Here is a 56,130-nt window from a genome sequence, read left to right as displayed (position 1 = left end):
CCGTCACGGACCTGGTGCCCGCGCTGAGCGCCGACAAGCTGGCCGCTTTAGCCGGCGCGAAGACGCCGCTGGAAGTCGAAGTCGGCGGCAGCGCCAAGCTGCTGGGTGCGCGCGCCATCCCGGGCACCGACTGGATGGTCATCGTCGCGCTCGACAAGGCCGAGGCCACCGCCGGCATGCGCTCGGTGCTGATCGCGTCAGTGATCGCGCTGGTGCTGATCGCCGGCGTGGCCGCCGCGGTGGTGTGGGGCGTGGCGACGATGTCGCTGCGCGGCCTGTCCACCGTGCGCGACGCCATGGATGCGATCGGCTCCGGCGACGGCGACCTGACCCAGCGCCTGCCCGCCGACGGCAACGACGAGGTCGCGCAGATCGCGCGCGCCTTCAACACCTTCGCCGACAAGCTCTGCACCATCATGCGCCAGATCCGCGACGCCAGCGAATCGGTGCGCGCCGCGTCCGACGAAATCGCCGCCGGCAACATGGACCTGTCGCGCCGCACCGAGTCCGCCGCCGCCAGCCTGCAGCAGACCGCCGCGTCGATGGAAGAGATCACCGCCACCGTGGGCAAGTCGGCCAGTTCGGCGCAGCACGCCAACGACTCCGTCGCCGCCGCCTCGCGCGTGGCCGCCGACGGCGGCGTGGTGATCGGCGAAGTGATCAGCACCATGGGCCAGATCGAGACCGCGTCGGTCAAGGTGTCGGACATCATCGGCGTGATCGAGGGCATCGCCTTCCAGACCAACATCCTGGCGCTCAACGCCGCCGTCGAAGCCGCGCGCGCCGGCGACCAGGGCCGGGGCTTCGCCGTGGTCGCCGGCGAAGTGCGCGCGCTGGCCCAGCGCAGCGCCCAGGCCGCGCGCGAGATCAAGACCCTGATCGAAACCACCGTGGGCAGCGTCGCCTCGGGCTCCGACCAGGTTCGCCGCGCCGGCGACACCATGGGCGAGATCGTCGGCAACGTCTCGAAAGTGACCGGCATTATTAACGAGATCACTCACGCAGCGATGGAACAGACCCGCGGCATTCAAGAGGTGAATATGGCGGTGAGCCAGCTGGACCAGATGGTGCAGCAGAACGCGGCGCTGGTGGAGCAGTCGACCGCGGCGGCCGCGGCGCTGCAGGCGCAGGCCGGCAGCCTTGCGGGGGCGGTGGGCCAGTTCAGGCTGGGCTGAAATCCCCGGCAGTCATCGCGCCCTGGCGGGCGGCACGGGCGGATGCTCGCGCCGCCCGCCGATCGCCCCGGTGCTCGCCGCCCGCACGATCCTGCGGAAGGTCGGGCACTCCATATGGCTTGGCGCCGGGCACACCGCCGCGTGCCGCAGCCCGTCGCGCATTGCCGTCAGCTTGCGGATGGTCCGGTCCAGCTCGTCGGCCTTGGCGGCCAGCATCTGCCGGTCGATGCGAGGCTGGCCCTGCGGCGAGAACATCCGCGCAATGTCGTCCAGCGAGAAGCCGGCGGCCCGCCCCAGCGCGATCAGCGCCAGCCGCTCCAGCACGCCCGCATCGAACACGCGCCGCATCCCGCGCCGGCCGATCGACGCGATCAGTCCCTTTTCCTCGTAATACCGCAGCGTCGAGGCCGGCACGCCGGCCTGCCGGGCCACCTCCGCAATATCCAGGCTTTTCACGTCTTGACCTCAAGTCCACTTGAACTGGCACAGTGTAGCTTCCAGCCAAGCAAGGGGATAAGACCATGGGTGAACAACGGCAAACCAGCGGCAACGGCGGCGAGCAGGCCGCACTGTGGAACGGCGCCTCCGGCCAGGCCTGGGTCGAACACCAGGGCCTGCTGGACAACATGTTCCGGCCTCTGGAAGCGCAACTGGTCCAGGCCGCCGGCAACGCCGCGGCGCAGCGCATCCTCGACGTGGGCTGCGGCACCGGCAGCACCACGCTGGCGCTGGCGCGGCGCCTCGGTGTGACAGGGCACTGCACCGGCATCGATATTTCCGCGCCGATGCTCGCCGCCGCGCGCTCCCGCGCCCAACGCGAAGGCATCGACGCAAGCTTTGTCCACGCCGATGCGCAGGAGCACGCCTTTGCCCCGGCCAGCTTCGACCTGATCGTCTCGCGCCTGGGCGTGATGTTCTTCGACGATCCGGTGCGCGCCTTCGCCAACCTGCGCTGGGCCGCGACGTCCGACGCCAGGCTGCACTGCATCGCCTGGCGCAGCGCCGCCGAGAACCCCTTCATGACCACCGCCGAGCGCGCCGCCGCCCCGCTGCTGCCCGGGCTGCCGCCACGGCGACCCGGTGCGCCCGGGCAGTTCGCCTTTGGCGACCGCGAGCGCGTGCTGTCGATCCTGCAGGCGAGCGGCTGGGACGATATCGACATCGTCCCGACCGATGTCACCTGCACCCTGCCGGAGCCGGCCTTGGCGGGCTACCTGTCCCGGCTGGGCCCGGTCGGGCTGGCGCTGCAAGGCGCCGACGCCACCACGCGCGAGCGCGTCATCGACACCGTGCGCGCCGCATTCGCGCCCTACATGCATGGCGACACCGTGCGCTACACCGCGGCCTGCTGGACCATCACGGCCCGCGCGACCGCGGCCGCTTCGCCCATTGCCCGGGACCGGGACCATGCCTGAAGTCACCACCGCGATGCTGCTCCACGCTGCGGTGATCGGCACCGGCGCCACGCTGGTCATGGACGCCTGGGCCATCCTGCGCCAACGGCTGCTCGGCGTGCCCGCGTTGAACTATGGCCTGGTCGGGCGCTGGCTCGGCTGGCTGCCGCGCGGACGTTTCCGCCATCACCCCATCGCGGCCACGCCACCGGTGCGCGGCGAGCAGGCCATCGGCTGGATCGCCCATTACCTGACCGGCATCGCGTTTGCGGGAATATTGCTGGCCTTATGGGGTCTCGACTGGACACGCCGGCCGACGCTGGCACCGGCGCTGATCGTCGGCCTCGGCAGCGTCGCCGCGCCCTTCCTGCTGATGCAGCCCGCGATGGGCGCCGGCATCGCGGCCAGCCGCACGCCAAGGCCGAACGTGGCGCGGGTGCATAGCCTGGTGACGCATGCGGTGTTCGGGCTGGGGTTGTATGGGGCGGGTCGGGTGACAAGCCTGGCGACTAACTCGCTCTGATCAGCGCACAGCTAAGCTCGTTGCCGACCGTCAGAGACCCCGCACACCACGGCATTTCGGAAAGGTGGCGCAGCCCCAAAAGGGATTGCCAGCATTCGCCCCCTGTTTTGCGATGCGCCGGATCATGGCAGCGCCGCAGCGCGGGCACTCCGGTGCAACGCCTGACGGCGTGGGCTCCGGCCGGGGCGCCTGTGTGGCGGGTGCGGGCGTACTCGCAGGAGCAGACGGCCTGGCGGTGTGATCGACCGGCGCTGCCGCGCGAACGCGCTTGACCAGTGCGATCAGTGCTGCGCCGTCGATCAGTTCGATGTTCCGTCCCGATGCGAAAGCCCGGGCATCGGCTGTGAACTGCCCCGACGTCACAACGTACCCCTGCGCCGCACCTTGCGCGGCCATCACACCATACAACTCGCGTACCACCGTGACGGGAACCTTGTAGGCGCGCCATTGCTTGCACTGAACCAGCGCCAGTTCGTTTCCCTTCCTGAGTCGCAAGTCGATCCCGCCGTCCGCTCCGCCGCCTCCGGTCTCCGCGACGGCATATCCGCGCATCCGGAACACCTCGCCGACCAGCTGCTCGAAATCCCGCCAGGTCATCTGACGCAACGCGTCGCCAGACCTGGACGCCGCTACGCCGCGGACCAGATCTTGCCGCTTGCGGCGTCCCAGCCAGGAAGCCAGCGCGCCTGCCAGCAATATCAACGGGACAATGTACTGGCCGTATGTCGACAGTGCCTTGACCATCTGCGACACAACCATCTGTCCCATCTGCCCCGGCGCGGCATTGACCGGAATTTCAGCCACGGCATAGCGATGCAATACAACGTAGGCAAAGACCGCTGCCGTTACGCCGACCCACCATGGCAGTGCCGCGGCAATGCCATACAGATCCTCGAATACGCTCGATTGCTTCCTGCGACCCATGTTGACCCTCGTCGTTCTTTGTTCTTATCAGACCGAAGGATGCCGCCGGGAATAGAGGATGTCGTCCCTGCGCACGCGGGGGTAGCGGCAGGTCGCTGGTGCAGCAGCGTTATCGCATCTTTACTCCGGCACCGGATACTTCCTCGCATTCATCTCCATCTTCGCCCGCACCGCCGCGTCCAGGTCCACCCCGAGCGCCGTCACCAGCTGGGTCAGATAGATGGTGATATCCGCAAGCTCCTGCTCCACATGCTCGCGCTTGGGCGTGGCCATGACGGCGCGCGATTCGTCCTCGGTCTGCCACTGGAAGATCTCGACCAGTTCGGAGACCTCGACGCTCAGTGCCATCGCCAGGTTCTTGGGGCTGTGGTATTTGCCCCAGTGACGGGCTTCGCCGAAGTCGTAGGCGGCTTGCTGCAGGTTCTTGATATCGATCAGGGACGTCATGGTGTGGCGATAGGGTTAGCCGCGTGCGGGGAGCCGGCGGGCGCGAGACGCAGATTTAAGCATGCCCGGCCCGCCCTCGACATCCTTGCCGGCCCAGGCTTACCCTTCGCTTGTGCATCCACCGTCGCAACGGAGGTCTCCATGCGCCCGACTCCTGGCATGGCGCTCGCCACGCTGGCCGGCACGACCGCCTACCTGGCCATCGCCATCGCCGGCTGGGGCGGCATCGCGCCCTTCTTCGCGCACCCGGCACGCGTGGCGCTGGCCGTGGTGCTGTTCGCCCTGGCCGCCGCCGCGCTCTTTTCCGGGGGCAACCTCAGCAGTGGCATGCGCGAGGACCGCGGCAACCGCTGGGTGCTGGCCGTGTTCGGCGTGCTCGGATTGCTGGCGGCGTACCTGCCGCCCTTTACCGACCGCATCGGCGCCTGGACCATCGATGGCGACACCATGCGCTGGATCGGCGTGGCGCTGTTCGCCGGCGGCGGCGTGCTGCGGCTGTGGCCCGTGTTTGTGCTGGGGCGGCGCTTCAGCGGGCTGGTGGCGATCCAGCCCGGGCACACGCTGGTCACTACCGGCGTCTACGGCGTGATCCGGCACCCCAGCTACCTCGGCCTCCTGATCAGTACGCTGGGATGGGTACTGGCCTTTCGCTCCGGCGTGGGCGTGGTGCTGACGCTGCTGATGGTGCCGGCGCTGCTGGCGCGCATCCGGGCGGAAGAGGCGCTGCTGCGCGACCAGTTTCCCGATGCGTACGCGTCGTACTGCGCCAGGACGTGGCGCCTGCTGCCGGGGATCTACTGATCGAGGAAGCGGCGCCCCGGGCACCTGCGCGATGAATTTCCCGCTCACCAAGGGTTATCCCTAGGCAAGCATTCCCATTTTCCGGGACTGGCAGTTTTGATTTCCGGGAATCCGGTCCTATTCTTGGGCCCCATGTTGAATGCAGTCGACCCCACCATCGCCCCCCCGCCTGCGGCGACCACGCCGGCCGAATCCGCCCAGCCCGCGGGCGGCGCCGATCGCGTGCTGTTCGTGCTGGCCGCGCTGGCGCAACACGGCGCCCCGATCACGGTGCGCGAGCTGGTGGCCAGGACCGGCCTGCCCAAGAGCACGCTCTACCGCCAGCTGATGCTGCTCAAGCGCTGGGGCTTCGTGCTCGAGTCCGACGGCGAATACGCGCCGGGCCCGATCAGCCTGCAGCTCGCCCTCGGTTTCGACATGGCCTCGCACCTCGCCCGCGAAGCCTTGCCGGATATGCGCCTGCTGGCGCAGCAGTCCGATGAAAGCGTCGGGCTGGTGGTGGCGGTCAAGGATCACGCGGTGTGCCTGGAGATGGTGGAGAGCCGCCAGTCGCTGCGCTGCTCGTTCGAGAAAGGCCGCGGCGTGCCGCTGCGCGCGGGCGCGTCGGCCAAGTCGCTGCTGGCCTTCATGCGCGACGAGGCGCGCGAGCGCCTGGTGCGCGCGCAGTGCGAGCCGGCCGAAGCGGAACAGCTGCTGCAGGAACTCGCCGCCATTCGCGACACCGGCTATGCCGTCAGCGAAGGCGAAGTGGATCCGGGCGTGTGGGGCGTGAGCGCGCCGCTGTTCTCGCGCCGCGCCAAGGCCGACGCGCTGGGCTCCATCACCCTGATGGTGCCGGCCACGCGCCGGCAAGGGCGCGAAGGCGCGCTGATCGACATGACCGTGGCGGCAGCCATGCGGATTTCCGCGCGGCTGCAGTCTTACTGAAACCCAAGCAACCGTTACCGCCGTGCGCAGCCCCGCGCGACGGCAGATTTCCTGTTCCCGGAAAAAAAGGAGACCCCCATGAACCTTCGTCGCAAATGCCTGATCGCCGCCGTTTCGGCCGTGGCCGGACTGACCCTCGGCACCGCCGCGCATGCGCAGGACAGCAACGTGCTGCGCGTGGCCACCGACGCCACCTTCCCGCCGATGGAATTCATCGAGAACGGCAAGCGCACCGGCTTTGACGTGGAGCTGGTGGAGGCCATGGCCAAGACCATGGGCAAGCAGGTGGAATGGACCAACATCGACTTCAAGGGCCTGATCCCGGGCCTGGTCTCGCGCCGCTTCGACATGGCGGTGTCCGGCATCTACATCACCCCCGAGCGCCGCAAGGTGGTCGACTTTACCGAGCCGTACTACACCGGCGGCCTGGTGGCGCTGGTCAAAAGCGGCAACAACACCATCAACAAGCCGGACGACCTGAACGGCAAGAAGGTCAGCGTGCAGGTGGGGACCAAGTCGGTCAGCTTCCTGCGCGACACGTATCCGCAGGTGCAGCGCGTGGAAGTGGAGAAGAACCAGGAAATGTTCAACCTGGTCGAGATCGGCCGTGCCGACGCCGCCGTGACCGGCAAGCCGGCCGCGATGCAATACGTCAAGACCCGCGGCGGCCTGCGCATGGTGGAGCAGCAACTGACCACCGAGGAATACGGCATGGCCGTGCGCAAGGACACGCCCGAGCTGACGCGCGCGCTGAACGCCGCGCTGGCCAAGGTCAAGGCCGACGGCACCTACGCCAAGCTGACCCAGAAGTGGTTCGGCACCGCCGCCAAGTAAGCCACGCGGACCGACATCATGGAACTGGATTTTTCTCCCGTCTTCGCCGGGTGGCCTGACATCCTCCACGGCGCCGTCATCACCGTGCAGGTGACGGCGTGCGCGCTGGTGCTGGGCTGCGTGATGGGGCTGCTGGTCGGCATCGGCCGGCTGGACCCGAAGCGCCGCATCATCTACAGCATCTGCACCGCCTATGTCACCTTCATCCGCGGCACGCCGTTGCTGGTGCAGCTGTTCCTGCTGTTCTTCGGGCTGCCGCAGTTCAACATCCTGCTGCCTGCCTTTGTGTGCGGCGTGATCGGACTGGGCATCTATTCCGGCGCCTACGTCTCCGAGATCGTGCGCGGCGCGATCCAGTCGGTGGACAAGGGCCAGATGGAAGCCGCGCGCTCGATCGGCATGTCGTCGGGGCAGGCCATGCGCGCAATCATCCTGCCGCAGGCCATCGTGCGCATGATCCCGCCGCTGGGCAACGAGTTCATCGCCTTGATCAAGAACTCGGCGCTGGTGTCGCTGCTGACCATCGCCGACCTGATGCATGAGGGCCAGAAGATCATCAGCGTGTCGTACCGCTCGCTGGAGGTCTACCTGGCGATCGCGCTGGTGTATCTGATCCTGACAAGCGCGGCCGGGCTGATCCTGCGCCGCGCAGAACAACGGCTGCGCATGGGAGGCATGGTGCAATGAGCGATTCCGCAATCCTCCGGATCCGCAACCTGGGCAAATCGTTCGGCAGCCACACGGTGTTGCGCGGCATCGACTTCGACGTGGAGCCGTCGCAGGTGGTGGTGGTGATCGGCCCGAGCGGCTCGGGCAAGAGCACCTTCCTGCGCTGCTGCAACGGACTGGAGCAGCCCGAGGCCGGCACCATCGACATCGTCGGCAAGCGCCTGGTGACCGACGGCCAGCTGATCGGCGAGCAGGAACTGAACCAGCTGCGTACCGAAGTGGGCATGGTGTTCCAGTCGTTCAACCTGTTCCCGCACCTGTCGGTGCTGCACAACGTCACGGTGGGGCCGCGCATGCTGCGCGGCGCCTCGCGCGAGGACGCCGAGCGCAAGGCGGTCAGCCTGCTCGAGAAAGTCGGCCTGGCGCACAAGGCTCACGCCATGCCGGCCAGCCTGTCCGGCGGCCAGAAGCAGCGCGTCGCCATCGCCCGCGCGCTGGCCATGGAGCCACGCGTGATGCTGTTCGACGAACCGACCTCCGCGCTGGACCCGGAGCTGGTGGGCGAAGTGCTGCAGGTGATGAAGCTGCTGGCCGCCGAAGGCATGACCATGGTCGTGGTCACCCATGAAATGGGCTTTGCCCGTGAAGTCGCCGACGTGGTGGTCGTCATGGATGGCGGCGGCATCATCGAAGCGGGACCGCCGTCGGTCATTTTCTCCGCGCCGACGCAGGAACGCACGCGCGGCTTCCTGCAGGCCGTGCTGACGCGGGCGTGAGCATGGCAGTGACCCATCATCCGTGGCAAGGCCGTGTCGACCACGGCGAGCAGGGCGACACCACGCGGCTGTTCCGGATCGTGCAGGCGCTGGACCCGTCGGACGCCACGCCCCTAGGCAGCGCACCGGTATTGCTCGGCTTCCGTTGCGATGCCGGGGTGCTGCGCAACCAGGGCCGCCCCGGCGCCGCGCAGGGCCCCGACGCCATCCGCCAGGCACTGGCCAACGTGCCGGCGCACGGTCTGCCGGTGCTGCATGACGCCGGCAATGTCGACTGCGACGACGGCGACCTCGAATCGGCGCAGCAGGCGCTGGCAGACACCGTCCGCGCGGTCCTGGCGCGCGGCGGCGTTCCGCTGGTGCTGGGCGGCGGCCATGAAGTGGCATGGGGCACGTGGCAGGGCCTGCGCGCGCACCTGGATGCGCAGGACGATGGCGGGCGCGTGCTGATCGTCAATATCGACGCCCACTTCGACCTGCGCACCAGCCGGCCCGCCAGTTCCGGCACGCCCTTCGACCAGATCGCCCACGCCTGCGCCGGGCGCGGCCAGCCGTTCGACTATGTCTGCCTGGGCGTCAGCCGCCTCAGCAATACGCCGGCGCTGTTCCAACGCGCCGAGGCACTGGGCGTCTGCTATGTGGAAGACGTCGACATGCAGGAACGCCACCTGGAAGCGCGGCTGGCGGAACTGGCGGCGCGCATCGACGCCGCCGACCATGTCTACCTGACCATCGACCTCGACGCGTTGCCGGGCGCCGTGATGCCCGGCGTGTCGGCCCCGGCCGCCTACGGCGTGCCTTTGCCGGTGGTGGAAGACGTGGCCCGGCTGGTCCGCCGCAGCGGCAAGCTGCGCGTGGCCGACCTCGCCGAGTACAACCCCCAGTACGACCGCGACCACCAGGGCGCGCGCGTGGCGGCCCGGCTGGCCTGGCGCCTGTTGCGCTGACAGGCCGGCCGCATACCCTTCCGGCAGTTGGCAGCCGCCGCGCGCGGCGATAGTATTGCCCTTCGCTAGATTTAGCGATTCTGATCAGAATTGATAAAACCAGGCAAGGGCAGTCCTGCGCCCGCGCGGCCTCGGCCGCGTCCGCGCGCTGGCCACCTTGCCGCGTTACGGGCGGAAGGGTCTGCGTGATCGAACACATCGTTATCGTCGGTTTTGGCTGCATCGGCCAGGCCGTGCTGCCGCTGCTGGAGCGAGCCTGGCCGGCTGCGGCGATCACCGTGGTCGACCGCGCGCTGGACCACGCTCGCCAGGCGCTGGTCGCCCGGCACGGGCTGCATGCCATCCACGCCGCCATCACCGCGGCCAATTTCGAAACAACACTGGGCCCGCTGCTGCGGCCTGGCGCCTTCCTGCTGAACCTGGCCCCGTCCGTCTGCAGCCGCGACCTGATCGCGCTGGCGCAGGCGCATGGCGCGTTCTATGTCGATGCCGGCATCGAACCCTGGGACTATGAAGCCGATGCGCAGGCCTCGCACCTGAGCAACTACGCGCTGCGCCACGAGATGCTGGCCTTCGCCCGCGGCCGCGAGGCCCTGCCGACCGCGCTGGTCGCCCATGGCGCCAACCCGGGCCTGGTCTCGGTGCTGGTCAAGGCCGCGCTGATGGCACTGGCCGGCAAGGCGGAAATACATCAGCCGGAGCCCCGGGATCGCGCCGGTTGGGCCGCGCTGGCGCGCGCGCTGGACGTACGCGTCGTGCAGGTGGCCGAATACGACAGCCAGCAGGCCCCCGGCTATCCGCGCGACGGCGAATTCGCCAACACCTGGTCCGCCGAAGGCTTTATCACCGAGTGCCTGCAGGACGCCGAACTGGGCTGGGGCAGCCATGAGCCGGCGCTGCCGCCCGATGGCTACCGCCACGGCTACGGCAGCGGCGCGGCGATCGCACTGGACCGGCCGGGCCACCGCACGCGCGTGCGGTCGTGGTCGCCGGTGCACGGCCCGTTCGACGCCTACCTGATCACCCACAACGAATCGATCTCGATCGCCGAGTACCTGACCAACACCCGCGCCGGCCAGCCGCTGTATCGCCCCACCGTCTACTACGCCTATCGCCCCACCGCCGCCACGCAGGCCTCGATGCAATGGCTGGACGACCGCGCCGCCCCGCGCGTGCGCGCCGAACGCATCCTGCGCGACGAGATCCAGTGCGGCGAAGACGAGCTCGGCGTGCTGCTGATGAGCGGCCGGCACGGCGCGGTCTGGCATGGCTCGCGCCTGTCGGTGCAGCGTGCGCGCGCGCTGGCGCCGTACAACACCGCCACCAGCCTGCAGGTGGCATCGAGCCTGGTCGCCGGCATGCAGTGGATGCTGGCCAATCCGTCGCGCGGCGTGGTGGAATCCGATGCGCTCGACTTCGGCCCGGTGCTGGCCGGCGCCGCGCACTGGTGGGCGCCACTTTTCACGCAGTTCACCAGCTGGCTGCCGCGGCCCGGTGCCACCTCGCTCGCCTTCACCGACTTCCTGCTGGACCGCGCCAAGGTCCGGCCCGATCCCGATCTCCTGACCCTTGCCTGCTGATGCAACGCATCCCGCAAACCCCGCGCCGCAACTGGCCGCGCGAACTCGAGAAGGTGGGCTTCCACTTCCATTCGCTGGACGAATTCAACGTCCCGCGCGAAGTCGATGACCACACCTTCTTCTACTGGCGCGAAGACGCCGCCTATGCCTTCAGCAAGCAAGAGGTGGAAACGCTCTACGCCGCCGCGTACGACCTGAACCAGCGCTGCCTGGAAGCCGTGCAGCACGTGATCGACCACGACCTGTTCGCACGCCTGGCCATCGACAAGGATTTCGCGCAACTGATCCGCACCTCGTGGGACCGCGACGAGCCCACGCTGTTCGGCCGCTTCGACATGACGCTGGACCCGCACGGCGTGCCCAGGCTGTACGAGTTCAACGCCGACACCCCGACCTCACTGATTGAATCCGCAGTGGCGCAGTGGTACTGGAAAGACGCCGTGCAGCCGCACGCCGACCAGTTCAACAGCCTGCACGACGCACTGGTGGCGCGCTGGCAGTGGCTGCGCAACCACTACCGCAACGCCAGCCTGCTGCACCTGGCGTGCATGTTCGACAGCCAGGAAGACATCTGCAACACCGAATACCTGATGGACACCGCGCTGCAGGCCGGCTGGTCGGTCAAGCTGGTCGACCTGCAAGAGATCGGCACCGACGGCCGCGGCAACTTCTACGACGCCGACAACGTGCCGATGGAAGTCGTGTTCAAGCTCTACCCGTGGGAATGGATGGCCACCTCCGACTACCGCGACCAGCTCGCGCACAGCCCCGTGCGCTGGGTCGAGCCGCCATGGAAGGCGGTGCTGTCCAACAAGGCCATCCTGCCGATCCTGTGGGAGCTGTTCCCGGGACACCCCAACCTGATCGAAGCCAGCTTCGACCCGGGCCACTTCGCCGCCCGGCCGCACGCGAAGAAGCCCTTCCTGTCGCGCGAAGGCGAAAGCGTGACCCTGGTCACTCCCGAAGGCGACCGCGTTCACAACCCCGGCGAGTATGGCGAAGAAGGCTTCATCTACCAGGCCTACGAACCGGCGCGGCGCTTTGACGGCCGCTACACCACGCTCGGCGTCTGGATCGTCGACGACGTACCCAGCGGCCTGTGCGTGCGCGAAGAATCCGGGCCCATCGCCAAGAACACCAGCTTCTTCGTTCCCCACTACTTCACCCACGCGTAAGCCATGGCCAACAAGAAGAAGGGCACCAAGCGCTCCAAGTACGGCAGCCCATATCAGCCCGGCAGGGGCGGCTCCGGCGGCCCGTCGCCGCGCATCGCCGCATACCAGGCCGAACAGAAGAAGCAGGGCGGCTCACCCGCGCTGTGGATCGTCGGCGCCTGCGCCGTGGTCGCCGGCGTGGCCGTACTCGGCTCCTGCAGCGACGACGCCGACGACGACCCCGGCGTGACCGTGCGCCGCGCCAGCTACGCCACGCTGGCAGACTGCGAGGCCGACTGGAACACGCCCAACGACTGCGAAAGCGTGCCGCTCGACGACCCCAGCACCATCTACAGCTCCAGCCTCAACGCCCCCGCCAGCGAAGCCGCCGGCAGCTCCGGCACCACGCATAGCAGCAGCGCGTACTACGCGCGCTGGTACGGCCCGTACTACACCGCCAGCGGCACGGTCTACCATCCCAACGGCACCCAGACCCAGCGCGACATGTCGTCCGGCCCGCTGCGCCCCATGCACGTCTACGACCGCAACGGCACGCCCACGCAGTCCTTCACCAACGCCACCCCGCGCGCCGCCATGGTGGAAGAAGCCACCGTACGCCGCAGCTCGCTCAGCGGCGGACGCTCCATGGGCCTGACCATGCGCTCCGCAGCCGTGTCGCGCGCACCGGTGGTATCTCGCGGCGGCTTCACCAGCCGCTTCGGCAGCTCCGGCCGCTCCGGCGGCGGCTGAACGACGCCCGCCGTTCGCCATCTCGCTAGCAAACCCTGACAACTGACAACGAGTCCATCCAATGGTCAATACCATGCACCCGGCGCTTGCCTACCTGATCTACATCGTCACCAGCTTTGCCATGCTGGGATTGTTCCTGCTCGTCTATACGCGGGTCACACCGCATCGGGAATTCACGCTGATTCGCGAAGGGAACGTCGCGGCGGCATTGTCGCTGGGCGGGGCGGTGCTGGGGTTCTCGCTGACTTTGTCGTCGAGCATCCAGCACAACGCTACGTTTGCGATGTTCTTGCTGTGGGCGTTCGGGGCGTTTGCGGTGCAGGTGGTGGCTTACCTGGTGGCGGCGCGGGCGCTGGGGGGTGTGGGTGAGGCGATTGCCAGTGATAACCGGGGGGTGGGGGCGGTGATGGGGGTGATTTCGTTGTCGGTGGGGGTGGTGAATGCGGCTTGTTTGACGTGAGACTGCGGTCCGGGACCGGCAACGCGACGGGTTGCGCCGAGCGCCCCCGCCTGGTGTCCCAACCAGGACACCCAGGCAGTGCTGTCACGGCGCTTACTTCGCCGGCGTCTTGACCGCGTCGCCGGTGTAGCTCAGCGAAGCCAGGTCGGCCTGCGCCTTTTCCGGCGTCTCCAATTCCAGCACGACGCGGCCCACCATCAGCCCCATCGACGGTGAGCTGCGCACGTACTTCGTCTCGCCAGCATCCAGCACGAAGCTCAGCGTCTTCTCGGTTTCGGTCGCAGCGGAGGCTACGTACTTGCCGGCAGGCCGGTCCACAAAGAAAAAGCCACCGGGCTTGGACTCGCCCACCACCTGATTATTAAGACGCAGATCCGGCTGGATCGCGGCGCCGAACATCGACGCCGAGCGAAGGAAGTAGACCCGACCCTCGTTCGGCTTCAGCGTCGGTATCGACGCTGCCATGTCGGCGTGTTTCACACCCGAAGCACACCCCGCCAGCAGCGAAGATACCGCCAGTCCGGCGATCAGCATACGTGCAACCCGTTTCATTCCGATTCTCCCAAGTTCAAAGGTACTGCGGTGGATAGCGGGGAATAATTCTGTTCCCCTGGCAAATAGAAGCCCACCAGGGTCTTATCGCGGATGACCAGGTAGGCCTCGTGGACCTGACGGCCCTCGATCGTCAGAATGGTGCCGATGGGCCGGTAAACGTCGCCCTGGGGAACGCGACCCACCCTCGACCAGACTGACCTCTCGGGCAGCGGGCGGGAATAGCCCGTGTCCAGTTGGACGGTTGTATCGATCAGGATCTGGATGCGTCGGGCGGCCACGCTTGGTTGCTTGGCCTCGATAGCCGATGGGACCGTCGCAATCATGGGGGCACAGGCGGAAAGCGCCACGCAATAGCACGCGGCGAGCCGCGCGTGGCTTGGGCTGCGAAGGAAGGGAGCTTTCATCATTGAATCCGCTTGAATCTATATTTCGCGAAATACCTAGCCGTTCCGGTCGGGATTGCGCCAAGTCGCAGGCTCATGTGGACCTGCATGCCCCGTTCAAGGATGAGGTTTCCAGAAGGATCTAGATACAGTGTGACGACCGAGTCGGAGCGATTTGGTCCATACTCAGATCGCCCGCCGTCGCTCGCCCCTCCCCACGAAATTATTCCATTTGCACCAGTACACACAAATCTCCCCTTGTCCTCAAAGGAGGAAACATACTCAATCGATTTTCCATTCTCATAACGCAAATTGAGTTTCGCAATACGGCTTGCCATTGCCACGATGGCATAAGTAGGGGACGCGTACCGCCCCTCGCTTGATCGGGAGGCAGCAAGTACTTCCTGCGCTTGACGATTGTCCTGAAAGGGAAAGACGTTTGAAAGCCGCCATTTCCTCGCTGCTTGTTGCGCTATTGCATCCCCTTCGACGAGTTCCCCAATCCCTTCATACCGCCCGCTCAAATCCGGGCAATCCGCTGCTGCATACGCTGCTGGATCAAGATTATTGCCTCCAGCACCGGGGTAGTTCGGCGGCGAATGAAGGCACCCCGAACAGACCAGGGCCAACATCGCAACTATTGTCCATCCTTTCACATTCGTTCCTTCGATTGCTGGGTCTGATCGAGCGCCGTTCCGATCTCTGTCATCAATTTCCCTACTTTGGCTCGCGGTGCACCGATTCGTGGTTCGACCTCGAACAGCTCAATGCCTTGCAGATATCCCTCACGATCCATTGGGGGATGTAAAAGACCGCTCTTCATCGGATTCGCTTGAACCGATATCTTGCAAAGTGGTTGACCGTCCCAGTTGGAATAGCGCCAAGCAACATGCTCATGTGAATCCGCATAGACTTCTCATAGATAAGGTTGCCATTCTCGTCGAAGTAAAGCATAGCCATTGAATCGGATGTATTCGGCCCAAACTCGGAACGACCTCCTTTGCTCGAGCCACCCCAGGCTATCTTTCCCTCACCCCCAGTACAAACGAAGCGCTTCTTGTCTTCAAAGGAGAACCGCTGAATTTCAGCTTTTCCGTTGGGATATATGAATCTACTTTGAAAGATTCGCTCACTGACCCGTGACACTTGTCCATATTCTGGGTATTGAAATCTCCCCGTCTGAGACTTAGAAGCCTTGTCAATCGCGGACACCTCCTCCGCACTCACAAATGGGAATACATTTTCTAAGCGCCTAGTCCTTGCCCAGCCTTGCGCAGTGGCATCACCGTCCAGGAGCACTCCTTTCCCCTCATACTGACCAGTTAAATCAAGGCATGCTGCATCAACATAGTGAGATGGATTGATGTTCTCACCGCCCGCACCGGGATAGTTTGGGGGAGAGTGGAAGCAGCCCGAGCAGGCGATCGCTAACAGGAGAACGACGAATTTCACTCCACTCATTTTGCATCCTTCGAGCGCTGGCTCTGATTGCGAAATGCAGACCAGTCCAGGCCGTATTGATTGAGCAATGTCACTCCAGCGAACGGCGCTGCCAGTGGAATGTCGATATCGGTCTGGAGCCAGAACATCATTCGGGTGCCGCCGTCAGGTACAACATCGGCGGCCAGGACGGTCGCGGCCATCGACGCCGCAGCCAGAGCTAATGCTGTGATGCAGGGCCATGTGGCGACGGCACGCCCTAAGGTGCCTGCTTGATCCGTAGTTGCCTGTACGGGATGCATTGACCGCGCTCCCGTCTTGCTGGGTGGGCGCATCTCGCGCACGGTCATGCCCCGGGCGTACCTGGCGATGATCTTGTCGTCGAACCCGGTGAAGCGCCGCTCGTGCTTGGGGATCAGAATTGGATCGAAACTGCCGTCGCGGTCGCGCGGCATGTCTACCCGCAGCGGGCCGTCGTCGGTCAGAAGGATCTTGGCGCTCTTGCCATTGCGCTGGTTGACCGTGCCAGCCGGGCGCTCGGCGCCAGCCGCGTAGCGCAGGTGATGGCCGAGCTCAGCGCCCAGGGCGCGTTCGATCAGGGCCTTCTTGAACGCCATCGAAGCGTCCTGGACCGCCTCGGCAGTCATCGGGCCCTTGACGAAATGGGCACTCAAGTCCTCGGGGATGGTCGGCAGCTCACGGTCGGCGGCCTGGCTCGTCTTGGTTCTGCGTGGCATACATGCTCCTTCGACATGTCATGGCCTAAACACAAAATTTCTGACAGGTCCGAGCACCAGACGACATCGGCAACGCCGAATTGCGGATTCCAGGCCAGAACCTCATTTACCCGTGTTTCCGATTGACTCGGCTTGTGATGGCTTCACATCGGCCACCTTGTAATACAGCTTCAATTTCGCACCTTGCGACGACGGGATCCGTCCCACGTAGGCTGACCGTACAAAGGCGGCGCTTCCGCTTCCGTTGCTTTCCATTAAGCACACGTATCGTCGCCCGTGTTGGCTAAGCACAGCGTAGGCAGCCAGCATCGGTTGCTCGATTCTCGAGGGTCGGTGCTTTCCAAGAGCGACCGCACGTCTGATGTACCCGCGGCGCGCTCCGACGAAGATGAAGTCGTTGCTACCGCGCTTGCTGCTAGCGTAGCCAACCGGGAGCTTGTTGTTTGCGCCACCGGGGATGAACAACTGATACCCGGGCACAGTAACGTCGTCTATAAGATCCGCATTTCCCTCAATCTGGGAAACTGAGACCGATGCGTCCGACGAGCTGTCGAAGAGCAGGCAACTGTCGATGATGGCCGCCGGCAGTTGCTCGGCGTGAGCGGTAACGGAAAGCGCAAGCAGCGAAGCTACGAGAACGGTTCGCGTCATTTGTACTCCTTCGCGCGTGTAACGGTCATCCAGTCTTGGCCATATCGCCAAAAGATCGTCCCTCCCGCAGCCGCCGTAGACTCATAGACCCAAGAATAGCGCCCAACCTCCTCCCTTACCGTCTTGACTTGTCCGTTGACCTTCTTTCGAACGGTTCTATACAGAATCTTCGTCCTCTCTGACCCGCTGATGCCGTAGATATTGTGCGCTGGATCTGTGAAGTGGATGCCAGACCTTACCTTCGCATGATGCTTGTAATTGGACCTGATGTCCGCCCCATCCCAAAAGTACGCCCCCTTCGAATGGTCCACGCCTCCTGAAAGGGCATTCCTTGCTGCCCTCACCGCATCTGACATGGGCGCGCTCCGTTCGACGTCCTTTTCAGCGGCCTTCATCAACTTGGCGTAGCGTGCGTTACCGTCTGTTCGCACAAAGGAGAAGTTCTTATCCTTCGATGTGAAGGCATCAATAGATGAATAGCCGCGTGCCTTCATCTGACGAACCATAACGCTTGCCAGCGCTGCCATCTCTTCGTATTGATCCAGCGTGGAGGATTCGCCATAGGCGATGGCAGCCAGCAAGCGCTCTTCCGAAGTGAGCTTGGTGGAATCCATCATGCTCGTCCTTCAGTCGGCTTGTCCAGCCATAGGACGATGTGCCCCTCGACATCGCCGCGCACGGCTGCAGACGTCTCGCGAAGTTCGGCATTCCGCGTAAGCGGTTGATCCTTAATGTACAGGTCATATCGGTAGCCATACTCCGGCTTGTCTGTATCGGCATCAACAAGCTCGTAGTATTGCTCAATGACTCGCATGTCCCTGGCCGCTTCGTCTTCGCCATAGCCCAATCCTTGTGAGGATAGCGACAATGTGTGAGGACCGGCCGTTTGCACTTCGATACTAAAGTCGCATTGCGAAGGAATGACGACCGGTCGTGCGGCGCACCTGCAATAGACGCGGGCACCACTTACCAGAATCTGCTTCCCCTGTATGTCGAACGAAGGATGGCAATCGTTCATGACGGGCCCACCTGCCTTGCAAGCGGGACAGGTTGCATAGTCGCCTTCGACACCCACCGTTACGTCATGATGAAACATGCGCTGGCCAGTGGCCATAAGTGTCCCGTTCGAACTGGTCTTATCCCCGTTTCGAAGTGCGTAACGAATGTCAGGCATGGTGGCTTCAGATTGACCGATCTGATACCGAGGTTTAACCAACCTCGGTTCGGGCCTCCATAGGGCTAACCTTAAAGTTGTTCCTCTTCGTGAGGGACCAGCATGCGGGAAAATCGCGGAACAAGCTTTGGTGGGCGGCGGCGAGTTTGTCCAGCCATGCCGGATGTCGGCGTCAGGCACGTGCCCGCAGCTTTGCGCAGGATCGCGGCAATCGGCTGAAGCGCGCCGTTACACGCAAAGAGGTGCTTGCGGCCGCGACGAGCGAGTTATCGTTGGCTCTGCGCAATGCGCCGGCCAAGTCGGCTCGAATGACCTATGACCGGAGTCCCGGCGGTGAAGCATGTTGCTGCGCTATTTGGCTGGCGATTTACGCCTGGCGAGAATTCGCTGATTCTGCTCGCCCGAAGGTTGGCTCAGCGCTTCGCCCCCGCCCGCCCCGCCTTCGCGGCCCGTTTCACTGGCACCAGTGCGACGGCCGCCTCTTCGGCCTTGTCCGCATTCACCAGCACGCCCGCCGAGACAATGTATGCCGCAGCGCTCTCTATATCCCCACGCAGCGCCGCGCAGGCCGCCGCACCGTCATGCTTGCGAAGCGCCTCGACCAGCTTGTCGTGATGCTTGACCGCCACGCGCTCTTCCACCCGTCGCGATCCCGAGCGCAGATCATGGTTCAGGATCGGGCCGATGCGCAGCCACGTTGACTCGATCATCTGCAACAGGATCGGCATGCGCGCCGCCGCGTAGACGGCAAAGTGCAGGGCCTGGTTCGCGGCGATGACATCCGCGCCGTCCGGATTGCGCTTGGCCATCTCGTCTGCAAACCGGCGGTGCAATGCCTGTACCTGCCTTAGTTCCTCATCGGTGATGCGCTCGGCCGCGGTGGCGGTGGCGAGCCCCTCGAGCTCGATGCGGATCTTCGTGATTTCCTCGAACTGGCTGACGCTCATGCGCGGCACCCGCAGCGCGCGGTTGGGCGTGAGTTCGAGCGCCTGCTCGGCCACCAGCCGGTGCACCGCCTCGCGCACCGGCATGACGCTGACGCCCAGTGCGCCGGCGATGTTGCGCAGCGAAATCTGCTCGCCCGGCATCATCTGGCCGCTGACCAGCAGGTCGCGCAGCTGTGTGTAGACGTCTCGGCTGAGCGTCTGGCGGACAAGAGGCGTGACAAGGTCGTTCAGGGGCATGCCGCGAAGCATAGCACATAGGGTTATTCTCTATATTTGATCTGTGATCACAGTTTTAATCTTCGTCCGGAAGGCAGGCATGGGCCTGTTCCCAGGAGATTGGAATCATGTGGAAGGATGAATCGCTCGCCGGCAAGCGCGTACTGGTGACCGCCGGCGCGGACGGGATTGGCCTGGAGATTACGCGGGCCCTGGTGGAGGCGGGCGCCCGCGTTGCGGTGTGCGACGTGGCCGGCGACAGCCTCGAACGCGTCGGTGCGGCGCTGCCCGGCGTGGTGGCAATCCGGGCCGACGTGTCGAAGGAAAGCGACGTCGAGGCGCTGTTCCAGGCGGTGGATGACGCCTTCGGCGGGCTGGACGTGCTGGTCAACAATGCCGGGGTTGCCGGCCCGACGGGTGGTGTGGAAACCCTGTCGCTGGCCGACTGGGAGCGCACGCTTGCCGTCAACATCACCGGCCAGTTCCTGTGCGCCCGCGCCGCGGTGCCACGCCTGCGGCAGGGGCGCTCGCCGTCGATCGTCAACTTGTCTTCCGCTGCCGGGCATCTGGGCATGCCGGGCCGTTCCGCCTACTCCGCCTCGAAATGGGCCGTGGTGGGCTTTACCAAATCGCTGGCGCTGGAACTGGGCGTGGATGGCATCCGCGTGAACACGGTGCTGCCCGGTGCCGTCGACGGCCCGCGTATCCGCGCCGTGATTGCCGCGAAGGCCGAGTCGCTCGGCAAGCCGCTTGAGGAAGTCACGCGCAACTACACCTCGCAGGCGGCCTTGCAGCGCATGGTGACGATGCGCGACATCGCCAACATGGTGCGCTTCCTGTGCAGCGACCAGGCCGCCAATGTGCACGGCCAGGAAATGGTCGTCGACGGCCTGACCCAGGCGCTCAGCTAACGCGCACGGCGCATTGCGGGAGCCGACGGATATCCGCGGCCCACCCTCCGACCCAACCCGATCAAGGAACCACCATGGCCAAGCGAGCCAAAGCCATCATCACCTGCGCCCCGACCGGCGCCATCCACACGCCCAGCATGTCGCCCCATTTGCCGGTGACGGCCAACGAGATCGCCAGCGCTGCCATCGACGCGGCACGCGCCGGCGCCGCCATCCTGCATCTGCACGCCCGCGACCCCAGGGACGGACGCCCGTCGCAGGACCCGGAGCTGTTCCGCCCGTTCCTGGCCAAGATCAGCGCCGAGACCAATGCCGTGATCAACATCACCACCGGCGGCAGCCCGCACATGACGGTGGAAGAGCGCATGCTGCCGGCCACCACCTTCAAGCCGGAACTGGCCTCGCTGAACATGGGCTCGATGAACTTCGGCCTGTTCCCGATGCTGGAGCGCTTCAAGGATTTCCGTCACGATTGGGAGCGCGAGCACCTGGAGAACAGCCGCAACCTGATCTTCAAGAACACGTACCAGGACATCGAGAACATCCTGCGCATCGGCAATGCCAACGGCACGCGCTTCGAATTCGAGTGCTATGACATCAGCCATCTGTACAACCTGCGGCACTTCCTCGACCGTGGCCTGGTCAAGGGGCCGGTGTTTATCCAGTCCGTGTTCGGCATCCTGGGCGGCATTGGTCCCGATCCCGAAGACCTGATGCACATGCACCGCACCGCGCAGCGCCTGTTCGGCGATCTGTTCCGCTGGTCTATCCTGGGAGCCGGCCGCAACCAGATTCCGCTGGCCACCATCGGCGCTGCAATGGGCGCCAACGTGCGCGTCGGCCTGGAGGACTCGCTCTGGATCGGCCCGGGCCAGCTGGCCGCATCCAGCGCCGAGCAGGTCACGCGCATCCGGACCGTGCTGGAAGCGCTGAACATCGACGTCGCCACCCCCGACGAAGCCCGCGACATCCTCGACCTCAAGGGCGCCGCAGGCACCGCGTTCTGAACCGCCGGGCCGCCATGGCGCGGCCCGGGCAGGCATCGATCACCGAAAGACATCAACCAGGCCGAATGGCAAGCCCGTGCCTCGGCGCGGCACCATATCCGCCGATGGAGTCCACACCCATGCAGACCGTACCCGCCTCGGGCGCACCGCCGCTGGCCGCGCCGACCGACCGCCCGCTGACCGCGCTACTGTTCCGCAAGCTCATGCCCTTGCTGGTGCTGTCGTACGTGATCAGCTTCCTGGACCGCACCAATATCGCCCTGGCCAAGACCCACATCGCGGTCGACCTGAACATCTCGGCCACCGCCTACGGCCTGGGCGCCGGCCTGTTCTTCCTCAGCTACGCCTTCCTGGAGATCCCGAGCAACCTGATCATGCATCGGGTCGGGGCGCGCTTCTGGATCACACGCATCATGGTGACTTGGGGCCTGCTGTCCGCGGCGATGGCGTTTGTGCAGGGCGAAACTTCCTTCTACATCATGCGCGTGCTGCTGGGCGCGGCCGAGGCCGGACTCTTTCCCGGCGTGATGCTCTACCTGACCTACTGGTTCGGACGCGAAGATCGCGCCCGCGCGGTGGGCTACTTCCTGCTGGGTGTCTGCATCGCCAACATCGTCAGCGGCCCGTTGGGCGGCGCGCTGCTGGCCATGGACGGCATCTGGGGCTTCAAGGGCTGGCAATGGATGTTCGTGCTCGAAGGCTTGCCCGCCGTGTTCCTTGCCGCCGTCGTCTGGAAGAAGCTGCCCGACGGACCGGACAGCGCGCCGTGGCTGACGCCCGCGCAGGCCCAGGCCGTGCGCACCCGCCTTGCCGCCGAAGCCGCCGATGCCAGCACCGGCAAGGCCGGCCACTCATTCCTGGGCGCCATGCGCGATCCGCAGGTCTGGCTGGCGATCTTCATCTACTTCTGCCACCAGATCTCGATCTACACGGTGATCTTCTTCCTGCCGGGCATCATCGGCACCTACGGCAAGCTCACGCCAGTGGAGATCGGCTTGCTCAACTCGCTGCCGTGGATCGCCGCCGCCATCGGCGCCGCCTGGCTGCCCCGCCATGCCAATACTCCCGGCCGCGGCCGCCGACTGCTGTGCCTGGGACTGGCGGTGATGGCCGGCGGCCTGCTGATTGCCGCCTTCGCCGGCCCGGTGATGGCGCTGGTGGGCTTCTCGCTGACCGCGCTGATGTTCTTCGTGGTGCAGTCGATCGTGTTCCTGTTTCCGTCGTCGCGGCTGAAGGGTGTGGCGCTGGCCGGCGGGCTGGCGCTGATCAATACCTGCGGGCTGGTGGGTGGGTTCATCGGGCCGTCGGTGATGGGGTTGATCGAACAGGCCACCGGGAGCACGCGTAATGGGCTGATCATCATGGCGGTGCTGCTGCTGGTGGCCTGTGTTGTGGCGCCTGCGTTGCGGCAGGGGCAGGAGCGTTGACGGGCGTACCGCCGGGCCTTGATCAATCGCCTGCGTATCTCCGGCGTGTTTCGCGGTAGTGCATTTTCCCGTTGCGCAGGCGACCGGTCGTGGTGCTTACCCACTCCCCGTTTGCGTACTCGTTCTTGCTGTACACAAGCGTCAGCTTGCCACGCACGTAGCGATAGACCTCGGAATAATGGCTGCAACAGCCGCCACGCTGCGCGCTGTGAACGGTGCGCGTCTTCCGGTCGATCCACAGCTGGGTCAGCTCTGACAAGTCGCGGGAGAAATTGAACCGGCGCCGTACCGGGTCGTACAGGAACACGTTGGTCGTGCTGTTCGGCCCGGCGCCACCAGACATGCCGGATATAGCAATATCAGGATGGCCGTCGAAGTTGGCGTCTAACACTTCGATGGCTTCCTCACCCTGCGCATAACGGGCGTCCGACTCGAAATCGCGCAGAACCTGCAGGCGGTGGCCGCTGTTCCGATTCAGGACTTCAATGGCAACTGGCTGGGGCGCCTCCGTGCCCCTGTCAGCCGGTATTACGCCTACGCGAAACCGGAAGTTGCGGGTCGTGGCAAGCTGCGCTACCCACTGCACAGGGACGACATCATCGCGGTCGATCCACCCATGGCGAGCGTTGCCGTCTTCGAAGTAATCGATCTCGAACCATTCCGACTGACGGTCCAACACTGCAACGAACGTTCCCGCCTTCAAATGAGATCCGTTAGTCGTGCGCTCACGTGAATCGAAAACCGGGACCGCGTTTTCCAGAAAGACAATATCCCGGTAGGGGCGTACCTTTTCCAGCGCAAATCGATCGGTACGGTAGGTGACCTCCACGCGATCGATCCACTTGCCATAGGCGGCAGGGTCACACACGCCGAGCAGGCAGCCAATCCTGTCGTCCTGAGTGGGTGTACGTTCCGGCGGGATGCGGATTCCATCCAGGGGGCGCCGGGCCGGCGTCTGCCTCAGGATAAAGCTTGCAAGCGTCCGATCGGACAGCGCTTCCTCGCCAGCACAGAACGGCTCAGCGGCTGAATAATGATTCCAGCTTGGCATGGCATAGGCAACGCAAGACCGATCGCCATGATCACCATCGGCCTTGTAGCCGTCCGCTGTCAGGAACAGCACTCTGTTGCGCTCGGGCTCCGCATATCTCGCCTCCCGCGACACCACGGCAAACGTGACACTGGCCGCCGCAGGAAAGGCATGCTCGAATCGTTCCTCGATGCGTTCACCGGGCTTGGCTTCCGAGCGTCGCACGGCAGTCAGGTAGGAACCGGCGTCAATGCGATAGATGCCCGGCATCAATGCAGCGCCATAAGCGTGTCCGGCAACAGCGGCGCCGAGCATCAGGGACGCAAGTGTCAATGTCTTCATGGGTGAGGGCCCGGAAAGTCAATCGCGCATCGAAACCGACGTTATATCGGCACCCCCATCCGGCTGCAACGCTATTCGCGCCAGATTCTGCAGCGAGATGAGAATCGGCTGAGGCCGAATTTCCGCTCGATGCCACAGGTCGGCGGCGCTGCGACGGCACCCGCGACGACCGAGCTGACTGTCAGCGGCACAAAGATCTTCAGGAAGCCACCGAGAAACCGCATGACGTAGCGGCTTCTGGGTCCGTAGTCTGTTGCGCATCATCAGTGCCGTCCAATATCTGTTTTGTTGGAGGGCATAAGTTCGTACTATGGCAACCTATGCAGAACGCCCGCAAACTGGACATCCCTCGCCTGATCGCCTTTATCGCAATTTGCGAAGAGGGCAGCATCACGGCCGCGGCGCGCAGGCTAAGGCTCGCCCAGCCGGCATTGACCGTCACCGTGAGCAGGCTGGATGATGTGCTGGGGACGGTGTTGCTGACGCGAGGCATTCGCGGGGTCACGCCGACAGAAGCGGGACAACGCCTCCTACGGAGCGCCTACGAGATCGTGAATCTCGTCGAGTCCACGTTCCAGGAGCTGCAGCAGTGCACAGCCGACCCTGGCGGCGACGTTTCCCTGGGACTGCCTTCCTCATCTGCCGCCGTGATTGCCCTGCCTCTGGTCGAACGCATCTCCATGCGCTACCCGAAAATTCGCCTGCGCCTGGTAGAAACGTTCTCCGGCTACCTGTGGAATTGGCTATCAGAAGGACAGCTCGATCTGGCGGTGGTGATTGACCGGACCGCGACGCCGGAAGTGCAATGCGAGCCCATCGCCAGCCGGGACATGCAACTGGTAGGCCGGCCAGGGTCGCTACCAGACACAAGCACGGTGCAGGCAAGGACGTTGGACAGGTATCCCCTGTGATGCCGTCGCGCCTGCATGCCATTCGGTCAACCCTGGAGGCCCATGCCGCACGAGAGAACGTGGCACTCGACGTTCGCGTTGAAATAGACGCCGGCCAACGGCTGATACGACTGGTGGAAACCGGTCGCATGTTCAGCGTTCTCGCCAGGAGTGCCGTGACACGGGAGATCCAGCAAGGGACGCTGGCGGCGTGCATGATCGAGCCACCTATTACGCGCGCCGTATGCCTGGGACAGCGGCGCGCACGCATGGCAGATCCGGCAGTCCGCGCCGTTATCACGGAATTGGCCGCAGAGACCCAGGCGTTGATAGATACCGGCATTTGGAAGGGCGCCAGCGTGGAGCAATCCCTGAGGCATGAATATGCCGTTGGATAATCTGACAAGCAACTATCTGGAGAACCTTGCAGTGAAACGAAGCGCGCGCTGGATGCGCCTTGCCCTGGCGCTGGTTGGCGCGGTCCTACTTGGCGACGCCGTCGCGCTGATGGGAATGGGGCTATTCAACTTCGGCATTGTGTTGCCGGGGTCTATTGGGATCGCGTTCCTGTTGCTCGCCCTGTGTTGGGACGGCGTGGCCCGGTGGCGGAAGTCAGATCGCCGGCGACAGGTGCTTTGGCGCGCGGGCTGGATTGCGTTTGCTGTGTGGCTGGTGACTGTCGGGGCGTTCTTTTATGACATCCGCAGCGGCATGGGCGTCCCCGTGCCGGCAGGGACTTCGGTGAAGGCGATCGTCATCCTTGGGTCAGGCACGCCTAACTGCGAGGCGTCGCCGACGTTGATTGCGCGGCTGGATCAAGGGTTGATGCAGGCGCAGCGATGGCCGGAGGCAAAGTTGGTTGTGAGTGGCGGACAGGACTTCGGGTTGCGGTGTGTCGAGGCGGACATCATGGCGGACTACCTTGTAGCGCGTGGGGTGGCGGCGGACAGGGTGATTCGCGAAGGGCGGAGTACGAGTACCGAGGAGAACCTGGTGTTCAGCCGGCGGTTGCTGGAGGGACAGGGCGTTGATGCTGCGAAGGCGATGGTAGTGGTGACAAGCGATTTTCACGTGCGGCGGGCGGTGGGGATTGCGCGGAAGGCCGGGTTTAGCCAGGCATTCGGCGTGGGAGCCAGGACGCCGTTGTACCTTCGCTTCAATGCGTGGTTGCGGGAGTACTTTGCGGTGATCAGTAGTTGGGCCTTGAGGGAGTATTGAGGCTTCGGCTTGCGGCACTTCGCAGTGCAGGAACCACAACGGCGCGAGACCAGTTGGCTCGCGCCGTTTTGCTTTCAGGCCCGCGTTGCGCGGGCCTGTCCCTCGTCAGACAAGCGCCTGCAGGCGGTCGGCGCACTGGTCGATCTGCCGCGTGAGCGGCGAAAGCAGGGCGTGGAGACCGATGCTGTCAGGAACATCGCCAGCCTGCAGGTCCAGCAAGGTCAGGACGGATTGGAAACCGGCGCTGACGCGCAGCAGATCGTCGCTGACTTCGAGGATGCGGTCCTCGAGGGTGATGGCTTTGCTGGGTTGTGGTGGGGTGGCTTTGGCGCGGCGGCGGAATTGGGCGCGGTCTACCTTGGCCAGGTTTTCGGCTAGTTGGGCTTGTTTTTGGGCGAGGGTGGGCTCTTGGGGAGCAGGGGTGGTGCTAGTCATTGCGACCTCCGTGCACAAGTGATGGAGGCTCGACGTCCGCTGTCAACCGGGTGGGCGAGCACGAGGCAGGGTTGACAGACCGGCATGCACGAACCGGCGAGCCCGAAGGCTCCCCCGCCAGGGCTCGCCCGTCAGGGCGTGCATTGGCGAAAGACGAGAGGATACCGCTTCGCGGCTCGTCCGGCTGGCATGGATCAGGCTGTCAAACCTGGTCGACCATTGTGTTGGCGACGCTGCCAGTTTCCGACGGCAGTCCGCTCTGCACAATGCTGCGGAGTCTCAAAGCGTCCTTCCATCGGTAATAAGCGTTGACTCGCCGGTCGGTGTGGCGGAGAGCCGCTGTCTGTCTTGCACAAGGAAGGGAAGAGTCCCTCGGTCTGTCGTCTGGGGGCACGTTTGCTAGCTGCCAATGGCATGAAACCAGTGGTGCATCAGGAAATCGGATCTGACTCCATCCGCTCGGCCATGTTCGCAAGGGTACCCCAGCATCTTGGCTAGCTCATGCGCGGACAGCGGCGTGGAGAAAGTGCATCTTCATGGTCTCTCCACTCGATGGGAGACCATCATGGAAACCACTATACTGCCCGATGCGCCGATCACAGGGCTCTCGAAGTGGATCAGGCCCCGCGGCCCCAACGTCACGACCTCGATCACACGTGAGTCGATGAGTTGCGCCAGTCTGGCCGCGTCATGTCGGCCTTTCCGGAGGCCTCCTACCTCAAGCGGATGGTTGCGTAGGACCTGCGCTGCACGCTCCGCCGGTCCGCTATCGGCAGGCTTCAGACTTGACCGGAACCTTCCGAGCTCGGCGTACCCGACTCCGCGTCGTTCAGAGACAGAACACCTCGAATCAGAAAATCACTAAGTAGCTTTGCCGCTTTGATGTTTACCCTGAACATGGGAAGCGGCTTGCCCTCAATGTGTTCGAAGTGGGCCTTGGCCCGTTGTGCGTCGACCGTTCCCCGCAGATCGTCAAATCGCCCGTACTCATTCAGGTTGAGCTCAGTGACATGTGCACCCATCAGGGCAACAAGCTTCACTGGATCGACGCCAAGCGTCGCGACGACGGCTTCAAAAGCCTTGTTCTTCGCCCGTGCCTTGTAGTCAACAAGGTAATCACGAAAGGTTCGATCGGGATCGATTTGCACATCGCCACGCTGAATGTCATGCAGAAAAATCTCGGCGAACCGTTGGTCTACCTGTGAGAGCGATGTAAAAGACCGGTGCAATTCGGCCAGAGTAGCCTCTTTGGCCGGTGCGTCGCCGCTCTGCAAAACTTTGAGGTATTTCTCAAAGCGCGAGTTCATGTAGTCGGCGTCGATCTTGCCGGTGTCAATCTCGGTGATGTGGCTGTCGATCTCGAACGGGATGGTTTCGCCACCGCCGCCACCCGCCCCGCCCAGCTCTTTGTAGCGCTGCAACAGCGTCAGGTACTGCTGGTGACTGATCGCCACCTCGACCTTCTGCTTGGGCTCGTCACCAAACTCATAGACAGTTTTGGCCCAGGTAAACCCCTGAATCTTCGCGGCCTCCAAGACGGCACTGAACTGGTTGAACTGCTTGGCGAAGGCCGCGCGCGCAGCCAGGTCGTCCGGCAGCTTCACGAAGTCGGCGATGCCCGCTACGCTGAAGATAGTGCTTATCTCGGCAAAGTTGGCATTCATCCGCGCCAGGTTCAGCGGCAACCGGTCGGCAAAGAGGCCGATCGGCTTGTCACCGGAATAGAGCCTAACTGCAGCGTCTACATTGCGCTTCATCGTGTGAGGCTTGCGGTAATAGCGGATGGTGCCAAAGGGCTTGTCCGGCCCGAACAGGCGGTTGGTCCGTGAAAACGCCTGGATGATGTTTTCATACTCCAACAGCTTGTCGACGTAGAGCGTGTTCACCCATTTCGAGTCAAAGCCCGTCAGCATCTGGTTCACCACGATCAGCAGATCGAGCCGTCTGTCCGGTTCAGCCGAAATGCGGATGTAGGGCGCCTTGTGGGCAAGACGCGCGGCCAGGTCCTTCTTGAAACTCGCGTGCGAGCCCAGATCGAACTTCTGCCCGTAGGTCGTGTTGTAGTCCTTGATGATTTCTTCAAGACCAGCCGTCTTGAAGGCCGGATCGCCGCCTCCGTCTTCGTCGCTGATGTGCGGATCGAAGAGCGCGGTGATCTTCAGCGCCGGGCACTGCGCCTTCATCAGGCGGTAATAGGTGATGGCTTCCGCGATGCTGCTGGTGGCGAAGATGGCGTGGAACTTCCCGCTTTGACTCAGCACCTCCCAGTTGTCGGCAATGTCCTTCAGCACCGCGTTGCGGTGCTCATCGCGGTCGTACTGAGTGTTGGGGAGATGGTCTTCAATGCCTGGTTGATACACACCGCCGGCATCACGGTGCCCCGCCATCGGCACGTCGTTCATGTAGCGGTTAAAGACTCTCTTCTTCGCCGCGTCGGCCAGCGCTTCGGCCACCGTGTGAGCCTTGGCCTTTCCCAGTGCTACCGCTTGACGTAGGTCACGGTCGCGGTAGGTCAATACCTGGTATGGGTCAAAGCCCAGCACGTTCTTGTCGCGGATGCCGTCGGCAATGCTGTAGCGGTGCAACTCATCACCGAAGACATCGGTGGTGGTGTTGTCCTTGCGAACGTTCTCCTTGTGGATAGGGGTGCCGCTAAAACCGAAGAAGACCGCGCCCGGGAAGCTCGCCTTGATATCGATGAGCATATCGCCAAAGGTAGAGCGGTGGCACTCATCGACGATGAACACAATGCGCTTGGCTCGCATGGTCTCAAGGTCGTGCGCCTTCAGCCCATCGGCCTCATCCGTGAGTCGACTCATCTTCTGGATGGACGAGACGATCAAGGTGTCTGCAGGATCCGTGCTCTTCAACTTCTTGACGAGCACGCCCGTGTGTTCGGTGGCCTGCACCTGGTTGCTGTCGCCAGCGAAGTCCCGGTAGGCCTTCAGCGTCTGCGTGCCTAGTTCGACGCGGTCCAGCAGGAACACCACCTTGTCTGCGTCCTTGGAATTGGCGATGAGCTGGGCCGACTTGAAGCTTGTCATCGTCTTGCCCGAGCCGGTGGTGTGCCAGATGTAGCCGCCCAGGCGGTTCGGGTTCTTCCAGTCGGTCTTGGCCACCTTGTCCGAGATGGCGTGCGCGGCATAGTACTGATAGCTACGCATCACTTTCAGCACGCCGTCTGCCTCATCGGCCACGGTATAAAAGCCAATCAGCTGATGCGCCATCGGGATCGACAGCAGGCTGGCCGTGACGCTCTTCCAGCCGTTGATCGGCTCGTTGTTGAAGTCCGCCCAGTGGAAGGCGTAGTCCTTGTTAAAATTGCCGTCCGGCCCGGGGTTGGCAAAGTACAGCGCCTCGGCGGGCTCCATGGCCACAAAGATCTGAATCAGCGAAAACAGACCGCTGAAAAGGCCCTCGCGTGCATACTTCTGGATCTGGTTGTAAGACTGGCTCACCGGCACGCCGCTCTTCTTCAGCTCGATGTGGATCACCGGCATGCCGTTGATGAGCAGCAGCAGGTCACCCCGCCGGTCATTGAGCAGCTCCGAGGCACGGGCGTAGCGCGGCTGCTGTGCAATCTGGTAGCGACTTTGCCCGGCAGCGATCTCATGGCGGTCGTAGACCTTCAGGCTCACCTCTTTGCCAAAGTGCAGCGTGTCCGCCGGGTTGTCGCGGGTGATGGCCACTGTCTTGCCATTGATGAAGCCATTGAGCTTGAGCGGCGTGCGCAGCGCGGTGATCTGCTCCATCACCTGCTGCATCTCGCTGTCGGTCAGCGGCACCTCGTTGAGCCGATCCTTGCCGCGATTGTTCTCGAAGAGGATCTGCTTCCAGTTGGCTAGCAAGTCTGCCTCGCTCGGGCACTTGATGACATCAAGTTCACCCCAGCCGCGCTGGCGGAGCTCGTGGACAACAGCCGCTTCAAATTCGGATTCTTTGGCGATGGTGGTCATAAGGTATGAGGGGCAAGACTCAAGCAAACATCTTTCCCATACAGGCCGCTTTGACCCGCTTGAGCTGCAGTAGCTGTGTCGCGTGCTGGGAAATCAGCATATCTAGCGTGGAAAAATAGGTACCGATTTTCTCTTGCTCGTCAGGTAGGGGAACCGCTACTGTCATTTCTGACAGAACATTTGCATTTATTGCAGGATAGCTTGTCCCAGTGCAATTATCCAAGACCAACTTCACAAAACTATCGCGCTGCATTAATGCCAGGAGGAAGCTTCCGCTATCAAACGGGCGAATTTGCGCATAACCCGTAGAAAAAACGTAGTTGCTGCCCAATAGTGTAAATAGGTAATTGTTCTTCTGATAGGGCCTGACAGTTTGAAAAAACAGGTCGCCACGGCGAGCTAAGCGCTGCGCCCGAGAAGGTGCAGCTTCCCGCATCATCGTCCTATGTCCGACCATTTCAGTTCCAACAACCGACTCTAGATCAACGTACTCGAATACTTCAGGCAGATCCTCTTTGGGATTAAATGTGCCGAGGGCCTTCAGCTTCATCTCAACCCAATCCTTTGAGAAGCCTTTAAATCGTATTTGAGGAGTGCATGCACCAGGTTTTGGGAACATCTTCTCCAGCATTGCCTTCTTCAACGCTCTTAACTTGTCATGCTTGCTTTGATGCAGTCCGATCAGCAGATCTAACTGCCGAAAAAAGAGGCCGATCTGAGCTTGTTCGGCTTTACTGGGAAGAGTGAACTCTCGCTTTTTCCAGTCTTCGGCATCGAAGAACAGCTTTTCAATGTCTACACCGTAGGAGCTCAGAAAGAACTTCCGACGCATGGCGGGCAGGCTGACGGCGATCGTGAGGAACTCCGTCAAGAGCTTTTCGCTATCGACAGCCGTCAAATATTCGTTCGAAACGATGGCGCCATCCAACTCTGGCGGCACCATGCCGGTGGCCCCATGGACCACCTGACGTTTGGAAATGACGAAGTCGCCGGCCTGGAGTTGGGCGTAGTTCTTCACCAGGATGTCGCGTCCCAACAGATGGCCACGAGAGACTACGCCTTCGTTACGTCGCTTGACGGTGATGAGCTCGTAGCGCTGGTGGTCGTTCAGGGCGATGGGGCGCCTCTTTTCAGCGAGAACGCTGCCAATCTTTTCGTCCTCCCACTTTGCCTCGAATGCTTTGAAGCGAATCGGCGGAACTTTGCGCGCGATCTGACCTGCCATATCAGTTCCCCGTCAGCAAGATTTTCAGCTCTGTAAGGCCCTTGAGGTCGAATTCGCTGCCGTCTAGCTCATCCAGCATGCTCGCCAACGTTCTCTCGGCCTGCCTGATGTCGCGAGCGTTGTCAGCGTAGGTGATGCGGTATTTTTCCACCAGGGCTTCAAGCTTGTCGATCAGGCTGTCCACCACCAAGCCGGGCAGGCGAAGCAGCTCGTCTACCAGCGGCGTAATCCACTTGCGCTCCAGCAGCGCATGCACCTGTGTGTCGCTCAGCTTTTCAATCGTGGCCTTGGTCTTGAGGTGCAAGGCTGCATCGTCCTTCTTGATTTCCGCTTTCAGCGCTTTCTCTTTGGCCAGTTCCTTGGCGGCCTGGATGATCTTGGCTTCATAGGACTCGGGATCGAACGCCTCCGATGTTTCGGCTTCGGCAAGCAGCTGCTTCGCCTCCTTGGCCACGGCCGCGGCCACGAACTTGTCGCCCGAATCGTTGAAGGTGTCGTTGGCCTTGTCTTCTTCGCTAAAGCTTTCCAGCAGTTCGTCCAGCGTCGCGGCGACGTCGCCCAGGCGGGCCTCCTTCTCGCGCAGCGCTTCCAGCTCCTTCTCGTGGTGTGTCAGCTGCACCAGCTCGAAGGGCAGGATCCGGCCTCTCCAGCCTTCTTGCACCTCCACGTCTTTGCCGTCTTTCTTCTTGATGACGTAGTTGGGGTCCACCACGCGGGCGGCATCAAGACCTTCGGTCTGGAGGATTTCCAGATCGACGGCGATGAGCTGCCAGTGGTCGTCGAGGACCTGGTAGGCCTGGTACTTGTCGATGAGCGGCACCGTGCCGACTTTGGATAACCTGCTGAACAATTCTTCGCAAATAAGTGCCTCTTGCCGGGGCACCTGCAGGGTGAGCATCTTGCTGATCAGCGCGTCGTGCAGCCAGGGCTTGAAACCGGCAAAGGAGTTGTTGAAGGCTCGGCTGAACTCCGTCACATCAAGATGCTGGCGGGTGGCCTGAGCAAGGTCTTCGGCCTTGAGCTGGGCGTAGGGTGTGCCGTCAAGGGTGAATAGGGCATTGCGCAGGCTGGGAAAGGCCTGCCACGCGTCCGCCAAGACGTCCAGCTCCCTCAGGGGAATTCCGCCAAACATGGAGGCATACAAATCCCAGCTCTCAGCGGGCTCTGATGAGTCCACGTAGCGCGGGATGTTGAGGTTGTACTCGTTGGCTGGGCTTTGCAGCTCGGTCTTGGGCACGAGGCGGCTGAAGCCCGGCACGGTGGCGCGAGCGATCACGACGTCGATGATCTTCTTGATGTCGCAGGCGCGAAGCTTGTTGTTCTTGCCTTCTTTGGCGAAGCCTTTAGAAGCATCGACAAAAAGCACATCACTGCTCTCGCGCTTTTGCCTGAGCACAAGGATGACCGTGGGGATGCCGGTGCCGAAGAAGATGTTGGGCGGGAGACCGATGACGGTTTCGAGGTGATCGTTCTCGATCAGGGCTTTGCGGATGGTGCCTTCTTCACCGCCCCGGAACAGCACGCCATGAGGCAAGACGATGGCCATGATGCCGCCCGGCTTCAGGTGGTACAGGTCGTGCAGCAGAAACGCATAGTCGGCTTTGGACTTGGGAGCCAAACCGAAGCGGGCGTAGCGGGGATCGGCTTCCTTGTGCTGTGGGTCCCACTTTTGTGAATAGGGTGGGTTCGATACCACCGCGTCTAGGTACAGCGGGGCGTAGCTGTTGACTGGGTCTTGCTCGTCAAAGTAGGGCCAGTCGTCTTCCAGGGTGTCGGCGTTGCGGGTAACGATGTTGCCGGGCCGGATGCCGCGCATGACCAGGTTCATGCGGGTGAGGTTGTAAGTGTTCTCCTTCAGTTCCTGGGCGTAGTACTTGATGTTGCCCTTGTCGCCCATTTGCTTGGCAATGGATTGGCCAATGTTGAGCAGCAGTGAGCCAGACCCGCTAGTGGAATCGTAGATCTGGATGGTCTCGCGGTCCTTAAGGTGGTGCGCGATGATTTCAGACATGAGCACAGATACTTCGTGAGGCGTATAGAACTCGCCCGCCTTTTTCCCAGCGTTGGCGGCAAACATACCGATGAGGTATTCATAGATGAAGCCGAGCACGTCGTAGCCCTGCTTGCCATCCATGGGGATGTCTTTGATGAGCTGGATAAGCTCGCTGATCGCCTTGGTTTGCTTCGCGGCGGTGTCGCCGAGCTTGCTCAGGCCGGTTTCCAGGGTCTTAAAGATTCCCTCGAACAGGCGCTTGTGATTCGGGTGAATCAGACGGCTGAATGCCGACAGGGCATCGCGTACACGCGAGACGTCGAAATCGCTCTTGGCATCGATCCAAGTGGAGAACAGGTGCTGGTAGGCGATAAAGTAGCCGATACTGCCTTTGATGTGCTCAACTGTCTCCTCATCCTCCTCCGACAGGGCTTTGATTTCTTCTTCGGTGAAGGCCTCGTCTTTAGCGAAGCGCACCAGCTTATCGGAGAGGTATTTGTAGAAGATGAATCCGAGGATGTAGTCCTTGTATTCGTTGGCCTCGATCTTGGAGCGCATCTGGTTGGCGGATTCCCAGATCTTGGATGCGAGCTGCTGCTTATTCACGTTTTGTAATGTTTAGTGTTTGATGAACGCGGAATGGACGACTGGCGATCTGAGAGCGTCATGCCCCCGGAATCGAATCGCCAATGCGTGGCCGAGCGCTGCAGTGCTGCCAAACATCAGTTGCCCTCAAGGAGGGAGCGCTCAGGGGCGAGCGCCGATGGCACGTACGTCTTCGTCAGGCACGTATGTCGCAATGTCACCAACTCCGCAGCCGAAGAACTTACACAGCGCATCGATGTTCGAGAGCGTGGCGTTGTAGCCCCGGACGTTAACCATCTTTGAAAGCGTTGTGCGGTGTATGCCAGTGGCCTCAGCCACCTCCAGTAATTCGACACGCCGCCCGCGGCGGAAGGACGCGTCAGCGAGTAATTCAGTCAGTCGGAGCCTGATCACGCACTTCTCCTTTGGCAAACGGACGAATTATATAAGTTGCGTACATCGCGTCAACTCTACATAAGATGCCCGAAACAATCGACACGGGATGGGTGTTGTGTATGGCTGAAGCTAGATTGCAACCACTGGCTTGCGAGCTCGAAGTCTCGAGCGGTTCGGGCTCGTGACGTGCCCACCCAGGATCTCGCGCTCATCCTGCGCGAACGGCTCTCCTACGTAGCCGCTGTCGCACAGCACGCTTTCGACTTGCCCGAGGCTTGATTTGCAGCGCGCGGGCGGCTGCAGGGCAGCCGTATGATCGACCATCCCAGCGGTCGTCACTGCCACCGCACGCGGCAGTCCCTGCGTGACCCTGCAAATCGCCAGCGCAGAAGGTGCAACCGCATTCCACTAGCACCCTGAGCGCTGCCGACCGGCAGCCTACGTCCGGTATGACCGCGAGAGTGGCCGCGGGCGTCGGCCGCATGCCCGTCGGAATCCGCGGCAAAGCAAACATGGAGGGTTGTCTCACGAACTGCGGCAACGGGTTGCGAATTCAACCGGTCGACGCAACAGCTTGATGGAATCGTTCAGCCGGTGTATCGAAGACCTGCTTGGTCTTCAGCCCAGGCCAATGAAGGACCAGCGCAACTTGCAGCGCTTGGGTCAAAGTCGACCCTTGGACGTTGGGCAGGCCGCCGACCCTCACTTCCCCGGCCAAGTCAGTACGGACGGTGACACCCGTCCAGAGAACACCCCGTTTCAACCGATAAGTGGTCTTCTCCTCGACGTTGACCCGGTAAGTCTGGGCATCCACCTTCAGGGACAGTTCCAAGCCGTGCATGTGCAGGCGCCAATCGGGCAATCCCGTCAGGATCCGGCTCTACATGGAGGGACCCATTCTCCTATCATTTCTACCCCCTATCCGACGACGTTCAACCCTTGATGCGGTCGACGAGTGCCGATGGCGCCCGCCCGTGAGGCGGGGGCGTGAGAGCATCCGATTCTGGGAAACGCCAAGGGCCGCTCAGGGTCGATCTGAGACCGTCCCCTCAGATCCGAGAAAAGCAAAAAAGCCACCCTCAGGTGGCCTTTTTTATTAACCGTGTCACTAATTTTTTTAGCAACTTGGCATAGTTTTCACTTTACGTGTCATCCGACACCCAGATCGCCTCATTTATTTGTGAAAACATCAATTTTTCTGAGATCCTACAGCTACATAGCCTTACACATCAATATTCCGCGCCACCAGCGCATTAGATTCAATAAAGTTCCTACGCGGCTCCACCTCATCCCCCATAAGGGTAGTAAAGATCTGATCCGCCGCAATAGCATCCTCAATCTGCACCTTCAGCAGCCGCCGCTGCGTAACGTCCAGCGTCGTCTCAAACAATTGCTCAGGGTTCATCTCCCCCAGCCCCTTATACCGCTGCCGAGAAACCCCACGCTCCGCCTCAGCCAACAGCCATTGCATAGCCCCGTGGAAATCGTTGACAGTCTGATCGCGCAGCTTATCGCCTTCACCACGCTGCACCTTAGTCCCTTCCGGAGTCAGCCCCTGGAAAGTCTTGGCCGCATTGGACAGCGCCGCATAATCCGCCCCATGAACAAAGTCCGCATCCAAATGCGACAACCGCACGTTCCCATGATGCCTACGCGCAATCATCAACCGATGCTTATCCGTCTTCTCATCAAACTGCGCATAAACATCAGCCGTACCATCGTCATTGACCGCAGCCCCAATCAACGTCTTGGCATGCATCTCCGCCAGCTTAGCCTTCAACGCCACCGCTGAAGCCTCCGCCGCCGCCGCACTATCCAGATCCAGCGTCACGCCATCCGCAATAGCACGCAGCGCGTCCGTATCCACAACACGCGACAGACGGCCAATCACGCCCTCGGTCAGCTGATACTGCCGCGCCAGCTCAGTCAGCGCATCCCCATTGATCTCCGACCCATCCGGCCGCACCAACGACGCCTTCTCCATCGCCAGCTTCAACAGATAAGCATTGAGCTCGACATCATCCTTGATATACCGCTCTTCCTTACCATGCTTGATCTTGTACAGCGGCGGCTGCGCGATATACACATAACCGCGCTCGATGATGTCAGGCATCTGACGATAGAAGAACGTCAGCAGCAGCGTGCGGATGTGGGAGCCGTCCACGTCCGCGTCGGTCATGATGATGATGCGGTGGTAGCGCAGCTTGTCCAGGTTGTAGTCGTCCTTGCCGATGCCGGTGCCCAGTGCGGTGATCAGCGTCAGCACTTCCTGGCTGGACAGCATCTTGTCGAAGCGGGCGCGCTCCACGTTCAGGATCTTGCCCTTGAGCGGCAGGATGGCCTGGAACTTACGGTCGCGGCCCTGCTTGGCGGAGCCGCCTGCGGAGTCACCCTCCACCAGGAAGAGTTCGGACTGGGCCGGGTCTTTTTCCTGGCAGTCGGCGAGTTTGCCGGGCAGGCCCATGCCGTCCATCACGCCCTTGCGGCGGGTCATTTCGCGGGCCTTGCGGGCGGCTTCGCGCGCGCGGGCGGCGTCTACGATCTTGCCGCAGATGGTCTTGGCGTCGTTGGGCGTTTCCAGCAGGAAGTCGGTCAGGGCCTTGCTGACGAGTTCTTCCACGGGCAGGCGCACTTCTGACGAGACCAGCTTGTCCTTGGTCTGCGAGCTGAACTTGGGCTCGGGCACCTTCACGGAGAGCACGCAGGCCAGGCCTTCGCGCATGTCGTCGCCGGTGGTTTCCACCTTGGCTTTCTTGGCGACTTCGTTCTCTTCGATGTACTTGTTGATGACGCGGGTCATCGCGGCGCGCAGGCCGGTCAGGTGGGTGCCGCCATCCCGCTGCGGGATGTTGTTGGTGAAGCAGAGCACCTGCTCGTTGTAGCCGTCGTTCCACTGCATGGCCACTTCCACGCCGATGCCGTCTTTTTCGGTGTTGGCGTAGAAGATGTTGGGGTGCAGGACGCTCTTGGCGCGGTTGATGTACTCGACAAAACCCTTCACGCCGCCGGAGAAGGCAAAGTCTTCTTCCTTGCCGGTGCGCTGGTCGACCAGCTTGATATGGACGCCGTTGTTCAGGAACGAGAGTTCGCGAATGCGCTTGGAGAGGATCTCGTAGTGGAACTCGACGTTGGTGAAGATTTCTTCGTCGGCCAGGAAGTGGACTTCGGTGCCGCGCTTGTCGGTGGCGCCGATGACCTTCATCGGCGAGACTTCAACGGGCTGGCCGTCGGGGCCGGGCACGGTCTCGACGATGCGGTTCTGCACTTCGCCCTTGGCGAATTCGATCAGGTGGACCTGGCCGTCGCGGCGCACGGTCAGGCGCAGCCACTTGGAGAGCGCGTTCACGCAGGACACGCCCACGCCGTGCAGGCCGCCGGAGACCTTGTAGCTGTTCTGGTTGAACTTGCCGCCGGCGTGCAGCTCGGTCATGGCGATTTCGGCCGCGCTGCGCTTGGGTTCGTGCTTGTCGTCGAACTTGACCAGGGGCGGGATGCCGCGGCCGTTGTCGACGATGGAGATCGAGTTGTCGCTGTGGATGGTGACCTGGATCTCGGTGCAATAGCCGGCCAGCGCTTCGTCGATGGAGTTGTCCAGCACCTCGAACACCAGGTGGTGCAGGCCGGTGCCGTCGGAGGTGTCGCCGATATACATGCCCGGGCGCTTGCGTACCGCCTCCAGGCCTTCCAGGATCTGGATCGAGGAGGCTCCGTAGGTGTTTTCCTGTTGCGGTTTCTGCTGTTCGGTCATGTCTTTCCTACTTGCGGCGAATGCGGGATCGGGGCCGGGCGGGCATGGCTGGCATGCCGGCGGCGGGGCGCGATGGGTCCGCATGGCGGGTTACTAAAAACGGCAAAAGGGGCGGATCGTCGTAACGATCCTGCCCCCGCGGCGGGATGGTCATCCCCTGGACGTTCCGGCCGGGGCCGGGTGTCGTAGCGTGCCGTTTGCTGCTCCGGTTGCTGTCTGCGCTGGTTGTGGCACAGGTCCTGTCACCGGATCATCAGATGCGCATCGGCATGACGACGTACTTGAAGTTGTCGTCGTCCGGCACGGTGATCAGCGCGCTCGAATTCGAGTCGCCGAGGCTGACCTGCACTTGCTCGGTCTTGAGGTTGGCAAGCACGTCGAGCAGGTAGGTCACGTTGAAGCCGATATCGAGCGCGTCGCCCGAGTAATCGAGTTCCAGCTCTTCCTGCGCCTCTTCCTGGTCGGCGTTGGTGGAGCTGATCTTGAGCATGTGCGTGTCGAGGATGCAGCGCACGCCCTTGAATTTGTCCGTCGTCAGGATCGCGGTGCGTTGCAGCGCCTGCTGCAGCTGCACGCGGTCGATCGCGAAGGCGTTCTTGTAGCCCTTGGGGATCACGCGCTGGAAGTCGGGGAACTTGCCTTCGACCAGCTTGGAGATCAGTTCGATATTGGCGAAGGTGAACTTGACCTGGTTGGCGGCCAGCTGCACCTGCACCGGATCGTCGTTGTCTTCCAGCAGGCGCTGCAGTTCCAGGATGGTCTTGCGCGGGATGATGACTTCCTGGCGCGAGCCCACGCCGCTGGCTTCCTGCTCCAGTTCCACGCCGCAGTAGGCCAGGCGGTGGCCATCGGTGGCGACTGCCATGACCTTCTTGCCTTCCACCACCAGCAGCATGCCGTTCAGGTAGTAGCGGATGTCCTGCTGCGCCATGGCGAAGTGGACCATCGCCAGCAGGTGCTTGAAGGTCTTCTGCGGCAGGGTGACGCTGGCGTTGAATTCGCTGGCTTCGGCAACGGTCGGGAATTCTTCGGCGGCCAGCGTCTGCAGGGCAAAGCGGCTCTTGCCGGACTGCACGGTCATGCGCTTGTCGTTGAGCGACAGGGCCACGTCGCCGTCAGGCATCGCACGCAGGATGTCGAGCAACTTGCGCGCGGCCACGGTGGTGGCGACGCTGTCGCTGCCGACGCCGCATTCCGCATGCGTGGTGATCTGGATTTCGATGTCGGTCGACAGGAAGGATACGTTCGACCCGGACTTGCGAATCAGCAGGTTGGCCAGGATCGGGAGGGTGTGGCGGCGCTCCACGATGCCGCTCACGATTTGCAGCGGACGCAGCAGGTTGTCTCGCGAGGTTTTGACCAATTGCATTGAATTTATCCTTCGTCGTTTGTAATCGGCGACCGCAGAACGCAAACAACTCCAAATTCACTTAGGAATCAAGGAGTTAATGTGCCATTGTACCAAGGATAAGCCGCTGCGGTGAAGCGGGGCGGGACCGGCCGGCGGGCCAGCTGTGCCCAAAAAGCCACGCTGGCGCCCACCGTACTTGCCATCCCGTCCCGACTCACCGCAAAGCCTTATCAGTGGCCACTTTCCGGACACTTGCCCCGGCGTCGCTGACGTTAATTCCCCAGGCGCCACGGGATGTCCGTGGCGCGCACCCTACAGTATGCCAGCCCGGCGGAGCTGGCCTTCCAAAACACCTTCCCGGAACAGGCCCGGGCACCGGCCGCGCATCAGCCCTTGAGCGTCTGCTCCAGCACGTGCAGCTCATGGTTGAGCTGCGCGTCCTTGCTGCGCTCGTCGGCGATCTTGCGTACCGCGTGCAGCACGGTGGTGTGGTCGCGGCCGCCGAAGAGTTCGCCGATCTCGGGCAGGCTCTTCTGCGTCAGCTCCTTGGCCAGGTACATCGCGATCTGGCGCGGCCGTGCAATATTGGCAGGCCGCTTTTTCGAATACATGTCAGCGACCTTGATGTTGTAGAAATCCGCGCAGGTCTTCTGGATGTTCTCTACCGAGATCTGGCGGTTCTGCACCGTCAGCAGGTCCTTCAGCGCTTCGCGCGTCACCTCGATGGTGATGTCCTTGCCGTGGAAGTTGCTGAACGCCAGGATCTTGCGCAGCGCCCCTTCCAGCTCGCGCACGTTGGAGCGCAGGTGCTTCGCGACGAAGAAGGCGACTTCTTCCGGAACGTTCACGTTCTCGGCGGCGGCCTTCTTCATCAGGATCGCCACGCGCATTTCCAGCTCGGGCGGCTCGATCGCCACGGTCAGGCCGGAGTCGAAGCGCGAGATCAGGCGGTCGTCGATGCCGGTGATTTCCTTGGGGTAGGTATCGCTGGTGATGATCACCTGCGCCCGGTTGGCAATCAGGGCCTCGAAGGCGTAGAAGAACTCTTCCTGCGTGCGGTTCTTGCCGGAGAAGAACTGGATATCGTCGATCAGCAGCAGGTCCAGCGAGTGGTAGTAGCGCTTGAACTCGTCGAACGCCTTGCGCTGGTAGGCCTTGACCACGTCGGACACGTACTGCTCGGCGTGGATGTAGCGGATGCGCGCGCGCGGGTTCTCCATCAGCATGTGGTTGCCGATGGAGTGGATCAGGTGGGTCTTGCCCAGGCCGACGCCGCCATACAGATACAGCGGGTTGTACGACTTGCCCGGGTTGTTGGCGACCTGGATCGCGGCGGCCCTTGCCAACTGGTTGGCTTTGCCGGTGACGAAGTTGTCGAAGGTCAGGATCGGGTTCAGGCGCGAGCGCTCGTGGACCGTGTCGCTGGGCTGGTGGCCGGGCATCGGCGCGGCGTTGCCCATGGCGGCATGCGGATGCTGGCCCTGCTGCGGCGCGCGGTAGGAGCGGGCGCTGGCTTCGGCGGGGTCCATCTGGACCACGTCGATCTCGCCCAGGTCGGCATTGTGCTGCGGATGGTGCTGGCCGGGATGCTGGCCCATGCCCTGACCACGCGCGCCGGCCGGAACCGGGGCGGCGGACGGCATGCCGGCCGGGTTGCCGTAGGGAGGCTGGCCCAGGCCGTATGCGGCCGCGGTGGGGTATTCGCCATAGCCGGGCTGCGCCGGCTGGCCAGGCATGGCAAACGGAGCCTGGCCGCCCATCGGCTGGCCGGACTGGGCGCCGGGATAGCCGCCCATGCCCGTACCCGGTGCTGCGTGATGTTCCATGCGGTCCATGCCGCCCGCGCCCATGCCGGGCTGGGCCGGCTGCATGTAGGCAGCGGCGCGGCCCGACGCGGCGGGATCGAGCACGAACTGGACGCTGACCTGCGCTTCCCAGTATTCGCAGGCGAGGGCGGTGATGCGCCCCGAAAACTGACTCTTGACCCAGTCGAGCTTGAAACGGTTGGGCGCAGCAATCCGCAGCGCATGCGTTTCTTCATCGAACGCAACGGGCGCCAGCGGCTTGATCCACGTTTTGAACTGTTGCGGCGTCAGCTCGCGCTCGAGTTGCGCGGCTGCCGCCTGCCAGAAATCTTGCATTGTTTGTTGTTGAGTAATCGCACCCGGCGCCGCCTTGCCAGCAGCACCGGGTACGCCACGGGCGGCGTATGCGCCGCGCGATCCGGGCCGCCCCGACCGTATTGCGAATCAATACTGCTGGTCGAGGCCTCCGCGGCATGCCATGCAGCCGCCAGCGAACCATCAGGTCCGCCGCACTGGCGTGCGTAAACTCATGCGTTGCCGCGGTGGGGGGCCCGGGTTGCGCCTGCGCCACGCAGCCCGTGTTGTGTTTGGACCCGGATTGTACCCCCGCCCCTGAGTTATCCACAAAGGATAAGTCTGTGGACAACTTGTGCAAATGCAGTGGATTGGTGTGCACAACCCCTGCTGCAATGCGGCTTTCCGGGGTGGTGGAAGGGGCAAACATTCAGGAAAAACAGGGACTTCACCTGTGGATGACCGCGGTAGAGGTGCCCCTCGGGACACTTTCAGTTACCCACCGGCCGTTGTGGACAATGGCGCACCAGAGGCCGCGCGGCGGTGTGGCAATTGTGCCGTCGCACACAGACGGGCGCCTTGACAGCGTCGCGGAAAATCGTTTAAATGGCGGGTTCTGCGATGCGGCAGGGGATCACGTATGCGCATCGCCGGTCTGGCCTGTTCGTGCCGTCCGCGCTAACAGGTTTCACTACCTGCACACGCGTCAGCACGGCCGGCAGCAAGACAGAACCAGAATCGTCGGACACGCCGCTGCAGTTCCCTCGCAAGCGGCAGCCCCATGCGAACCATACGCGGCGGCCACGGCACCCCGGCACCGGCCGGAGTCGGGCGAGCCAAGATCAACCAGAGAGTGCAACATGAAACGTACCTACCAACCTTCCGTTACCCGCCGCAAGCGTACCCACGGTTTCCGCGTGCGCATGAAGACCCGCGGCGGCCGTGCCGTCATCAACGCTCGCCGCGCCAAGGGCCGCAAGCGCCTGGCCATCTGAGGCCCGGGCGACCGGCCTGACGGCGCGCCCGGCGCCGGCTGCAGCGTACCGCAGCCATGCCGCGCGGCCGTCAACGCCCACCGCCCCGGCTTCAGGTCGGCCGGCAGCTTGCCGCAGGGCGCCGCTTTGCGCCAGCAGTCTTATTTGCCAGCGCTTGCCAGTGTCACCCAGCGTGTCAGCCCATGCCTTCCCCAAAGCCGCGAGGCTTACAAAGACGGATGAGTTTTCATCCGTTTTTGCTTTGCGGCCCCGGCGGCGCAGCACCCACTTCGTGCTCTATGTACGCCCCAACGACCGGCCGGAAGGCCGCCTGGGCGTGGTGGTGGGCAAGAAGTTCGCGCCGCGCGCCGCCGAGCGCAACCTGGTGAAGCGCATGGCGCGCGAGCTGTTCCGCCAGCGCCGCGAACAACTGGGGGGCCGTGACGTGCTGCTGCGCCTGCAAGCGAAGTTTCCGCGCGCGGAATTCGCGACGCGCGCGGCGGTCCGAAGGGCATGCGCGGCGGAAATCGCCAGCCTGCTCGAGGTAGCGGCCAGGCCACTGCCGCCACCCGCGCCGCCTGCCTCGCCCCCGGCCCCGCCCACCGCGGCGCCAGCGGCGAGCCCCTCGCAAAGCCAGCCACCAGGCCAGCCAGCCTGACCGCCCCGCCATGAAGCGAATCCTGCTAGTCCTGCTGCGCGTCTACAAGATCGCCCTCAGCCCTTACCTGGGCTCGCAGTGCCGCTTCCTGCCGACCTGTTCTGACTACGCCCGCGACGCCATCGTCCATCATGGCGCCGCGCGCGGCAGCTGGATGGCCGCCTGCCGGCTGTGCCGCTGCCATCCTTTCGCCCAAGGCGGGTATGATCCCGTGCCGGGCACGGAAGCTGACACGCCAGTCCATGCCGCCACAGGCCACGCGCCCGTGGCAATCCGTCTGCCCAGACCCTGATTTTTCCGACCACAGCCAGACATGGATATCAAACGCACCATCCTCTGGGTCATCTTCTCGATGTCCCTCGTGCTGCTCTACGACAACTGGCAGCGCGCCAACGGCCATGCGTCGATGTTCTTCCCGAGCACGACGCAGCAGCAGGCCGCTTCGGCGCCGGCCGCCAGCGGCGCGGCCGCGCAGGGCGACGTGCCCAAGGCCAACGTCCAGCCGGGCGCAACCGCGCCGGCCGCGGGCGCCGCGCCGCAGGCCGCGGCCCAGCCCACCGGCGAGAAGATCGTGGTGACCACCGACACGGTGCGCGCCGAGATCGACACCGCCGGCGGCATCGTGTCGCGCCTGGAGCTGCTCAAGGAGCATGAGAACGACGGCAAGCCGGTGGTGCTGTTCGAGCGCGACAAGGTGCGCACCTACATGGCCCGCTCGGGCCTGATCGGCGGCGACCTGCCCAACCACACCACGCTGTTCACCGCGACCCCGGGCCCGCGCACGCTGGACGGCGCGGACCAGCTGCAGGTGGTGCTGAGCGCCGAGAAGAACGGCGTGAAGCTGGTCAAGACCTACACCTTCCGCAAGGGCAGCTACGTGGTCGACAGCAAGTTCGACGTGACCAACGCGGGCACCGCGCCGGTCTCGCCGACGCTGTACCTGGAACTGGCGCGCGACGGCACCAAGGTCGAGCAGTCGCAGTTCTACAGCACCTTCACCGGTCCGGCCGTCTACACCGACGCCGACAAGTACCACAAGATCGACTTCGAAGACATCGCCAAGGGCAAGGCCACCGTGCCAGCCGCCGCCAACAACGGCTGGGTGGCGATGGTGCAGCACTACTTTGCCTCGGCCTGGATCCCGCAGACCGGCAAGGAGCGCAGCTTCTACGTGCAGCAGATCGATCCGCACCTGTACCGCGTGGGCGTGCAGCAGCCGCTGGGCGAACTGGCCCCGGGCGCGAGCGTGAGCACCGATGCGCGCCTGTTCGCCGGCCCGCAGGAAGAGCACATGCTCGAGAAGATCGCCCCGGGCCTGGAGCTGGTGAAGGACTACGGCTGGCTGACCATCCTGGCCAAGCCGCTGTTCTGGCTGCTGGAGAAGCTGCACGGCTTCATGGGCAACTGGGGCTGGTCGATCATCGCGCTGACGGTGCTGATCAAGCTGGTGTTCTTCCCGCTGTCGGCGGCAAGCTACAAGTCCATGGGCAAGATGAAGGACCTGCAGCCGCGCATGACGTCGATCCGCGAGCGCTACAAGAACGACCCGCAGAAGATGAACCAGGAGATGATGGCGCTGTACCGCACCGAGAAGGTCAACCCGCTCGGCGGCTGCCTGCCCATCGTGATCCAGATCCCGGTGTTCATCGCGCTGTACTGGGTGCTGCTGTCGTCGGTGGAAATGCGCGGCGCGCCCTGGCTGGGCTGGATCAAGGACCTGTCGGTGCCGGATCCGTTCTACATCCTGCCGATCGTGATGGCCGTGTCGATGTTCGTGCAGACCAAGCTGAACCCGACCCCGCCGGATCCGGTGCAGGCCAAGGTCATGACGATCATGCCGCTGGTGTTCTCGGTGATGTTCTTCTTCTTCCCGGCGGGCCTGGTGCTGTACTGGGTGGTGAACAACATCCTGTCGATCGCGCAGCAGTGGCAGATCAACCGGATGCTGGGCAAGGGCAAGGCCGCGGTGGTGGCCAAGAGCTGAGCCTGTTGCAAGATGCGGTAATCGGGAAGCCCGGCAGAGATGCCGGGCTTTTTTTATTGGGGCTGAGGGGCTGGGGGCCTTTGCGATCCTGGCGGTTTGCTCCCCTCGCCCGCTTGCGGGAGAGGGGCCGGGGGAGAGGGCAGGCGCTGGCATACCGACGTGCTTCACTTCGTAGAGACTCCTGCCCTCTCCCCCACCCCTCTCCCGCTCGCGGGAGAGGGGAGCCTTGTTCCCGCAGCGTTGGCTGCGGCTGGTCTCCGTTGGCTGCGGCAGGCGTATGCTACTGGCCTGCCCTTACCGCCAGGAGACCCCCATGAGCTGGTCCGCTCACCAATACGTTGCCTTCGAAGACGAACGCACCCGCCCGGTCCGTGACCTGGTGGCTGCCATTCCCAACGAGATCGCGCGCAGCGCGGTGGATATCGGTTGCGGTCCAGGCAATTCCACCGAAGTGCTGCTGGCGCGCTATGCCGGCGCTTCAGTGACCGGGCTGGACAGCTCGCAAGACATGATCGATGCCGCGCGCAAGCGCCTGCCCGACGTGCAGTTCCGCGTGGCCGACATCGGCGCCTGGGACGATGCCGGCCCGTACGACGTGATCCTCGCCAACGCGGTGCTGCAATGGCTGCCCGACCACGGCCGCTTGTTTCCCGAGCTCGTCTCCAAACTCTCCCAGGGCGGCACGCTCGCCGTGCAGATGCCGGACAACCTGGAAGAGCCCGCGCACCAGCTGATGCGCCGGGTGGCGGCGCAAGGCCCGTGGGCCGACAAGCTGGCCGGCGCCAGCAAGGCCCGCGCCGAACGCGCGTCGGCGCGCTGGTACTACGAACTGCTGCGCCCGCTGTGCCAGCGCGTGGACGTGTGGCTGACCACCTACCATCATCCGCTCGCCGGCGGCCCGGCCGCGGTGGTGGAGTGGTTCAAGGGCAGCGGCCTGCGTCCGTTCCTGCAGCCGCTGGATGAGGCCGAGCGTGCCGCCTACCTGGCCCGCTACCAGACCGAGATCGCCAATGCGTACCCGGCGCTGCCGGACGGCTCGGTGCTGCTGCCGTTCCCGCGCCTGTTTATCGTGGCGACCCGCTGAGGACGCGCTGAACCCGCGTTACGCGGGCTGGTGGCATACCGCCTCGATGTTGTGGCCGTCGGGGTCCAGCACGAAGGCGCCGTAGTAGTCGGGATGGTAGTGCGCGCGGATGCCGGGAGCACCGTTGTCGCGCCCGCCCGCGGCCAGTGCCGCGCGATGGAACGCATCGACGGTCGCGCGGCTGTCCACGCGGAACGCTACGTGCACCGGCGGCTGGTTGGGCGTGCCGCGGTGGATCCAGAAATCGGGATGGCCGGGCGTGCCGAAACCGGCCACGTCGGTGCTGCCGGTGACGCTGGCCGGGAATTCCTTGTCCAGCACGTAGCCGATGGCCCCCAGCGCCGCCTGGTAGAAGGCGCGGCTCTTCTGGTAATCGCTGACGCTGACGCCGGTGTGGTCGATCATGGATGGCTTCCTTGTCGAGGTTGGAGCGAAAGAAGGGGTCAGGCCAGGTCCAGCACGCTCATGGTGGCGTTGAGCCGGCTGACCAGCACGGATTCGCCGTGGACGTCGGCAAACACGTCGGCCTCGACCACGATGATGGCGCGGCCGGACTTGAGCACGTCGGCGCGGCAGCGCAGCCGTTCGCTGCGCACGGCCCGCAGCAGGTTGATCTTGAACTCCGCGGTCACGACGTGCTGGCCCGCTTCCAGGATGGTCGACGCGGCCGCGCCGGCGGTGTGGTCGGCCATGGTGGCCTGCACGCCCGCGTGGACGATGCCGCCGTGCTGCAGGTGGCGCGCCGTGATGGCCAGCGTGGACTCGCACCAGCCGGGCCCGCAGTCGGCCAGCGCGATGCCGACGTCGTTGACGAATGCTGCCTGGCGGAAGCCGGCCTCGATGGTGTCGCGCAGCAGCAGCCGTTCCTGTTCGGTGGTCATGGCGGTTTCCTCGTGGGCCGGGGCACTGGTCCTGGCGGATCTGCGCATTCCAGCCTGAAGAGCAAAGCCTGTCAATCGCCGAAGCGGCGTTGGCGGCGCATGCCGCCCAAGCGCGTGCTGTCGCCTACACTGAAAGCATCTGCGTCCCGCGTGCGCGCCTGACCGCATGCAGTCCGCCATGAACGCTGACGCCAACTCCCCCAAGCTGCGCCGCAAGACGCGGCCCGCCGCTGCCTTTGCCGCGCTAACGCAAGCCAGCCTGGCGCGTATCGACGCGTGCCTGGACCAACTGCAGCACCGCGACGACCCGGAAGACCTGCACCAGCTACGGGTCGCGCTGCGCCATGCGCGCGCGGTGGCCTGGGCCATGGGCCCGGCCTTGCCGCGGCAAGAGCGCGACCGCTGGAAGCGCGACCTGCGCACCCTGGCGCGCGCCACCAGCGCGGTGCGCGACTGGGACGTGTTCCTGGCCGAGACCGTCGGCCCGGCGCGCGAACGGGAGCCGCTCGACACCGTATTGGCCGCGATCGCCGACACCGCCCGGCAGCGCCGCGACACCGCCCGCGAAGCGATGCTGGCAGCGCTGGCCAGCTACCGCGACTGGCCGCTGCCAGCGCTGCATCGCGACCTGGCGCACCTGGCGCACCTCGCCACGCGCGCCCGCGGCGACAGCGCCCGCCTGGCCCCGTTTGCCCGCCGGCGCGTGCGTCGTGGCCGCAAGCAACTGCGGGCGCTGGCGAAGAACGCGCGCGGGGGCGATCCCGGCGCGGTGCACGCGCAGCGCATCGCCGGCAAGCGGCTACGCTACGTGATCGAGGCCCTGGCGCCGGTACTGCCGGCGCGCTATACCAGGCGCCTGCACCGCAAGCTGGTCAAGCGGCAGGCCCGGCTGGGCCGGCAGGTCGACGGCATCGTCGCACGCCGCCTGATGGCCGAGTGCCTGGCGGTGCAGGCAATGCCGGACGATGCGCCGCCGCCGCTGCCCGGCGCCAGCTGACCGCTCCGCCAGCCATGGCGGCCCGCCCACCAGGTGCCACGCGAACCGCACCCCCGCACCCGATCTGCGACAATACCGCCATGACTGCTCCCCAGCTTCCCATTGCCGCCATCGCCACCGCGCCCGGCCGCGGCGGCATCGGCGTGGTGCGCGTGTCGGGCCCCGATGTCGGCCCCGTGATGCGCGCCGTCTGCGGCCAGGCACTGAAGCCGCGCCACGCCACCTACCTGCCGTTTCTCGACGGCAACGGCAAGGTCATCGACCACGGCCTGGCGCTGTATTTCCCGGCGCCCAACTCCTATACCGGCGAGGAAGTGCTGGAGCTGCAGGGCCACGGCGGCCCGGTGGTGATGCAGATGCTGCTGACGCGCTGCCTGCAGGCCGGCGACGGCATCGGCCTGCGCCTGGCCGAGCCCGGCGAGTTCACGCGCCGCGCCTTCCTCAACGACAAGCTGGACCTGGCCCAGGCCGAGGCCGTGGCCGACCTGATCGAGGCCAGCACCGAGGCCGCGGCGCGCTCCGCCGCGCGTTCGATGGAGGGCGAATTTTCCAACGCCATCCGCCAGCTGGTGGACAAGGTCATCCACCTGCGCATGCTGGTCGAGGCCACGCTGGACTTCCCCGAAGAAGAGATCGATTTCCTGGAGCAGTCCGACGCGCGCGGCCAGCTTGCCGCCATCCGCACCGAACTGGGCGCGGTGCTGGCGCAGGCGCGCCAGGGCGCGCTGCTGCGCGAAGGGCTGTCGGTGGTGCTGGCGGGCCAGCCCAACGTGGGCAAGTCGTCGCTGCTGAACGCGCTGGCGGGCGCCGAGCTGGCCATCGTCACGCCGATCGCCGGCACCACGCGCGACCGCGTGCGCGAGACCATCCAGATCGACGGCATCCCGCTGCATATCATCGACACCGCCGGCCTGCGCGAGGAAGCCGCCGACGAGGTCGAGCGCATCGGCATCGAGCGCACCTGGGACGCCATCCGCCGCGCCGACATCGTGCTGCACCTGGTCGACGCCACGGATTACCTGCGCCATGGCCTGTCCGAGATCGACGATGCCATCGACGACAAGCTCAGCGGCCAGCTGCCGCCGGGCGCGCCGATCGTGCGCATCGTCAACAAGATCGACAAGGCCCCCGCGGTGGGCGAGGTCATGTTCGGCGGCAACCGCCCGCACGTGGTCGCCGCCAACGGCCCCAACCCGACCGAGATCTGGATCTCGGCCCGCACCGGCGCCGGTATCGAACTGCTGCGCCGCGAACTGCTGCGGCTGATCGGCTGGCAGTCCGGCAACGAAGGCACCTTCCTTGCGCGCGAGCGGCATCTGACCGCGCTGCGGCAGGCGCAATCGCACCTCGACGTCGCCGCCGACCAGAGCGAGCGCCAGGCGCAGGCACTGGACCTGTTCGCGGAAGAACTGCGGCTGGCGCAGGAGCACCTGAACAGCATTACCGGCCAGTTCACCAGCGACGATCTGCTGGGGACGATTTTTACGCGGTTTTGTATTGGGAAGTAGGGAACTGCGGGGCAAGGGCAAGCGCATTGCTCCAATGCCGGGGCCGCCATGCCGGGCCGTGCGGTGGCGTCCGGGCACGGCGTCGACCATGCCGTCGCGGCGATCGGGCGCTTTTGCGGCAGGCAGGGCGCATAATCCGCCTTCCGCTTTCCGCTTTCACTGACGCAGGACTGTCCCGATGTTGAACCGCACCCAGCAAATCCTCATTGCCATCGTTGCCGTGGCTGTCCTTGGCATGTTGTGGTTTGCCGGCAATGACCGCCGCGACGATGTCGGCGGCGCGGCGCCCGAGGCGCCGGCCGACATGCAGGCCGACGTACAGACCGCGGCCAGCGAGGTGCGCGGCGTGCCGCGCAACGGCACGCTCGATCCGATCAGCATCGACCCGCAACGCCCCGCCGACCGCCTGCCGCAACTGCAGGCCGACGCGCTGCTGAATGCGTACCGCGACAATCCCGCGCAAGCCGACCGCCGCTACCTGAACCAGTACCTGATCGTCGAAGGCGTTGCCAGCGGCATCCGCCGCGACGGCGATCAGGTCTTTGTCGATATCCGCACCAACGACCCCGGCGCCAATGTGCGCGCGCTGCTGCTGCCGCGCCAGATCTGCGGCCCGGCCGGGCGCGAGTGTGAAGTGGAAGCCCGCGCCACCATGGTGCGGCGCGGCCAGAAGGTGGCGGTGGAGTGCAACGGCGCCGGCCTGGCCGACGGCATGCCGCTGCTGCGCGACTGCCTGCTGCGCGGCGGCGCCAACTGAGCGCGCCCGCGACGATTCCGGAGTTACCCAGCCATGCAATCCGTACTGTCCGTCCTTGCCCTCCTGATCATGGTGGCGACCCTCGTCGGCGTGATCTCGCCCGCATGGCTCAGCCAGACGCTGTTCGGCGGCAAACCCGTGACGCGCGTGCAGGTGGCGGTGGTCGGGGTCTGCCTGGCCGCGCTCTGCCTGGTGCTGGTGGGCCGGCTGGCGCAGGGCGGCTGAGGCGTCATCCGCAGCTACGTCCGCAACGCCAGAAGCGACCGTTTTGCGCTTCTGTTTGCCCGATTGGATTGGCCTGCCGGCGCCTACAGTGTGAAGATATGCGGTGGCCATTGCGCCTTGTCGTGGCGCGCCGCCCAGCCATCCAGGACATTCCATGAAGCTTGCACTGCTGGCGGCCTGCGCGGGCCTGCTGCTCACCGGCTGCTCGACCTACCAGGCCGTGACGCCGGTCGACCGCCTTGACCCCACCGATCCCGTTGTCGCGTTCCAGCTGCCGGCCGGCGGCGGCCCGCTGGGCAACTACGGTGCCCACGGCACGCTGCTGTGCGTAGTGGTGAATCCGGTCAGCGGCAATGACTTTGTCGAGGATTTCTTGTCGTCACTGCGGCGGCGCAATTTCGAGGTAAAGGTGCTGCAGGCGCAGACCTCGGTCGCGGCATGCCCGATGGTGGCGCTGTATACGGCGCGCGGCGCCTGGTACTGGAACGCCTACCTGAACAACGCCGACATCACCGTGTTTCTCAATGGCGACCGGGTCGGCAAGGCGATCTACAACGCCAACCGCAGCGCCGGCGGGCTGAACCTGAGCAACTTCGTGCAGCCGTCGTCCAAGCTCGATGAACTGGTCGAGCAGCTGTTCCCCGGCATGTTGCCGCCGCCTCCGCCGCCGGCGGGCACGGGGACCGCGCCGGCCGCGTAGCCGATCTGCAGTCAACCGGAGGGCCGCGCCATGAGCCTGTGCGCAGCATCCTGCCGGGCGCAGCCGCGCCCGGCCCAGCGTACCCGGGTCAGCGCTCCGGCCGGCCCAGGCGCACCACGGTCACGCCCGGGCGCAGCTGGCGCAGCGATGGCATCACCAGCACGCAATCCGGATACGGCGTCACCACCGGCTCGCCGTCGCGCCAGCCGATTACGGTCCCGGCCTCGGTAAAGGTTTCGAGCCCGGTGTAGGGGCCGGCAAAGCGGAAGTCCATGCTGGAGGCCACCACCGGCTCGGTCACGCGCACCACGCGCTGCGCGGCAGGCAGCGGCTGCAGCCAGCCGGCCGGCAGGTCGCTCTCCTGAACGATGCCGGCGTGCAGCAGGAAGCGCGCGGTGCTGTCCTGCGCCACCGTCACGGCGGCCGGCTCCCAGTGCTGGCCGCATTCGATCAGCAGCGCATTGCGCGGGCTGGCGGCATCGCCGAAGCCATCGTAGTCGCGCATGCGGCGGCCTTCGGGATGGCCTTCGTCGACGATCACATCGGCCGGCGCGCCGAGCGCGCGCGACAGGGCGATGCCCTTGTCCAGCGGCCCGGAGACGATCAGCGGCCGGCTTTTCTCATGCATGGAATGCAGGTCCAGCAGCAGGTCGACGGTGTCGATCACCGGCCGCATGGCGCGCGCGCGGCGCAGCTCCGACGAATCGAGCCCGGCGTCATCGAGCACCTTCGCGGTCCAGACGCGGTTGAAGTCCTGGTCGACGAAGCGCGAGGCGTCCGGCCGGGCGGGATCGAAGCGCTGGTACGCATCGACGTTGGCAAAGGCCAGCGTCAGGCGGCCGCGGCGCGGGCGCAGGCCGTGGTCGAGCAGCGCCTTGACGGCGATGGCGCCGCAGACCTCGTTGCCGTGGGTCAGCGCGTTGACCATCACGTGCGGGCCGGGCTGGCCGCTGTCGAAGGTGTAGAGGTAGGGGATGCCGGTGTTGCCGGCGGCGTAGGGGCGGATGTCGGGGAAGGCGACGTCGACGGGATAGGCTTCGAAGGGTGCGGTGGGCTGGAGGGTCATGGGAGTCGGTGCGTTCAGGGTGCCTGGCGGGTCGGTGCCTGCCGGGTCGATGTGATAGGGACAGGGAGTGTGCGGGCGGCGGCGCCATGGCACGCGCCGGCCCTCTCCCCCAACCCCTCTCCCGCAAGCGGGAGAGGGGAGCAAACCGGCGGATCAGAAAGGCTTCCGCGTTCGTTCATGCCGATGGTGGTCTCCTTCTCCCGCGGCCAGGAGAGAGAAGCAAACCGGCGGATCGAAAAACGCTTCGGCTCTCGTCCCTGCCGATGGTGTGCTCCCCTCTCCCGCGTGCGGGAGAGGGGCGGGGGAGAGGGCCGGCGCCTGCAAAAGCGACGCCGCCTCGCCATGCTGCCTACTGCTGAATCCCCGCCGTCTGCACGATGGTGCGATAGCGCCCGGTCTCGCGCTTGATAAAGCTGCCGAACTGCGCCGGATTGGCGGGCGCCACTTCCACGCCGGCCTCGGCCAGCTTCTTCTTCACGTCCGGCATGGCCAGCACGGCCTGCATCTCGGTGTTCAGCCGCTCGACCACCGGCCTGGGCAGACTGGCAGGGCCCATCAGGCCGAACCACACGCCCATGTCCACACCCTTGAGCGCGGGGGTCTCGGCCAGCGCGGGCACGTTCGGCGCCACCGGCGAGCGTTTGGCGCCGGTCACGCCGTAGGCCTGCACGCGGTTGGCCTGGATATGCGGCAGCGCCGACGACAGCACCATCACCGCCAGGTCGATCTGTCCGCCGAGCAGGTCGGTGGCCATGGCCGACGCGCCCTTGTACGGCACGTGCGTGATCTCGACCTTGCCCTGCTGCTTGATCAGCTCGCCCGCCAGGTTCAGCGGCGTGCCGACGCCGGACGAGGCATACGACAGCTTGCCGGGCTGGGCCTTGGCCAGCGTGATCAGTTCCGCCGCGTTCTTCGCCGGCAGGCCGGGCTTGCCGACCAGCACCATCGGCTGGGTGCCGACAAAGGTCACCGGCGCCAGGTCCTTCTCGCCGTCATAGCGCACCGCCGGGTTGGTCAGGCGCGCGATCGACACCTCGCTGCCCGAGCCCATCAGCAGCGTGTAGCCATCGGCTTCGGCCTTGACCACCTTGGCCGCGCCGATGGTGCCGCCGGCACCACCCAGGTTTTCGATCACCACGCTCTGGCCCAGGCGCTTGCCCAGCTCCGGCGCGATGGTGCGGGCCACCAGGTCGACGCTGCCGCCGGCGGTGTAGCCCACTACCAGCGTGATCGGCTTGGTGGGCCAGGCGGCGGTGGCGGCGCCGGCATTGGAAACGGCGCCGGCGGATGCGGCAAGGCAAAGTGCGGCAGCGGCCGCGCGCAGGGTGGTCTTCATGGTCTTGGCTCCAGGTCCCGGAATCATAGTTGTGGACCGATGGTAGAAGCGCGGCACCGGGCACGCCGTGCGGCTTTGGCAACCGCGGTTGCCAATTCGGCAAGAGGCGCCGGCGCGCTTCAGCGCGGCGCCTGCACCGCCGCCTGCCAGAAGGCCTCGGCCAGCGCACGCATCGGCGCGCGCGGGCGGTACAGGCGGATGTCGAGCGCCAGGTCGCCGCCGCCGGCACCTGCGTCGTCGCCGCGCGGCGCGGCGATGGCGCGCACCAGCCGGCCGTCGCGCAGGTCATCGGCAATCAGCCGCGCCGGCAGCCAGGCCAGGCCCATGCGCTGGCGCACCATCTCGTGCACCGACTCGGCAAAGTCGCTGACCGCGATCACGTCGAGGCGCGGCGCCAGCTTGCGGCGCGCGATCTCCTGGTTGACCATGCGGCCCAGCGTCAGGGTCTCGGCGTAGGCGATCATCGGCACCGGCCTGGCCGCGGTCTTGCCCGTGGCCTTTCCCGTTCCCAGCCGGTGCAGCGGCGCGCCGCGCGCATCGGCGGCGCTGACGCACACCAGCCGCTCCACGCCGGCCAGGTGGAACTGGTAACGCGCGTCGTCCAGCATCACCGGCAGGTCGGGCGGGCTGTAGCACAGCAGGAAATCGGCATCGCCCTCGGCGAACATCGCCAGCGCGTCGTGCATCGGGAAGGTCGACAGGCGGGTGCGGAAGCCGGCCGCGGCGGGGTCATGGCGCAGCGCCTCGCGCAGGCCCGCCAGCCAGGCCGGCACCATCGAGCGCGCCAGCGTCTTGCCGGTGGCGATGGTGACGGTACTGGCGTCGGCGCGGTGCGCGGCGCGCAGCGCCAGGCGCGTGTCGTCGAGCGTGCGCAGCGCGCTCTGCGCGGCTTCCAGGAACTGGCGCCCCTCGGCGGTCAGGCGCACCGGGAAGGCGCTGCGGTCGATCAGCGGCGCGCCGGCCCAGACTTCCAGCGCCTGCATGCGCCGGCCAAAGGCGGGCGGGGTCACGTTGCGCAGCTCGGCGGCGCGCGCGAGGCTGCCGGCCTGGGCTAGGCAGACGAAGTCTTCGAGCCAGCGGATATGCATGGGAAGCGGACGGTCGCGGTGGGGGCAATGCCTGCATTATCGGCAAAACCCGCCGCCACTTTGCCTGCCGCGTTCCTCGGTTAGAATTTTTGGCATGACACTGACCCGGCGCCGCCAACCTTCGCCTCCCTCCCGCCCGGCGTCCGCCGCATCCGGACCGCCGCCCGCCCCGGAATACACCATCGACGAACTGGCGCGGGTGGCCGGCACCACGGTGCGCAACGTGCGCTCGTACCAGGACCGCGGCCTGATCGACCCGCCGCAGCGGCGCGGACGCGTGGGCATCTACACCCAGGCGCACCTCGGGCGGCTCAAGCTGATCCACCACCTGCTGGCGCGCGGCTACACGCTGGCCAATATCACCGAGCTGCTCAAGGCCATCGTCGAAGGGCACGACCTGCGCTCGATCCTGGGGCTGGAGACGGCCATCAGCAGCCCTTGGACCAACGAAACGCCGCGCCACTATTCCTACCTGGCGCTGGCGCGGCTGTTCGGCCGTGCGATCTCGCGCCCGGCGCTGGCCAAGGCGATCTCATTGGGCCTGCTGGAACCGGACGGGCTGGGCTACCTGGCGCGCAGCCCGCGCGCGCTGGCCGCGGGCGCCGAAATCGCCCACGCGGGCTTTGCGCTGGAAGACGTGCTGGAGATCATCGCGCAGTCGCGCGCGCATTTCCAGGCGGTTTCAGACCAGATCGTCGCCACCGTGGTGCGCGAGCTGGACCGCTTCGGCGAAGGCAAGCTGCCGCCGCCGCAGGACGTGCCGCGGCTGGTCGACATCCTGTGGCGCATCCGCCC

General features: G+C 64.6%; 54 protein-coding genes and 3 pseudogenes (2 of these 57 only partly in view). 30 read left to right on the top strand and 27 right to left on the bottom strand.

Translation table 11 applies throughout. From position 1 onward, the window contains the following. Positions 1-1,175: the 3' portion of a methyl-accepting chemotaxis protein gene (locus FHX60_RS24460; RefSeq protein ID WP_183284911.1), read on the top strand. The gene continues 625 nt to the left of window position 1, outside the view; the window shows 1,175 of its 1,800 coding nt (coding positions 626-1,800); its start codon lies off the left edge, out of view; it ends in the stop codon at positions 1,173-1,175. 12 nt (positions 1,176-1,187) lie between these two features. Here FHX60_RS24460 and FHX60_RS24455 read toward each other — a convergent pair whose 3' ends face one another. Continuing rightward, positions 1,188-1,631: a helix-turn-helix domain-containing protein gene (locus FHX60_RS24455; protein ID WP_112776065.1), complete on the bottom strand. Its 444-nt coding sequence runs from the start codon at positions 1,629-1,631 to the stop codon at positions 1,188-1,190. A gap of 65 nt (positions 1,632-1,696) precedes the next feature. Between FHX60_RS24455 and FHX60_RS24450 the strand changes: the two genes are divergently transcribed. Next, positions 1,697-2,590 (top strand): class I SAM-dependent methyltransferase, encoded by an 894-nt coding sequence (locus FHX60_RS24450; protein ID WP_183284910.1) that lies wholly within the window; start codon positions 1,697-1,699, stop codon positions 2,588-2,590. Next, positions 2,583-3,092, top strand: a complete 510-nt coding sequence (locus tag FHX60_RS24445) for a DUF2938 domain-containing protein (RefSeq protein WP_183284909.1) — start codon at positions 2,583-2,585, stop codon at positions 3,090-3,092. The genes FHX60_RS24450 and FHX60_RS24445 overlap by 8 nt, the downstream gene beginning before the upstream one ends. Before the next feature lie 30 nt (positions 3,093-3,122). Here FHX60_RS24445 and FHX60_RS24440 read toward each other — a convergent pair whose 3' ends face one another. Together FHX60_RS24440 and FHX60_RS24435 are read right to left on the bottom strand one after the other, a co-directional pair. Further along, the gene (locus FHX60_RS24440; protein WP_183284908.1) at positions 3,123-4,016 is read right to left on the bottom strand and encodes a restriction endonuclease; all 894 of its coding nucleotides are present in this window, start codon (positions 4,014-4,016) and stop codon (positions 3,123-3,125) included. Positions 4,017-4,136: 120 nt separating this feature from the next. Next, positions 4,137-4,463: a nucleotide pyrophosphohydrolase gene (locus FHX60_RS24435; protein WP_183284907.1), complete on the bottom strand. Its 327-nt coding sequence runs from the start codon at positions 4,461-4,463 to the stop codon at positions 4,137-4,139. A 141-nt stretch (positions 4,464-4,604) separates the two neighbouring features. Here FHX60_RS24435 and FHX60_RS24430 point away from each other — a divergent pair, with 141 nt between their 5' ends. The 10 genes from FHX60_RS24430 (at position 4,605) to FHX60_RS24385 (ending at position 13,361) form a co-directional block, all read left to right on the top strand. After that, positions 4,605-5,264 carry a methyltransferase family protein gene (locus tag FHX60_RS24430; RefSeq protein ID WP_183284906.1) on the top strand — a complete coding sequence of 220 codons (660 nt, stop codon included), beginning with the start codon at positions 4,605-4,607 and terminating at the stop codon, positions 5,262-5,264. Positions 5,265-5,396: 132 nt separating this feature from the next. Beyond that, positions 5,397-6,191, top strand: coding sequence for an IclR family transcriptional regulator (locus tag FHX60_RS24425; protein ID WP_183284905.1), 795 nt, complete (start codon positions 5,397-5,399; stop codon positions 6,189-6,191). Positions 6,192-6,269: 78 nt separating this feature from the next. Continuing rightward, positions 6,270-7,025, top strand: a complete 756-nt coding sequence (locus FHX60_RS24420; protein WP_183284904.1) for a glutamine ABC transporter substrate-binding protein — start codon at positions 6,270-6,272, stop codon at positions 7,023-7,025. A gap of 18 nt (positions 7,026-7,043) precedes the next feature. Next, positions 7,044-7,712 carry an amino acid ABC transporter permease gene (locus tag FHX60_RS24415; protein ID WP_112776058.1) on the top strand — a complete coding sequence of 223 codons (669 nt, stop codon included), beginning with the start codon at positions 7,044-7,046 and terminating at the stop codon, positions 7,710-7,712. Continuing rightward, complete coding sequence (locus tag FHX60_RS24410) at positions 7,709-8,470, top strand: amino acid ABC transporter ATP-binding protein (protein ID WP_221210124.1); 762 nt, start codon at positions 7,709-7,711, stop codon at positions 8,468-8,470. Before FHX60_RS24415 ends, FHX60_RS24410 begins: the two co-directional genes overlap by 4 nt. Before the next feature lie 2 nt (positions 8,471-8,472). After that, entirely contained in the window at positions 8,473-9,417 is a 945-nt protein-coding gene (hutG, locus tag FHX60_RS24405) for a formimidoylglutamase (RefSeq protein WP_183284903.1), read from the top strand. A gap of 185 nt (positions 9,418-9,602) precedes the next feature. Next, on the top strand, positions 9,603-10,997 hold the full coding sequence (locus tag FHX60_RS24400) for a saccharopine dehydrogenase NADP-binding domain-containing protein (RefSeq protein ID WP_183284902.1): 1,395 nt from the start codon (positions 9,603-9,605) through the stop codon (positions 10,995-10,997). After that, the gene (locus FHX60_RS24395) at positions 10,997-12,172 is read left to right on the top strand and encodes a glutathionylspermidine synthase family protein (protein WP_183284901.1); all 1,176 of its coding nucleotides are present in this window, start codon (positions 10,997-10,999) and stop codon (positions 12,170-12,172) included. Before FHX60_RS24400 ends, FHX60_RS24395 begins: the two co-directional genes overlap by 1 nt. A gap of 3 nt (positions 12,173-12,175) precedes the next feature. Beyond that, positions 12,176-12,901, top strand: coding sequence for a hypothetical protein (locus tag FHX60_RS24390; protein WP_183284900.1), 726 nt, complete (start codon positions 12,176-12,178; stop codon positions 12,899-12,901). A gap of 61 nt (positions 12,902-12,962) precedes the next feature. Then, positions 12,963-13,361 (top strand): DUF350 domain-containing protein, encoded by a 399-nt coding sequence (locus FHX60_RS24385; protein WP_092315314.1) that lies wholly within the window; start codon positions 12,963-12,965, stop codon positions 13,359-13,361. Positions 13,362-13,454: 93 nt separating this feature from the next. Here FHX60_RS24385 and FHX60_RS24380 read toward each other — a convergent pair whose 3' ends face one another. After that, positions 13,455-13,913 (bottom strand): DUF2846 domain-containing protein, encoded by a 459-nt coding sequence (locus FHX60_RS24380; protein ID WP_092315316.1) that lies wholly within the window; start codon positions 13,911-13,913, stop codon positions 13,455-13,457. Next, positions 13,910-14,320 (bottom strand): hypothetical protein, encoded by a 411-nt coding sequence (locus FHX60_RS24375; RefSeq protein ID WP_183284899.1) that lies wholly within the window; start codon positions 14,318-14,320, stop codon positions 13,910-13,912. The genes FHX60_RS24380 and FHX60_RS24375 overlap by 4 nt, the downstream gene beginning before the upstream one ends. A gap of 418 nt (positions 14,321-14,738) precedes the next feature. Between FHX60_RS24375 and FHX60_RS24370 the strand changes: the two genes are divergently transcribed. Then, positions 14,739-15,107, top strand: a complete 369-nt coding sequence (locus FHX60_RS24370; protein WP_183284898.1) for a hypothetical protein — start codon at positions 14,739-14,741, stop codon at positions 15,105-15,107. Positions 15,108-15,118: 11 nt separating this feature from the next. Here FHX60_RS24370 and FHX60_RS24365 read toward each other — a convergent pair whose 3' ends face one another. The 6 genes and pseudogenes from FHX60_RS24365 to FHX60_RS24340 all read right to left on the bottom strand — a co-directional run bounded on the left by FHX60_RS24365 (position 15,119) and on the right by FHX60_RS24340 (position 19,497). Further along, on the bottom strand, positions 15,119-15,751 hold the full coding sequence (locus tag FHX60_RS24365; RefSeq protein ID WP_311730707.1) for a hypothetical protein: 633 nt from the start codon (positions 15,749-15,751) through the stop codon (positions 15,119-15,121). 317 nt (positions 15,752-16,068) lie between these two features. Further along, positions 16,069-16,476, bottom strand: a pseudogene (locus FHX60_RS24360) (transposase); the annotation flags it as partial. Positions 16,477-16,578: 102 nt separating this feature from the next. Further along, positions 16,579-17,127: a hypothetical protein gene (locus tag FHX60_RS24355; protein WP_092315324.1), complete on the bottom strand. Its 549-nt coding sequence runs from the start codon at positions 17,125-17,127 to the stop codon at positions 16,579-16,581. Beyond that, a complete protein-coding gene (locus tag FHX60_RS24350; protein WP_092315326.1) occupies positions 17,124-17,744 on the bottom strand; it encodes a hypothetical protein in 621 nt (206 codons plus the stop codon). The genes FHX60_RS24355 and FHX60_RS24350 overlap by 4 nt, the downstream gene beginning before the upstream one ends. Then, positions 17,741-18,301 carry a PAAR domain-containing protein gene (locus FHX60_RS24345; RefSeq protein ID WP_183284896.1) on the bottom strand — a complete coding sequence of 187 codons (561 nt, stop codon included), beginning with the start codon at positions 18,299-18,301 and terminating at the stop codon, positions 17,741-17,743. Before FHX60_RS24345 ends, FHX60_RS24350 begins: the two co-directional genes overlap by 4 nt. Positions 18,302-18,714: 413 nt before the next feature. Continuing rightward, on the bottom strand, positions 18,715-19,497 hold the full coding sequence (locus tag FHX60_RS24340) for a GntR family transcriptional regulator (protein WP_183284895.1): 783 nt from the start codon (positions 19,495-19,497) through the stop codon (positions 18,715-18,717). 95 nt (positions 19,498-19,592) lie between these two features. On the opposite strand from FHX60_RS24340, the gene FHX60_RS24335 reads away from it, so the two are divergent. From FHX60_RS24335 to FHX60_RS24325, 3 genes are all read left to right on the top strand, one after another. Further along, on the top strand, positions 19,593-20,375 hold the full coding sequence (locus FHX60_RS24335) for an SDR family oxidoreductase (protein WP_183284894.1): 783 nt from the start codon (positions 19,593-19,595) through the stop codon (positions 20,373-20,375). 74 nt (positions 20,376-20,449) lie between these two features. Next, entirely contained in the window at positions 20,450-21,382 is a 933-nt protein-coding gene (kce, locus tag FHX60_RS24330) for a 3,5-dioxohexanoate:acetyl-CoA acetone transferase (RefSeq protein WP_183284893.1), read from the top strand. Between the two features lie 119 nt (positions 21,383-21,501). Further along, positions 21,502-22,809, top strand: coding sequence for an MFS transporter (locus FHX60_RS24325; protein ID WP_183284892.1), 1,308 nt, complete (start codon positions 21,502-21,504; stop codon positions 22,807-22,809). A gap of 22 nt (positions 22,810-22,831) precedes the next feature. Here FHX60_RS24325 and FHX60_RS24320 read toward each other — a convergent pair whose 3' ends face one another. Further along, positions 22,832-24,181, bottom strand: coding sequence for an XAC2610-related protein (locus FHX60_RS24320; RefSeq protein ID WP_183284891.1), 1,350 nt, complete (start codon positions 24,179-24,181; stop codon positions 22,832-22,834). Between the two features lie 320 nt (positions 24,182-24,501). Here FHX60_RS24320 and FHX60_RS28020 point away from each other — a divergent pair. Further along, positions 24,502-25,469: pseudogene (locus FHX60_RS28020) on the top strand (LysR family transcriptional regulator). Beyond that, positions 25,456-26,289 carry a YdcF family protein gene (locus FHX60_RS24305; protein WP_183284955.1) on the top strand — a complete coding sequence of 278 codons (834 nt, stop codon included), beginning with the start codon at positions 25,456-25,458 and terminating at the stop codon, positions 26,287-26,289. Before FHX60_RS28020 ends, FHX60_RS24305 begins: the two are co-directional and overlap by 14 nt. 105 nt (positions 26,290-26,394) lie before the next feature. Here FHX60_RS24305 and FHX60_RS24300 read toward each other — a convergent pair whose 3' ends face one another. The 10 genes and pseudogenes from FHX60_RS24300 to dnaA form a co-directional block, all read right to left on the bottom strand. After that, on the bottom strand, positions 26,395-26,724 hold the full coding sequence (locus FHX60_RS24300) for a DUF1484 family protein (RefSeq protein WP_183284888.1): 330 nt from the start codon (positions 26,722-26,724) through the stop codon (positions 26,395-26,397). 779 nt (positions 26,725-27,503) lie between these two features. Further along, positions 27,504-30,680, bottom strand: coding sequence for a type I restriction endonuclease subunit R (locus FHX60_RS24295; protein WP_183284887.1), 3,177 nt, complete (start codon positions 30,678-30,680; stop codon positions 27,504-27,506). A 19-nt stretch (positions 30,681-30,699) separates the two neighbouring features. Then, positions 30,700-31,905, bottom strand: coding sequence for a restriction endonuclease subunit S domain-containing protein (locus FHX60_RS24290; RefSeq protein WP_183284886.1), 1,206 nt, complete (start codon positions 31,903-31,905; stop codon positions 30,700-30,702). A 1-nt stretch (position 31,906) separates the two neighbouring features. Next, the gene (locus FHX60_RS24285; protein ID WP_183284885.1) at positions 31,907-34,504 is read right to left on the bottom strand and encodes a type I restriction-modification system subunit M; all 2,598 of its coding nucleotides are present in this window, start codon (positions 34,502-34,504) and stop codon (positions 31,907-31,909) included. Between the two features lie 141 nt (positions 34,505-34,645). After that, on the bottom strand, positions 34,646-34,897 hold the full coding sequence (locus tag FHX60_RS28015; RefSeq protein WP_183284884.1) for a helix-turn-helix domain-containing protein: 252 nt from the start codon (positions 34,895-34,897) through the stop codon (positions 34,646-34,648). A gap of 177 nt (positions 34,898-35,074) precedes the next feature. After that, positions 35,075-35,245: pseudogene (locus FHX60_RS27865) on the bottom strand (IS5/IS1182 family transposase); the annotation flags it as partial. Positions 35,246-35,432: 187 nt separating this feature from the next. Next, positions 35,433-35,711, bottom strand: coding sequence for a hypothetical protein (locus FHX60_RS24275; protein WP_183284883.1), 279 nt, complete (start codon positions 35,709-35,711; stop codon positions 35,433-35,435). 390 nt (positions 35,712-36,101) lie between these two features. Beyond that, complete coding sequence (gene gyrB, locus FHX60_RS24270; protein ID WP_183284882.1) at positions 36,102-38,627, bottom strand: DNA topoisomerase (ATP-hydrolyzing) subunit B; 2,526 nt, start codon at positions 38,625-38,627, stop codon at positions 36,102-36,104. A gap of 253 nt (positions 38,628-38,880) precedes the next feature. Beyond that, entirely contained in the window at positions 38,881-39,996 is a 1,116-nt protein-coding gene (dnaN, locus tag FHX60_RS24265) for a DNA polymerase III subunit beta (protein WP_092315366.1), read from the bottom strand. Positions 39,997-40,364: 368 nt separating this feature from the next. Then, positions 40,365-42,119: a chromosomal replication initiator protein DnaA gene (gene dnaA / locus FHX60_RS24260; protein ID WP_183284881.1), complete on the bottom strand. Its 1,755-nt coding sequence runs from the start codon at positions 42,117-42,119 to the stop codon at positions 40,365-40,367. An 818-nt stretch (positions 42,120-42,937) separates the two neighbouring features. On the opposite strand from dnaA, the gene rpmH reads away from it, so the two are divergent. The 5 genes from rpmH (at position 42,938) to tam (ending at position 46,777) form a co-directional block, all read left to right on the top strand. Further along, positions 42,938-43,072, top strand: a complete 135-nt coding sequence (gene rpmH, locus FHX60_RS24255) for a 50S ribosomal protein L34 (protein ID WP_008650850.1) — start codon at positions 42,938-42,940, stop codon at positions 43,070-43,072. Between the two features lie 172 nt (positions 43,073-43,244). Then, positions 43,245-43,709, top strand: coding sequence for a ribonuclease P protein component (rnpA, locus tag FHX60_RS24250; RefSeq protein ID WP_116381622.1), 465 nt, complete (start codon positions 43,245-43,247; stop codon positions 43,707-43,709). 10 nt (positions 43,710-43,719) lie between these two features. Beyond that, positions 43,720-44,001: a membrane protein insertion efficiency factor YidD gene (gene yidD / locus FHX60_RS24245; RefSeq protein WP_092315372.1), complete on the top strand. Its 282-nt coding sequence runs from the start codon at positions 43,720-43,722 to the stop codon at positions 43,999-44,001. Between the two features lie 21 nt (positions 44,002-44,022). Then, positions 44,023-45,693, top strand: a complete 1,671-nt coding sequence (gene yidC / locus FHX60_RS24240) for a membrane protein insertase YidC (protein ID WP_183284880.1) — start codon at positions 44,023-44,025, stop codon at positions 45,691-45,693. Positions 45,694-46,006: 313 nt separating this feature from the next. Further along, positions 46,007-46,777 (top strand): trans-aconitate 2-methyltransferase, encoded by a 771-nt coding sequence (gene tam, locus FHX60_RS24235; RefSeq protein ID WP_183284879.1) that lies wholly within the window; start codon positions 46,007-46,009, stop codon positions 46,775-46,777. Positions 46,778-46,795: 18 nt separating this feature from the next. Here tam and FHX60_RS24230 read toward each other — a convergent pair whose 3' ends face one another. Then, positions 46,796-47,182 (bottom strand): VOC family protein, encoded by a 387-nt coding sequence (locus tag FHX60_RS24230; protein ID WP_112776015.1) that lies wholly within the window; start codon positions 47,180-47,182, stop codon positions 46,796-46,798. 38 nt (positions 47,183-47,220) lie between these two features. Continuing rightward, positions 47,221-47,658 carry a PaaI family thioesterase gene (locus FHX60_RS24225; RefSeq protein ID WP_092315380.1) on the bottom strand — a complete coding sequence of 146 codons (438 nt, stop codon included), beginning with the start codon at positions 47,656-47,658 and terminating at the stop codon, positions 47,221-47,223. 178 nt (positions 47,659-47,836) lie between these two features. On the opposite strand from FHX60_RS24225, the gene FHX60_RS24220 reads away from it, so the two are divergent. The 5 genes from FHX60_RS24220 (at position 47,837) to FHX60_RS24200 (ending at position 51,845) form a co-directional block, all read left to right on the top strand. Then, positions 47,837-48,655, top strand: coding sequence for a CHAD domain-containing protein (locus FHX60_RS24220; protein WP_183284878.1), 819 nt, complete (start codon positions 47,837-47,839; stop codon positions 48,653-48,655). A gap of 80 nt (positions 48,656-48,735) precedes the next feature. Next, on the top strand, positions 48,736-50,163 hold the full coding sequence (gene mnmE / locus FHX60_RS24215) for a tRNA uridine-5-carboxymethylaminomethyl(34) synthesis GTPase MnmE (protein WP_183284877.1): 1,428 nt from the start codon (positions 48,736-48,738) through the stop codon (positions 50,161-50,163). A 178-nt stretch (positions 50,164-50,341) separates the two neighbouring features. After that, positions 50,342-50,920, top strand: coding sequence for an OB-fold putative lipoprotein (locus FHX60_RS24210; protein ID WP_183284876.1), 579 nt, complete (start codon positions 50,342-50,344; stop codon positions 50,918-50,920). A gap of 33 nt (positions 50,921-50,953) precedes the next feature. Further along, positions 50,954-51,145, top strand: a complete 192-nt coding sequence (locus FHX60_RS24205; protein WP_183284875.1) for a hypothetical protein — start codon at positions 50,954-50,956, stop codon at positions 51,143-51,145. A gap of 154 nt (positions 51,146-51,299) precedes the next feature. After that, complete coding sequence (locus tag FHX60_RS24200; RefSeq protein ID WP_183284874.1) at positions 51,300-51,845, top strand: Sbal_3080 family lipoprotein; 546 nt, start codon at positions 51,300-51,302, stop codon at positions 51,843-51,845. 88 nt (positions 51,846-51,933) lie between these two features. On the opposite strand, the gene FHX60_RS24195 is transcribed toward FHX60_RS24200, so the two are convergent. The 3 genes from FHX60_RS24195 to FHX60_RS24185 all read right to left on the bottom strand — a co-directional run bounded on the left by FHX60_RS24195 (position 51,934) and on the right by FHX60_RS24185 (position 55,335). Further along, entirely contained in the window at positions 51,934-52,911 is a 978-nt protein-coding gene (locus FHX60_RS24195; protein ID WP_183284873.1) for a M14 family metallopeptidase, read from the bottom strand. Positions 52,912-53,260: 349 nt separating this feature from the next. Next, on the bottom strand, positions 53,261-54,247 hold the full coding sequence (locus FHX60_RS24190; protein ID WP_183284872.1) for a Bug family tripartite tricarboxylate transporter substrate binding protein: 987 nt from the start codon (positions 54,245-54,247) through the stop codon (positions 53,261-53,263). A gap of 119 nt (positions 54,248-54,366) precedes the next feature. Further along, positions 54,367-55,335, bottom strand: coding sequence for a LysR family transcriptional regulator (locus FHX60_RS24185; protein WP_183284871.1), 969 nt, complete (start codon positions 55,333-55,335; stop codon positions 54,367-54,369). Positions 55,336-55,429: 94 nt separating this feature from the next. Between FHX60_RS24185 and FHX60_RS24180 the strand changes: the two genes are divergently transcribed. Next, positions 55,430-56,130, top strand: partial view of a MerR family transcriptional regulator gene (locus tag FHX60_RS24180; RefSeq protein ID WP_183284870.1) — the 5' portion only. The gene runs 136 nt beyond the window's last position; 701 of the gene's 837 nt are visible here — the first part of the coding sequence; the start codon lies at positions 55,430-55,432; its stop codon lies beyond the right edge, outside the window.

Source organism: Cupriavidus alkaliphilus (assembly GCF_014191175.1).
GTDB classification, from domain to species: domain Bacteria; phylum Pseudomonadota; class Gammaproteobacteria; order Burkholderiales; family Burkholderiaceae; genus Cupriavidus; species Cupriavidus alkaliphilus.
The sequence above is the reverse complement of the archived record's forward strand: the minus strand, read 5'-3'. Positions and strand labels throughout refer to the sequence as shown.

Excerpts from the sequence above, each read along its gene's own strand:
- FHX60_RS24450 (WP_183284910.1), top strand. The coding sequence starts at position 1,697 with ATGGGTGAACAACGGCAAACCAGCGGCAACGGCGGCGAGCAGGCCGCA.
- FHX60_RS24445 (WP_183284909.1), top strand. The coding sequence starts at position 2,583 with ATGCCTGAAGTCACCACCGCGATGCTGCTCCACGCTGCGGTGATCGGC.
- FHX60_RS24440 (WP_183284908.1), bottom strand. The coding sequence starts at position 4,016 with ATGGGTCGCAGGAAGCAATCGAGCGTATTCGAGGATCTGTATGGCATT.
- FHX60_RS24435 (WP_183284907.1), bottom strand. The coding sequence starts at position 4,463 with ATGACGTCCCTGATCGATATCAAGAACCTGCAGCAAGCCGCCTACGAC.
- FHX60_RS24430 (WP_183284906.1), top strand. The coding sequence starts at position 4,605 with ATGCGCCCGACTCCTGGCATGGCGCTCGCCACGCTGGCCGGCACGACC.
- FHX60_RS24425 (WP_183284905.1), top strand. The coding sequence starts at position 5,397 with ATGTTGAATGCAGTCGACCCCACCATCGCCCCCCCGCCTGCGGCGACC.
- FHX60_RS24420 (WP_183284904.1), top strand. The coding sequence starts at position 6,270 with ATGAACCTTCGTCGCAAATGCCTGATCGCCGCCGTTTCGGCCGTGGCC.
- FHX60_RS24415 (WP_112776058.1), top strand. The coding sequence starts at position 7,044 with ATGGAACTGGATTTTTCTCCCGTCTTCGCCGGGTGGCCTGACATCCTC.
- FHX60_RS24410 (WP_221210124.1), top strand. The coding sequence starts at position 7,709 with ATGAGCGATTCCGCAATCCTCCGGATCCGCAACCTGGGCAAATCGTTC.
- hutG (WP_183284903.1), top strand. The coding sequence starts at position 8,473 with ATGGCAGTGACCCATCATCCGTGGCAAGGCCGTGTCGACCACGGCGAG.
- FHX60_RS24395 (WP_183284901.1), top strand. The coding sequence starts at position 10,997 with ATGCAACGCATCCCGCAAACCCCGCGCCGCAACTGGCCGCGCGAACTC.
- FHX60_RS24390 (WP_183284900.1), top strand. The coding sequence starts at position 12,176 with ATGGCCAACAAGAAGAAGGGCACCAAGCGCTCCAAGTACGGCAGCCCA.
- FHX60_RS24385 (WP_092315314.1), top strand. The coding sequence starts at position 12,963 with ATGGTCAATACCATGCACCCGGCGCTTGCCTACCTGATCTACATCGTC.
- FHX60_RS24380 (WP_092315316.1), bottom strand. The coding sequence starts at position 13,913 with ATGAAACGGGTTGCACGTATGCTGATCGCCGGACTGGCGGTATCTTCG.
- FHX60_RS24375 (WP_183284899.1), bottom strand. The coding sequence starts at position 14,320 with ATGAAAGCTCCCTTCCTTCGCAGCCCAAGCCACGCGCGGCTCGCCGCG.
- FHX60_RS24355 (WP_092315324.1), bottom strand. The coding sequence starts at position 17,127 with ATGACGCGAACCGTTCTCGTAGCTTCGCTGCTTGCGCTTTCCGTTACC.
- FHX60_RS24350 (WP_092315326.1), bottom strand. The coding sequence starts at position 17,744 with ATGATGGATTCCACCAAGCTCACTTCGGAAGAGCGCTTGCTGGCTGCC.
- FHX60_RS24345 (WP_183284896.1), bottom strand. The coding sequence starts at position 18,301 with ATGCCTGACATTCGTTACGCACTTCGAAACGGGGATAAGACCAGTTCG.
- FHX60_RS24340 (WP_183284895.1), bottom strand. The coding sequence starts at position 19,497 with ATGCTTCGCGGCATGCCCCTGAACGACCTTGTCACGCCTCTTGTCCGC.
- FHX60_RS24335 (WP_183284894.1), top strand. The coding sequence starts at position 19,593 with ATGTGGAAGGATGAATCGCTCGCCGGCAAGCGCGTACTGGTGACCGCC.
- kce (WP_183284893.1), top strand. The coding sequence starts at position 20,450 with ATGGCCAAGCGAGCCAAAGCCATCATCACCTGCGCCCCGACCGGCGCC.
- FHX60_RS24325 (WP_183284892.1), top strand. The coding sequence starts at position 21,502 with ATGCAGACCGTACCCGCCTCGGGCGCACCGCCGCTGGCCGCGCCGACC.
- FHX60_RS24320 (WP_183284891.1), bottom strand. The coding sequence starts at position 24,181 with ATGAAGACATTGACACTTGCGTCCCTGATGCTCGGCGCCGCTGTTGCC.
- FHX60_RS24305 (WP_183284955.1), top strand. The coding sequence starts at position 25,456 with ATGCCGTTGGATAATCTGACAAGCAACTATCTGGAGAACCTTGCAGTG.
- FHX60_RS24300 (WP_183284888.1), bottom strand. The coding sequence starts at position 26,724 with ATGACTAGCACCACCCCTGCTCCCCAAGAGCCCACCCTCGCCCAAAAA.
- FHX60_RS24295 (WP_183284887.1), bottom strand. The coding sequence starts at position 30,680 with ATGACCACCATCGCCAAAGAATCCGAATTTGAAGCGGCTGTTGTCCAC.
- FHX60_RS24290 (WP_183284886.1), bottom strand. The coding sequence starts at position 31,905 with ATGGCAGGTCAGATCGCGCGCAAAGTTCCGCCGATTCGCTTCAAAGCA.
- gyrB (WP_183284882.1), bottom strand. The coding sequence starts at position 38,627 with ATGACCGAACAGCAGAAACCGCAACAGGAAAACACCTACGGAGCCTCC.
- dnaN (WP_092315366.1), bottom strand. The coding sequence starts at position 39,996 with ATGCAATTGGTCAAAACCTCGCGAGACAACCTGCTGCGTCCGCTGCAA.
- dnaA (WP_183284881.1), bottom strand. The coding sequence starts at position 42,119 with ATGCAAGATTTCTGGCAGGCGGCAGCCGCGCAACTCGAGCGCGAGCTG.
- rpmH (WP_008650850.1), top strand. The coding sequence starts at position 42,938 with ATGAAACGTACCTACCAACCTTCCGTTACCCGCCGCAAGCGTACCCAC.
- yidD (WP_092315372.1), top strand. The coding sequence starts at position 43,720 with ATGAAGCGAATCCTGCTAGTCCTGCTGCGCGTCTACAAGATCGCCCTC.
- yidC (WP_183284880.1), top strand. The coding sequence starts at position 44,023 with ATGGATATCAAACGCACCATCCTCTGGGTCATCTTCTCGATGTCCCTC.
- tam (WP_183284879.1), top strand. The coding sequence starts at position 46,007 with ATGAGCTGGTCCGCTCACCAATACGTTGCCTTCGAAGACGAACGCACC.
- FHX60_RS24230 (WP_112776015.1), bottom strand. The coding sequence starts at position 47,182 with ATGATCGACCACACCGGCGTCAGCGTCAGCGATTACCAGAAGAGCCGC.
- FHX60_RS24225 (WP_092315380.1), bottom strand. The coding sequence starts at position 47,658 with ATGACCACCGAACAGGAACGGCTGCTGCTGCGCGACACCATCGAGGCC.
- FHX60_RS24220 (WP_183284878.1), top strand. The coding sequence starts at position 47,837 with ATGAACGCTGACGCCAACTCCCCCAAGCTGCGCCGCAAGACGCGGCCC.
- mnmE (WP_183284877.1), top strand. The coding sequence starts at position 48,736 with ATGACTGCTCCCCAGCTTCCCATTGCCGCCATCGCCACCGCGCCCGGC.
- FHX60_RS24210 (WP_183284876.1), top strand. The coding sequence starts at position 50,342 with ATGTTGAACCGCACCCAGCAAATCCTCATTGCCATCGTTGCCGTGGCT.
- FHX60_RS24205 (WP_183284875.1), top strand. The coding sequence starts at position 50,954 with ATGCAATCCGTACTGTCCGTCCTTGCCCTCCTGATCATGGTGGCGACC.
- FHX60_RS24200 (WP_183284874.1), top strand. The coding sequence starts at position 51,300 with ATGAAGCTTGCACTGCTGGCGGCCTGCGCGGGCCTGCTGCTCACCGGC.
- FHX60_RS24195 (WP_183284873.1), bottom strand. The coding sequence starts at position 52,911 with ATGACCCTCCAGCCCACCGCACCCTTCGAAGCCTATCCCGTCGACGTC.
- FHX60_RS24190 (WP_183284872.1), bottom strand. The coding sequence starts at position 54,247 with ATGAAGACCACCCTGCGCGCGGCCGCTGCCGCACTTTGCCTTGCCGCA.
- FHX60_RS24185 (WP_183284871.1), bottom strand. The coding sequence starts at position 55,335 with ATGCATATCCGCTGGCTCGAAGACTTCGTCTGCCTAGCCCAGGCCGGC.